Origin of the sequence: Nonomuraea sp. B5E05 (genome assembly GCF_039880665.1) — a bacterium.
GTDB lineage: Bacteria > Actinomycetota > Actinomycetes > Streptosporangiales > Streptosporangiaceae > Nonomuraea.
Genome location: NZ_JBDPMJ010000001.1, coordinates 337,172 through 393,160 on the forward strand (window position 1 = coordinate 337,172; position 55,989 = coordinate 393,160).

The following is a 55,989-nucleotide window of genomic DNA, read 5'->3' on the forward strand; positions in this document are numbered from 1 at the left end:
GATGGATGCCCATCGTCGAGGTCCTTCCTAGGAGACGAACAATCTGATCCCGGCCCGGGAGTGCCGCTCGGCCAGAAGATCGAGGGCGGGCGCCGAGTGCGCGGGCAACGCCGCCCAGCGCACCTGGGCGCCGCCGAGCTGCGCGCTCGCGTCCGGGCGGCCGGGCCGCGGGGGTGCGTGCGCGTCATCGGGATGGGCGCGCGGGGTGGTGGGGCCGGGGTGCTCGGGCGTGACGGCCGTGCGGGCGTCGGCGGCCACGGCGGACACCTCCGGCGTGAGGCCGGCCAGCAGGCCGTGCACGGCGACCGGATCCAGGCCGAGCAGGCGGACCGCCGCCGTGGCCGGGCCGCTGACCGCGTGGTACGCCGCCGCCAGCGCCGCGTCCCCCGGTGCCGCTCCCGCCGCGTGCGCCGCCGCCCCGAGCGCGACCGGATGATGCGGCTGCGGTACGGCCCGCGCCAGCTCGTCGAGCACCGGCGACGGCCACACCCGCCGGGCGACCCTGAGCAGCAGCCTGCCCTGCGTCCTGGAGGCGTCCCGCTGGGCGGGTGCGGCGGTCCTGGCGTCGACCTCCCTGTCGAGCACTGCCCACGGGCCCGCATCACCCCCGGCCAGGAGCCCGGGTGGCAGGGCGGTGGCGGGCGGCGTACCGGCGGCCTGGGCGCAGGCGGCGGCGGTGAGGGCGGCCGCGAGCGCGCCCGCCGTGTGGAGGCGGCCGCGCAGGAAGCGCGCGAGTGAGGGCACGTCGTGCACCGCCCCCGAGGCGATGGCCTGTTCGGCGCCGCCCGAGTGGGCGTGGCCGCCGGCCGGGAGGCGGGAGTCGGTGAGGAGGAGCAGGGCGGGGTGCATCAGAAGAGGAAGTACCGCTGGGCCATGGGCAGGCGGGCGGCCGGGGCGGGCTCGATGAGCTCGCCGTCGACGCGGACCTCGAACGTGTCGGGCGCGACCTCGATCCTCGGCAGGGCGTCGTTGAGGGGCATCGCGGACTTGCCGCGCCGGCGTACGTCCTGGACGGGGGCCAGGCGGCGGCGTACCGCGAGACGGCCGGCGAGGCCCGCGTCCAGGGCCGCGGGCGCGACGAAGTGGAGCGAGGTGGCGGCGGCGGTGATCGGCGAAGCGCCGAACATGGGACGGGGCAGCACCGGCTGGGGCGTGGGGATGGAGGCGTTGGCGTCGCCCATCTGCGCCCACGCCACGACGCCGCCCTTCAGTACCAGGTCGGGCTTGACCCCGAAGAACGCGGGGCTCCACAGCACGAGATCGGCGAGCTTGCCGGGCTCGACGGAGCCGAGCTCGGCGTCCAGTCCATGGGCGATGGCCGGACATATCGTATATTTCGCGACATAGCGCTGCGCCCGCGGATTGTCCGCAGGCCCTCCGCCGAGCGCCCCCCGCCGCCCCTTCATCACGTGGGCCGTCTGCCACGTACGGATGATCGTCTCCCCGATCCGGCCCATCGCCTGCGAGTCGGAACCGATCATCGAGATCGCCCCGAGGTCGTGCAGCACGTCCTCGGCCGCCATCGTCGCGGGCCTGATGCGCGACTCGGCGAAGGCCAGGTCCTCGGGGATCGACGGGTTGAGATGGTGGCAGACCATCAGCATGTCGAGGTGCTCGTCGAGCGTGTTGGCGGTGTGCGGCCGGGTGGGGTTGGTGGAGGACGGCAGGATGTTGGCCTGACCGGCCACGCGGATGATGTCGGGCGCGTGCCCGCCGCCCGCCCCTTCCGTGTGGTACGCGTGGATCGTGCGGTCGCCGATGGCCTTGAGCGTCGACTCGAGGAACCCGGCCTCGTTCAGCGTGTCGGTGTGCAGCGTCACCTGCACGCCCGCCGCGTCGGCCACGCTCAGGCAGGCGTCGATGGCGGCGGGCGTGGATCCCCAGTCCTCGTGCAGCTTGAAGCCGGAGGCCCCGGCCGCGAGCTGCTCGCGCAGCCCTTCGGCGCTGACCGTGTTCCCCTTGCCGAGCAGCGCGAAGTTCAACGGGTACGCGTCGAGCGACTCCAGCATCCGGCCGAGATACCAGGCACCGGTGACGGTCGTGGCCTTGGTGCCCTCGACGGGTCCCGTGCCGCCTCCGACGATCGTGGTGACCCCGGACGCGACGGCCTCGTCGAGGAGTTGCGGGCAGATGAGGTGGACGTGGGAGTCGACGGCCCCGGCGGTGAGGATCCTGCCGTTGCCCGCAAGCACCTCCGTGGACGGCCCGATGACCAGGTCGACGCCGTCCATCGTGTCGGGGTTGCCGGCCTTGCCGATGGCGTACACGCGGCCGTCGCGGACTCCGACGTCGGCCTTCACCACACCCCAGTGGTCGAGGATGACCGCGCCGGTGATGACCAGGTCGGCCGCGCCCTCCGCGCGGGTGGTCCGCGCCTGGCCCATCGACTCGCGGATGACCTTGCCGCCGCCGAAGACGGCCTCCTCGCCGGCCCCCGCGGGGCCCATCGCGCGGTCCTCGGTGACCTCGATGAACAGGTCGGTGTCGGCCAGCCGGATCCGGTCGCCGGTGGTGGGTCCGTAGAGTGCCGCGTAGCGGGCACGCGCGATGTCACCCATCGAGCGGCCCCGCCCACTCCTGCCGCAGGCCCGGCACGACCCGGCCGCCCGCGATCGGCACCAGCGTCACATCGCGCTCGACGCCGGGCTCGAACCTCACCGCCGTCCCCGACGGCACGTCGAGCCGCATCCCCCAGGCCGCCTTCCTGTCGAACTCCAGCCCCGGGTTGGCGGCCGCGAAATGGTAGTGAGAGCCCACCTGCACCGGCCGGTCGGCGGTGTTGACCACCCGCACCGTCACCCGCTCGCGCCCCGGGTTGAGCTCGATCGCGCCCTCGGGGTGGGCGTACTCGCCCGGGATCACGGGATCGGCCTGTGCACGGTGACCAGCTTCGTGCCGTCGGGGAACGTGGCCTCGATCTGCACGCTCTCCAGCATCTCCGGCACGCCGTCCATGACGTCGGCACGGTCGAGCACCGACCGCCCGGCCTCCATCAGGTCGGCGACGCTGCGCCCGTCTCTGGCGCCCTCCATGAGGAACGACGCGATGACGGCGGTTGCCTCGGGGTGGTTGAGCCGCAGGCCCCTGGCCCGCCGCTCGCGCGCCACCCCGGCCGCGACGTGGATGAGCAGCCGCTCCTGCTCGTGTGAGGTCAGCCTCATGGCCGGACCATAGGAACCGGCCGTTTCCTGGGTGTTGCCGCGTGATGTCGAGTCGGTTTCGCCCTCGCGCTGAACCGCCGTATGTCGGAATAAGTGCGCTTGTGAACGTCCGGCAATCGCCTCTTAACACGCGGGATCTTCCAGGGAAATCTCGCCGAGTCACCTTTCTCCCAATACCGGTCGGCAGGAAGGAACAGCTGTGCGCATCCCCCGCCCGATGGTCTCCGCGATCCTCGTCTTATCCCTTGCGGCCTGCGGATCGGACGCCCGGCCGGCCGCCGGCTCCAGCGAGATCAAGGTCGGCATCCTCCACTCGCTCAGCGGCACGATGGCCATCAGCGAGGTCACCGTGCGCGACGCCGAACTGCTCGCCATCGAGGAGATCAACAAGGCCGGCGGCGTGCTCGGCAAACAACTCGTCCCCGTGGTGGAGGACGGCGCCTCCGACTGGCCCACGTTCGCCGAGAAGGCCACGAAACTGGTCAGGCAGGACAAGGTCGCCACCGTCTTCGGTGGCTGGACGTCGGCCAGCAGGAAGGCGATGCTCCCGGTCTTCGAACGCCACAAGGCTCTGCTGTGGTATCCGGTGCAGTACGAAGGGCTGGAGAGCTCGCCGTACATCTTCTACACCGGGGCCACCACCAACCAGCAGATCATCCCAGGCCTCGACTACCTGAAGGAACAGGGCAAGAAGCGGTTGTTCCTGGTGGGCAGCGACTACGTCTTCCCCCGCACCGCCAACAAGATCATCAAGGCGTACGCGGCCGCGAACGGCATGGAGATCCTCGGCGAGGAGTACACCCCGCTCGGCCACACCGAATACTCCACGCTGGTCAACAAGGTCACCCAGGCCAGGCCGGACGCCGTCTTCAACACACTCAACGGCGACTCGAACGTCGCGTTCTTCAAGGCGCTCAAGAGCACGGGAGCCACGGCCGAGAGCATGCCCGTGTTGTCGGTCAGCATCGCCGAGGAGGAGGTCACCGGCATCGGCGTGGACAACGTCGTCGGCCAGCCGGTCGCCTGGAACTACTACCAGACCACCGACACCCCCGCGAACAAGGCGTTCGTCACGGCGTACAAAGCCAAGTACGGCCAGGACAAGGTCACCAGCGACCCCATGGAGGCCGGCTACAACGCCGTCTACCTGTGGGCCGAGGCCGTCAAGAAGGCCGGCACGACCGAGGTCGAGGCGGTCAGGAAGGCCGCGGGCGGCATCGCGCTCGAACGTCCCGAGGGCCTGGTCACCATCGACGGCGAGAGCCAGCACCTGTACAAGACCGCCCGCATCGGCATCGTCCAGCCCGACGGGCTGATCAAGCAGGTGTGGGACTCCGGCGAGCCGATCAAGCCCGACCCCTACCTCAAGGGCTACCCGTGGGCGGCCGGGCTGGCCGGCCAGTGATGTCCGCCGTCGTCAACCAGCTGCCGATCGGGTTGTCGATCGGGGCGGTGCTGCTGCTCATCGCGCTCGGGCTCACGTTCACGTTCGGGCAGATGGGCGTGATCAACATGGCGCACGGCGAGTTCATCATGGCGGGGGCGTACACCGCGTACCTGCTGGGTGACCTCGTGCCCGCGCTGCCGGTGGCGTTCCTGGTCGCCGGGGCGATGGGGCTGCTCCTGGAACGGGTCGCCATCCGGCACTTCTACGGCCGCCCGCTGGACACGCTGCTGCTCACCTGGGGCGTCAGCCTGGTGCTGCAGCAGCTCGCCCGCGACCTGTTCGGCGCGCCCAACGTGCAGGTGCCCGCCCCCTCATGGCTGGCGGGAGGAGTGGGCATCCTGCCGTACAACCGGCTGTTCATCATGGGGCTCGCGGTGGCCGGGGTGGTCGCCGTCTGGGCGTACCTCACCCGCACCGGGCTCGGCCGCAGGACCCAGGCCGTCGTGCAGAACCGGCGGCTGGCCGCGACCAGCGGCATCGACACCGGCCGGGTCGACATGCTGACCTTCTTCATCGGGTCTGGGCTGGCGGGCGTGGCCGGGGTGGCGCTGACCCTCATCGGGCCCGTCGGGCCCGCGCTCGGCACGTACTACATCGTCGACGCGTTCCTCGTCGTCGTGGCGGGCGGGCTGGGGCAGCTGCGCGGGGCCGTGCTCGCGGCCATCGGGCTGGGGCTGCTCAACTCCTACGCGGAGTTCTGGTCGGACGCCTCGCTCGCCAAGGTCATCGTGCTCGCCGCCATCATCGCGTTCCTCCAGGTGCGGCCGCAGGGCATGTTCGTGCTCAGATCGAGGGCGCTCACATGATCAGGAGGAACCTTCCGTTCGCGACCGTGGCCGTGATCGTGCTCGTGGCCGCCCCGCTGCTGCTGGAACCGTTCCGGCTGAGCCTGCTGGCCAAATACCTGTGCTACGCGATCGTCGCGCTCGGCATCGGGCTGGCGTGGGGGCAGGGCGGCATGCTCACCCTCGGCCAGGGCGTGTTCTTCGGGCTCGGCGGCTACTCGATGGCGATGTACCTCAAGCTCGCCGAGGGCGGCGGGCTGCCCGACTTCATGGTGTGGAGCGGGGTGGAGGAACTGCCCGCGCTGTGGGCGCCGTTCGCCAACCCGGTCTTCGCCCTCGGCATGGCGGTGCTGGGGCCGACGGCGATCGCGGTCATTCTGGGCACGCTGGTGTTCCGGCAGCGCGTGCGCGGCGCGTACTTCGCGATCCTCACTCAGGCGCTGGCCGCCGCCATGGTCATCCTGCTGGTCGGGCAGCAGGGCCTGACGGGAGGCACCAACGGCATGACGAACTTCTTCGACCTGTTCGGCCAGGACCTCGCCGAGGACTCCACGCAGCGCGGCCTCTACCTGGTGGTGGCGTCCGTGCTGGGAGTCCTCTACCTCGCCACCCGCCAGCTGGTGAACAGCAGGTACGGCCGGCTGCTCGTCGCCATCAGGGACGGCGAGGACCGGGTGCGCTTCCTCGGCTACGACCCGGCCCTGGTCAAGACCGTCACCTTCGCCGCGTCGGCGGGCATGGCGGGGCTGGCGGGCGCGCTGTTCGTCCCGGCCGTCGGCATCATCTCGCCCGCCCTGCTCGGCGTGGTGCCGTCGCTGGAGCTGGTCGTCGCGGTGGCGGTCGGCGGCCGGCACGCGCTGGCCGGGGCCGTACTCGGCGCCGTCGTCATGGGCTACGCCCAGACGGCGTTCAGCGAGCAGTTCGCCGACGGCTGGCTCTACCTGCAGGGCGCCCTGTTCATCCTGGTCATGACGCTCGCCCCGAAGGGGATCATCGGCGTGGCGGAGAGGTTGCGACGTGCTCGAACTGCGTGAGGTTCAGGTGGTGTTCGACGGCTTCCGCGCGCTCGACGGCGTGGATCTGACCGTGCCCGACGGAGAGCTGCGCTTCCTCATCGGGCCCAACGGCGCGGGCAAGACCACGCTGATCGACGTGATCACCGGCCTGACCAGGCCGGCGGCGGGCAGCGTACGGTTCGGCGGCCACGACCTGGTGGGCAGGAAAGAGCACCAGATCGTCCGGCTCGGCGTCGGCCGCACGTTCCAGACGTCCGTCGTGTTCGAGGAGCTCACCGTGGTCGAGAACCTCGACCTGGCCGCCGGCTTCCGCCAGCCGCTGTGGTCGCTGGCCAGGCGGCGCAAAGGAGTGTCGGAGGCCGTCGCCGAGGCGCTCGCCAGGACCGGGCTCGAAGAGCTCGCCGAACGTTCAGCCGGGGTTCTCTCCCATGGCCAGCGCCAGTGGCTCGAGATCGGGATGCTGCTGGCGCAGCGGCCCCGGCTGCTGCTCCTGGACGAGCCGGTCGCCGGCATGTCCAAGGACGAGCGCGAGCGCACCGGCGAGCTGCTCACCCGGATCGCCGACGACCACACGGTGGTCGTGGTGGAGCACGACATGGAGTTCCTGCGGCGGCATGCTTCGACGGTGACCGTGCTGCACGAGGGCAGGGTGCTCGTGGAGGGCTCGGTCGACCAGGTCAGTGCCGACCCGCGCGTGCAGGAGGTCTATCTGGGGAGGAAGGCGAGCGATGTTGTCGGTAACCGGCCTTGAGTCGGGGTACGGAAGGGCGCGCGTGTTGTTCGGCGTCTCGCTGGAGGTCCGGCCGGGGCGACTCGTGTGCGTCATGGGACGCAACGGCGTCGGCAAGACCACGCTGCTCGACACCGTCATGGGAGTGCTGCCCGCGGTGGCCGGCACGGTCACGTTCGACGGCCGCGACGTCACCAGGCTCAAGCCGCACGAGCGGGTGCGGCTCGGCATGGGGTACGTACCGCAGGGCCACCAGTGTTTCCCCCAGCTGTCCGTCCAGGGCAACCTGCTGGTGACCCTGGAGGCCGCCAAGCAGCCCAAGCAGGCCGTCGACGAGGCCCTCGACCTCTTCCCCGCACTCAAACCGCTGCTCAAGCGGAGCGCCGGCCACCTGTCGGGAGGCCAGCAGCAGCAGCTCGCCATGGCCCGTGCCCTCGTCACCAGGCCGAGGATGCTCATCCTCGACGAGCCGACCGAAGGCATCCAGCCCTCGATCATCCTGGAGATCGAGGCGGCCATCGAACGCCTGCACGCCGCCGGGCTGTCCGTGCTGCTCGTGGAGCAGTACCTCGACATCGCGCTGCGGCTGGCCGACACGTTCGTCATCCTCGACGGCGGGCACGTGGTGCGCACCGGCGCTGCCGAGGACCTGCACCGCGCGGACGTGCGCCGCCTGCTGGCCGTGTGAGGCCCGCGCTCACTGCGGTGTCACTGGGGGCGTCGCTGGCGGAGTCTGCGCCAGGAACGCCCGGGTGTTCGCGGCGGCCTGCCGGTCGCCGGTCGTCTCGAAGACCTCCAGCGCAGCCCCGGCCAGCTCGCGCGCCCGCCCGATCGCGCCCTCCGACCGGTTGACCCGGGCCAGGGCCAGCAGCGCGTGCGCGTCGAGCAGGCGGTCGCCGAGGCGTACGGCGATGCCCCTGGCCTGCTCGGCGGCGGCCCTGGCGGCGGGTTTGGCGGCCTGCGCCAGGCGTACCGCCGACAGGTCGAGCAGGGTGTCGGCCTGCCGGTGCCGGTCGCCCAGCTCAGCCAGGCGACCGACGGCGGCCGCCAGCAACTCGCCGGCCTCGTCCAGCCGGCCGGCGCGGCGCAGCACCGCGCCCAGCACCCGCTCGGCGTCGGCCGTGTCGCGCTCGTTGCCGGCCTCCTTCAGGCAGGCGCGCAGCGCCCGCTCGGCCTCTTCCAGCCGGCCCAGCTCCAGGTGGACGCGGGCCAGCCGGCGTACGGCGTGGTTGACGTCGCGCGCGCGGCCCTGCCGCCTGACCATGTCCAGGGCGAGCCCCAGCCGCTCGTACGCGCGCTCCCACTCCCGCTCCGCCAGATGCAGGTCGCCCAGATCCAGCAGGATCAGCGCCTCGCCCTCGTCGTCGGCCGACCGCCGCGCCGACTCCAGCGCCGGCCCGGTCACGGCCCGCCAGTCGTCGAGGTAGCGGTGGCGTTCGAGGAAGGGCCCCAGCAGGTGCGCCAGCCGCCAGCACTCGTCGTCGAGCCCCGCCGCGTGCAGGTCGGCGACCAGGCTCACCAGGAACGCCCGTTCGGCTGCCAGCCATTCGACCGACTCCCTGATGTCCCTGGTGGCCACGGCCGTCGCCGGGTCGCCCGACACCAGGGAGAACCGCGAGGCCCGCACCCTGTCCAGCACCACCGCCGCCAGCCTCGCCAGCACCCCGGGGACGGGCTGGTCGCGGGCGAACAACCTGGTCAGGTCGTGCATCCGGTAGCGAACTTGGCCCGCCACGTCGACCCCGTACGTCTCCAGCAGGCCCGCGTCCACCAGCGTCTCGGCCTGCCCGCCGAGATGCTCGGTCACCCAGTCGGCGAAGTCGGGCGCCGACAGCGCGCCGAGCCCGCGCAACGTCAGCCGGGCCGGCTCCGGCAGCCCGTCGAAGCCGATCGCGAGTACGCTGCGGACCGTCTGGTCGCCCGCGTGCAGCCGGTCGAGCCGCTCGTGCTCGTCCTCCAGCAGGCGCACCAGATAGTCGACGGTCCACTCCGGCCTGGCCGCCAGCCGGGAGCCGGCGATGCGCAGCGCGATCGGCAGGCCGCCGCAGAACCGCGCCAGCCTGCTCATGGCGTCGTTCGCCGCGCGGCCGGAACACCTCGCGAGCAGGTCGAGCGCCTCCCCGTCGTCCAGCACGCCGACGGACAACCGCCGCGCCCCGGTCAGCCCGCCGAGCGAGGAACGGCTGGTCACGACCGTCGGGCAGGACGTCAGCAGCGGCCGCACCTGGGCCTCGGCCGCCGCGTTGTCCAGCAGCACCAGCAGCCCGCGGCCGGCCGCGTACGTGCGGAAGAGCCGTTCACGCTGCTCCAGCGACGCGGGGATCGCCTGGGCCGGGCAGCCCAGCCAGCGCAGGAAGTCCTCCAGCACCGCCGCCGGCGCCGTCGTCTCGCGCAGGTCGGCGTACAGAATGCCGTCGGGGAAACTCTCGCGCCCCCGCCAGGCCGCGTGCACGGCCAGCGCCGACTTGCCCGCACCCGCCTGCCCGTGCACCACGACCTGGCCGCCGATCACCTGGTCGAGCAGGGCGGCCCGTCCCGTGAAACCCGCCACGTCGGGCGGCAGCAGCACCGGCGGGCCCGCCGACACGTGCAGCGACGCGTCGTCGTACAACATGCGGTGGTAGAGCAGCTGCAACTCCGGGTCGGGCTCGATCGCGTGGCCGCCGTCGAGCTGGTCGCGCAGCACCGCGTACGCGGCCAGCGCGTCCACCCGGCGGCCGCTGCGGTAGAGGGCCAGCATGTACTGGCCGCGGAAGCGCTGCCACGTCGGATGTTGCCGGGTCAGCCGGCGCAGCTCGGCCAGCAGCTCGCGGTGGCGGCCCGCGTCCAGATCGGCCTGCAGCCTGCGCTCCAGGGCGAGCAGCCGCAGCTCGCCGAGCTCCTCGCGCAGCCGGCGCGTCTCCGACCACCGCTCGCCCTCGGGGTCGACGTCCTCCAGGACCTCGCCCCGCCACAACTCCAGCGCCTCTCCGTAGGCGCCCTTGTCGACCAGTAAACGGAACCGGTCGACGTCGAGCCCGCCGTCGCCGACGGCCAGCACGTACGACCCCGACACGGTGCCGATCACGTCTTTCCCGAGCAGCTGCCTGAGCCGGCCGACGTAGCCGCGGATCAGAGAGTCGGAGCGGTCACCTCCCTCGCGCGGCCACAACAGCCGCCGCAGCCGCTCGACGGTCAGCGGCCGGCCGGCGTTGAGCAGGAACATGGCCAGCAGATCGCGGAGCTTGGGCGTCGTGGGCGTCAGATCCCGCTCGCCGTCGGCCACCTCGAGCGGCCCCATGATGCGAAAGTCCACACGACCCTTCCTTCGAGCCTTCGAGCTTCCGAGGAGAGATGTCGATCAGGATGGCACACCGCAGCGGTGTCAGGACGCCCAGGCTCGGGCCGTGCGCACGATCTCCTCCAGATGGCCGCTGTGCGCGCCGTGCCAGTAGACCTGGCCGCACTTCCCGCACCGGCCGTAGGCGTCGTAGCTGCGCCGCGTGCCGGCCGCCAGCAGCGGCTCGATCTCGACCTTGGCCACCTGCTCCAGCTCGCCGTTGCACGCCGTGCAGCGGGTCCACGGGCGCAGCGGCGGCGCGAAGCGCTCCAGCAGGTCACGGAGCTGGTCGGTGGGCCGCGAGCCGCGGACGTACGCGCCCAGCCACAGCGCGCGGCGGCGCAGCAGGCCGCGGTCCTGCGTGAGCAGCACCCGCCGCTCCTCGTTCGCCTGCACCACCAGCGCCGGATCGTCCATGTCGTTGTGGTAAGCGGCGTCGATGCCGAGCAGCCGCAGCCGCCGCGCCAGCGTGCCCAGATGCACGTCCAGCAGGAACCGCGGCTCTTCGGGCAACTGCTGCGGGCGCGGCACCGGGTGCACCTCCACCACGTCGCCGGGTGCGGGCTGGTAGGACGGCGGCACGCCCTGGGCGCCGGCCAGGATCATCGGGCCGACCTCCGTCAGCGGGATGCCGATCGACTCGACGTGGTGTCCCAGCGTGGAGGTGCCGTCGGGGGCGACCTCCTGCCACTCGTGTCGCCGGCTCACCGGCAGGAACATCCTCAGCTCAGAGGCGATGCGCAGGCGTGTCACAATCCCCATTGTGGTGGACCGGGCCACGGGAATTCATGCTGATATCTCCTGGTACGAGCTCACTTCAGCGGCGGATTCGCGTTCTTCGCCCGCTCCAGCGCCAGGTCAGCCCACCACTGGCCGCCCTCCGGAGACACGACACCGCGCTCCGGATCCTTCTCGCCGCTCGTGCCACGCCTGCACCGGCCGCTCGACTCGCCCGCCCGCGCGATCCACAGGTACGCGTCGACCAGCTCCTCGCCCGTCTCCGTGGTGGGCCGCGGGCCGACGCCCCTGCCCGGAGGGTTGCACCACACCTGCAGGTCCTTGTACTTCTTCTCCTCCGGCCTCCACGAGCCCTGACCGTTCCTGGCGGTGTCGATCACGAAGTGCGGCATCCTCGACCGGTCCAGCGGCGCGTCCTGCGGGCACTCGTCGCGGCCCGTCGCCAGCTGGACGCTGACGCAGGCCGCCAGCGCCTTGCCGTACTCGACGCTCTTCTCCGTACGCTGGTAGCCGGCCGAGTTGACGAAGAACCCGTCCGCCTCCTCGATCCCCGCCCCGATCAGCCGCCGCGCCATGATGTCGGTGCCCGGCCAGTAGTTCTGGCTGCCGTCGAGGTAGACCGCCGTGCGGGGGCTGGACTTCAGGCTGCTTACGGCCTGCCTGAGGTCCCGGTAACGCTGCTCGGGGGAGCCGTCCGCGTCGCACTTGTCCGTCCCCGGCAGCTTGACCAGGCTGGACGGCTCCAGAATGACCACCGCCCCGGCCTGGCCGATCTGGCGGGCGATGCCCTTGATCCACTCCTGGTACGCGGCCATCTCCTTGCGCTCGAACGGCAGGCAGTCGCTCCCCGGCATGGAGTTGATCAGGAACACCGGGACACCGCCCTCCTTCCCGGCCGCCCTGATCGTGTCGTCCACCTCCGACCTGACCTCGGGCTGGTTGAGCCGGATGGCGTGAGGCACCGCGGCCAGCCTGCTCATCAGCTCCGCGTCCTCGGGGCGATCCCTCTCCCACAGCGCCGCCTGCCTGCGCGCGTTCGGCTCGGGCGGGGAGTAGAACGGCACCTTGCCCTGGGCCATGAGGGGGTTGCGGGTCGCACCCGCCGGCCGGGTCGCGTCCTGACCTGTGGTGCCGTTCCGCCCGGCAGTGGCGGTGGCTTCGTACGCCGTCGTGCTGCCCGAGGTGCCTTCGTCACGCCACATGAGCGCCGCCGACACCCCGGCCCCCGCCACGACCACGGCCGCGGCGGCCGCTATCAGCTTGCGCTGCCCGCCCGCCGCCGCGAGCCTCGACACCCCGCGCCTCGGGACCTTCCCCGGCCCACCACTCCCCGCCCCTTCCGGACCGCGCCGATCCCCCGGACCGTCGTGCCCGTCCTCACCCGGGCCTGCCGACCCTCCGACACTGTCGCGACCTTCTGGACCCTTGGTCGGCCCGGCGGTGTCATCCGGAGCGGTGGGCCGCCCGTCTCCTGAGCCCGCGCCCGTGCCGCCTTCCCCGCCCGTCCCTGCGACATCCCCTCCTGGGACCGGCGTGCCAGGGCCGCTGGTGGTGCTCGGCCCGGAGCCCGAGGCGCCGGAACCCGGCACGGCCGAGGTGCTGAGGCCGTCCATCAGATCCTGTGCCGTGGGGCGTTCAGCGGGGTTCTTGACCAGCGACGCCACCACCAGGTCCCGCAGCGACCCCGTGAGCCCGCGCAGGTCGGGGGGCTCGTTGACGATGCGCAGCAGAACCGTCGGCACCGAGCCCGACCCGAACGGCGGCACGCCCCCGGCGGCGAAGGCGACCGTACAGCCCCACGAGAAGATGTCCGACGGCGGCCCGATGGTGACGCCCGACACCTGCTCGGGCGACATGTACGACGGCGTCCCCACGATGGCGCTGCTCATCTCCGCGTCCGCGAGCTGCGCGATGCCGAAGTCGATGACCTTGGGTCCCACCTGTGACAGCAGCACGTTCGACGGTTTGAGGTCACGATGCACCACCCCCGCCCCGTGGATGGCGCGCAGGGCCATGGCCATCGAGGCGGCCAGCCCGTCGAGAGCCGAGCCCTTGAGCGGCCCCGAGGAGCGGACGACGTCATCGAGGCTGGGACCCTCGACATATTCGGTGACCAGGTAGGCCAGGTCACCCTGGACGTCGGCGTCGAGGACGGGCGCGGTGCAGAACCTGGCGACCCGCTTGGCGGCGGCCACCTCGCGGGCGAAGCGGCGCCTGAAGCCGGCGTGCGCGTCCAGCCTGGCGTGGATCAGCTTGACGGCCACCTGCGTGCCGCCGGGGGAGCGGCTCAGGTAGACGACGCCCATGCCGCCTTCGCCCAGCCGGCCCAGGAGGGTGTACGGGCCCACCTGCCTGGGGTCTCCGTCTCTCAGCGCCTCCATGGTCATAGTGGGTCAGGTTAGCTCCCCGTTCGCCGGATGATCCATGCGCGCCTACACCTCCATGCGCCACTCGTTCCATTCGTCGAAGAGCTCGAACCCCATGGCCTCGTTGATGGCGAGCATGTGGCTGTTGCTGGTGGCGTTCCAGGTGATGACGCGTTCGACGTGCGGCTCGCGCTCGCGCAACCACAGCAGGTTGCCCAGCTTGAGCAGCAGGCCGAGGCGGTGGCCGCGGTGCGCGCCGAGCACCGCCGTGTCGGCCTGCTCCGCCCAGCCGTCGGAGCGGCCGGCGTTGAGGTAGATGCGCGTGTAGCCCGCCGGGGCGCCGTCGGAGTCGCGGCGGGCGATCGAGGTGTAGCAGGTCCTGCCCCCGGGGACGATGCCCTCCTCGCGGTGCAGCAGGCGCTCCGGGCTGAAAATCACGTCCTCGACGGCGCTGTCGCGCGGAGCGTCGTTCATGCCGCCCATCAGCGTGGCGAGGTCGGGCACCAGCTCGGGGCCCGCAGGCCCGGCGAACCGTTCGACGTGGTAGCCGGCGACCTCGGGGACCATCCGTTCGAGCGCCGCCCAGTCCACCTTGCGCAGGTCGAGCACGCGGCGGGCCTCGACGAGCGCCACCTCCATGCCGCGGGCGCGCGCGAAACGGGCGCCGGAGCCGGTGGCGGTGGTCTCCGCGAGCAGCAACCGCCTGCCGTGGTGGCGCAGGCGGCCGAGCAGGTGCCCGAACAGTTCCGTCCCGAGCCCGCGCCGCTGGTGTCCGGGCCGGACGGCGAAGGGGAAGATCGTGCCGAGGTGGGTGTTGTCGAGCAGCGGGAGCGACAGGCCGTAGCCGCCGACGACCTCGCCGTCCTCGACGGCCACCCAGACCTCGGCCCGCTCGCCGGGGCTGTGCGCGCAGACGTCCCTGCGGAAGCGGGGGAGCAGCGGCTGGGGGCCCGGGTCGTCGGCGGAGGCGGCGGCCACACAAGCGTCGTAGAGGCCTGCGACCAGATCGTCCGGCGGGTCGTCGAGGTCGATCGGCTGGATCCTCATGAGGTCAGCAAAGCGCACCAGCGGCAGCTCGGCGACAGGTTTTCTCGCCGCCTACTGGCGGTAGTTCTCCACCTCGCCGGCGGGCCTGGCCGCGGCGTCGTCGGGGTCGTCGCCCGCGTTGCGCCTGGCCCGGCGCTGCCTCAGCAGGTCCCAGCACTGGTCGAGGGCCATCTCCAGCTCCTTGATGCGCGCCTGTTCCTCGTCCGTGGTCACCTCGCCCGCCGTCAGCTTGCCGCGCAGCTTGTGCTCCTCGCTGACCAGAGCGCTGATCCTGGTGAGAATCTCGTCGTCCCGCATGCCCAAGACTCTAATCACCTCGTGATAGAAGACGCCCTATGGCTGGTATTGCGCTGGTAAGGAAGCCCGGTCCCCGAATCGCCGAAGGCATCGTCACCCACATCGAACGCGAACCCGTGGACCACCGGCGGGCCCTCGCGCAACATGACGCCTACGTCGAGGCCCTGGCGGCCGGCGGATGGCGGCCCGTGTACGTGCCGCCCGCCGACGAACTGCCCGACGCTCCGTTCGTGGAGGACGCGGTGGTGGTGTCGGGACGGCTGGCGGTGCTGACCAGGCCCGGCGCGCCGGAGCGGCGGCCGGAGGTGGACTCCGTGGCGGCGGCCGTACACGAGCTCGGGTTGAGGGCCGTCAGGATCGCCGCCCCCGGCACGCTCGACGGCGGCGACGTGCTGCAGACCGGCGCCACCCTGTACGCCGGCAGATCGGCGCGCACCAACGATCAGGGGATCGAGCAACTGGCCGCCCTCCTCCCCGAACGCGAGGTCGTGCCCGTGAAGATGCGGGGCGTGCTGCACCTGAAGTCGGGGGTGACCGCGCTGCCCGACGGGACGCTCATCGGCGATCCCCGGCACGTGGACCTGCCCGACCTGCTCGTGCCGGAGGAGGAGCCGGGTGCGCACGTGATGCCGCTCGGCGGCGACCGCGTCCTGATGGCCGCCTCGGCGCCCCGGACCGCCGCCATGCTCGAACAGCGCGGACTCGCCGTGACAACCGTTGATATTTCCGAGTACGAGAAACTCGAAGGCTGCGTGACCTGCCTCAGCGTCCTCATCCCGGACTGACCCTTTCCCGGACAGACGCCTCCAACCCCATCCCCCGGACAGGCGACGCCTCGTCCGGCCCGCTTCTCACCATCCGAGACCCGGGACGGCGCATGGCGAGACGTCTGGTACCGTCGTTGGCATGCTGCGCGGCCTCCTGCTTAGCTGCCGCGGCGGGGGCCTCTAAGGCCGGCTCCCTCGCCGCGGAGCCTGTCGTGCGCGTCGGCCGCTTCCTTCCGTCCCAATCAGGAGCAGCAGCCATGACCGCCCAGCAACCCAGCCCTATGCCCGTCCATCGCTACCAACCGTTCGAGCCCGTACGCCTGCGCGACCGCACCTGGCCCGACCAGGTCATCACCAAGGCCCCCCGCTGGTGCGCGGTGGACCTGCGCGACGGCAACCAGGCCCTGATCGACCCGATGGACCCACACCGCAAGCTCCAGATGTTCGAGCTGCTGGTACGCATGGGCTACAAGGAGATCGAGGTGGGCTTCCCCGCCGCCTCGCAGACCGACTTCGACTTCATCCGGCAGATCATCGAAGAGGACCGCGTCCCCGACGACGTGGTCATCCAGGTGCTGACCCAGGCCAGGCCCGAGCTGATCGAGCGCACCTTCGAGTCGATCGAGGGCGCCAAGCAGGCCATCGTCCACCTGTACAACTCGACCTCCACCCTCCAGCGCCGCGTGGTCTTCGGCCAGGACAAAGACGGCATCACCGCCATCGCGGTCGAGGGCGCCAAGCTGGTGAAGAAGCTCGCCGACGCGAGCGACGTCGACGTGCGTTTCCAGTATTCCCCGGAGTCGTTCACCGGCACCGAGCTCGAATACGCCGTCGAGGTGTGCGACGCGGTCACCGAGGTGTGGCAGCCCACCCCCGACCGTAAGACCATCCTCAACCTGCCGGCCACCGTCGAGATGGCCACGCCCAACATCTACGCCGACCAGATCGAGTGGATGCACCGCAACCTCAAGCGCCGCGACTCGATCATCCTGTCGCTCCACCCGCACAACGACCGCGGCAGCGCCGTGGCCGCCGCCGAGCTGGGCTACATGGCGGGCGCCGACCGCATCGAAGGCTGCCTGTTCGGCAACGGCGAGCGCACCGGCAACGTCTGCCTGGTCACGTTGGGCATGAACCTGTTCTCCCAGGGTGTCGACCCCGAGATCGACTTCAGCGACATCGACGAGGTCCGCCGCGTCACCGAATACTGCAACCAGCTGCCCGTCCACCCGCGCCACCCGTGGGGCGGCGAGCTGGTCTACACCGCCTTCTCCGGCTCCCACCAGGACGCCATCAAGAAGGGCTTCGAACACCTCGAAAAGGACGCCGTGGCGTCGGGCGTGCCGGTCGACGACTTCACCTGGGCCGTCCCCTACCTACCGATCGACCCGAAGGACATCGGCCGCACCTACGAGGCGGTCATCCGGGTCAACAGCCAGTCGGGCAAGGGCGGGGTCGCCTACATCATGAAGGCCGACCACCAGCTCGACCTGCCGCGCCGGCTGCAGATCGAGTTCTCCAAGGTCGTACAGGCCCGCACCGACACCGAGGGCGGCGAGATCAGCCCGGCCGCGATGTACGACGTCTTCCGCGACGAATACCTGCCCAACCCCACCAACCGGTGGGGCCGGCTCAGCCTCATGGCCCACCGCCACGAGTCCACGGAGGAATACGACCGCATCAGCGCCGACGTCCGCCTCGACGGCGAGATCCGCGAGGTGACCGGCACGGGCAACGGCCCGATCTCGGCCTTCATCGACGCCCTCACCCAGGTCGGCATCCGGGCACGGGTCCTCGACTACGTGGAGCACGCGATGAGCGCGGGCGCCGACGCCAAGGCCGCCTCCTACCTGGAGTGCGACGTGGACGGCCAGGTGCTGTGGGGCGTGGGCGTCGACGCCAACGCCACAACCGCCGCCCTCAAGGCCATCATCTCCGCCGTCAACCGCGCCTTCCGCTGACCCACCCGCCCGGGCCCCTTTCACTGGGGCTCGGGCCCTTATGTGGCGAGCTTGCAGCCGTACACCTTGCTGTAGCGCTGTTGGGCGATACGCATAAGCTCGATCAGATCCTTAATCCCATCCCTGCCCTTGGCAACTTGAGCCAGGTATATGTCGATCATCCGATCCTTCCCGCCACACCGAAACTTGGCGCTGACCTGATATGGCTGCTCGGCCAGTAGGCCGTTCGTGAGGAAAGCAGCCATGCCGTCACCAAGGTCGGCAGGGAGAGTGACCCCGCCGTGCCGTTCATATACGTTCTTCCTACCCTCAATCAAGGAATCTAGGTGTTTTCGAGGCATGCCCGAACTTTCCTGTGTCCACCAAACTTCCAGAGGCCGAGGAGTCGTGTCAGGAGCCCAACAATTACCGTTCCTTTCATTGCCGTCAGTCTTCTCTGCGAGAGGTGTCGTCACATTACTGACGAGGCGAAGCGCCTGCGCAGGAATGAGTTGGCAGACGTATGGTGTGGAATCCGCGACTGGCGAAAGTTCCGGGATGGTTGCGGGGGTGGAGCGCTTTTCTGAGCAGGCTGAGACCAGCAGCAAGATGAACGTTAGGGCAATGGACAGACGAGAGCGCATCACTTTCCATCTCCATTGGAAGAGGGAATCTGAAGGTCGAGATAGTCGTCAACCTCGCTAGTCCGACGGAAAGTTCCGCTGAAGTGATCGAGTAGTTCGCTGCCCCTTCCAATTTTTCGAGTCCACGCGAGAAACTGGCTGTACTCCTGTGGGGTCATCTCCGAGAAAGGCTTGATCATTGGTGGCGTCCCACTCGCGAATGAGTTATCTTGCAGGTCCAGTCCGTCGAGCATCCCTTTGTTCAACATCGCTGACGAGAGCATCTGCTCCGTCAACCTCTCTACGCCCAAGCGGTTGTCTGCAAGAGACTGGTGTATCGTGTCCAGACTTGGGCCACGCTCGGACATCTGTCGTGCCACATGCCTCGCGATTTCCCTGTGCGTGGCTCCGGCGAGCTTGTCGTAACCATTTCCGAGCATCTCGCCGAAGGCTCCGATGGCCAGTGCGCCCACCTGCTTTGACCCCGGCATCGGAAGCAGTCCTATAGCGTCGCTGACCATCGTCTTCAGCGCTTCGTCTGCCTTCTTGTCGTCCAGGCCTTGAGCGATCAGCACCTGCCGACGGCTCTCCACAATGTGGTTAAAGGGAGATGCTTCCTCAACGGTCCGATCCGTAAGGAACTGCATGACATCGGTCCGGTCAACCCGTCCATTCTCGTTGAGATCGAAGCGCTTGACGTCAGCCTTGGTGAAGCCGAGTCGTTCGGCGTTGGAGGCGTTGAGGCCCACAGGAGGCACGGTGTCGAGTGCTGCGCGCATGTGTTCGGTCTGTGCGCGTATCAGTGCCTCGAACCCGGCGTCGTTGGAGGTGGCGAGCAGCAACGCATAGGACATATCTTGCGGCTTGACCTGGCCGAAGGTCGCGTGGTTCAGGTAGAGCCGGGAGAGTTCGTCGATGTTGGCCGAAATCGCGCGGGCCAGGGGATAGCTCAGGGCCGTATAACGATCAAAGATGTCACGGTTCCTGATTTCCAGGTTGCCGCTGTCGGCCTTGCCGAAGGCGCCGCGTATCTCGGTGGAGAGGATCTTCGTCATGTCGGCTGCCAGCTTCTGGGACGTGGCGTCCTGGCCGGTGGTCGCAGTCACCAGCAGGTCGTTGAACGGCGCGTGGTCCTTCGTGTGGAGGGCGGCTTTCCAGCGGGTGGTCAGCAGGTAGTCCAGGACGGATTCCTTCCACCCGGGCGGAGTGTGGTTCAGCAGGGCATGGGACGCTTCCCGGCTGGACTTGGCCGCGTGGAACAGGTCGTCGATCAAGGACGACTGTGCCTTGGCGCCCGGAGCCCTCGCATGGGTTTCGGGTCTCAGGAGAGTGCCGAGGCCGAGCGCGCCGGCCAGGTCGATGATGGGGAGCTGGGTTCCTGCGAAGAAGCGGCCCAGAGAATCTCTGCTCGCCGCCCATTCGTCCTTACGTTCCTCGTGCTCATAGACGATCACGTCGCGTCCGACGGTTTCCATGAACTCCTTCGAGTACGGCGGCTTCCCGTCGTGGGCTCGCCAGATGAGCGCCTGCGCTTGGTAGCCGGAGTACGTCGTGCCGCCCGTCTTGTGCTGGGCCCGGCCCTGCTGCACCAGTTGCTGAAGGAAACCGGCGCCCACATATGCCGGATTCTTCGGATCCGTTCCTCTGGCCAGGGCGGCGCTCAGCATGCGCAGCGCCTTGCCGCCACCACTGGAGAGCTGAGCGACGCGTTTGGCGTCGCCGTGGGCTCTGGCGTCGCGCAGTTGGGCGGCGAGCGAGCCGGGGAGCCGCGTCAGGCCCTGGGCACCCAGCGTGCCGAGGAACGTCTTGACGAACTCCGCATCCCCTCCTCTTGACGCGTATTTCTCCAGCTCGGCCAGCGCCGTGGAGTCACCGTCCGCGGCCTTCAGCGCCACGCGGCCGGCGAGCGTGCCGTCCAGCAACCCTTTGGCCGCCTCCAAACCGTCGGGCATCTCGAGAAAGCTTCCGGCGGGCGTGCTCCGGCCGAAAGTGATCCGCTGCCGTTGGAGCTCGTGGACGAGTTTCTGCCGCCGCCGTAGATCTTCGGCCTGTGTGGTGACTCGCCCGGCCAGCTGCCGCAGCCGCGCCGCCGGTGAGGTGTCGAGCCCCGCGCTGCGAAGTTCACTGTGCAGAGCCTGGGCCAGTTCTTCCAGCCGCCTGGCCGCCTCGGTGTGCTTGCTCGTCATCGTGTCGAAATCGGGCTGCTTGACCCCGGTGAACTCGGTCATGGCTTGTCCTGGATGGACGCCAGCTTCTGGTTCGCGCTGTGGACGGCCTGCCTGAGCAGGTCGCGCAGCTCGCGCTGGTCGGCGTGGAGCTGGGCATCGAACCGGCCGCCCGTCGGCCCCACCCATGCGTCCTTCTCCATCAGGCGGCAGGACGGATCGAGCGACCACCAGTGCTCGTCGGACAGCCGCTGGATCCGCTGCGCCACGGCACGCATCGCCTCGCGATCGAGGTCAGCCACGATGATCCCCTCGCACGGTTCGCTGCGCCAGAACAGGTCAGGAGGCGGCACGTCGCCCACATCATTCGCACGGTAATCAACAGCGCATCAACAAAACAAGTTGAACCCCGGTGAAAGGTATGGCGCGTTCGAAGTTTGCCCGCAGATAGGGGTATCAGCCTGCTGATGACAGTTTCGCCCCAGGGTGTGGCGAAGTGCAGAGTCATCGTACGATTCGGCTAATGTGCGACATACCACGACGTGCTGATAGACGCCCGACTCGCCTCGACCGGGATAATGACCTTTGATCCCCTGGGCGGCGGAGGCAGCGACCCTGTCCACCAGGGGCGGACCTCCCAGCCCTCCGCGCTCAATTACATCTGAGGGAGAAACACGCCAGGCACCGGGAGAAAGAACCACACCCGGGCGCGGGCGGTGACCAGCATGAACGTCAACTGTGTGTCACTATCCTCACCGTCAAACCTTGCACCCGCTACCCGTGCGGGTTGCCATTCCCAGCTTCGCAAAGGCAGGAATGCGGTGAACGAAGAGGTACGGATCCTCGCCTTGATCACGCGTCTCCGGGCGCTCGAGGCGAGCACGCATGCCGGAGACGGCACTTCCATGATGACCGACATCGCCCAGATGCAGGCGGATATCGCCGACATGCGGGCCGAGATGAGACACAACCTCGCGGCCCTCTGCGACGAACTCGCCGGCCTCCGCCGCCATATGGATAGCTGCTTCGCTGTCATCCGCTCCGAACTCATCCCCAGGCTCGGTGCGCCCCCGCCCGAAGTGATCAATTAGCCGTCCGGGAGACCAACCGGTTTCCTGGACGGCTTGCTCAGGCCGGCGAGGGAGGTTCGACGCGAATGCAGGACGCATCGGGAACATCCCTCGTCGGGCCGGCGGTAGTCAGTCGAATTCGCCGCTCTTCACGCCGCTGATGAAGGCGTTCCATTCGCCTGGGGTGAAGATGAGGGCAGGGCCGGTGGGGTTCTTGCTGTCACGGACGCCTCGGTGTCCATGGGACAGTTCAGCGACTTCAACGCAGTTTCCACCGTCGGGTCCTGATCGCGTGGCCTTGCGCCAGATAGCTGTGTCGAGTTTGTGGTTCAGATCGTCCATCGCTGTAGCGTCTCCTTGATCAGTTCCAGGGACTCGCGTTGGGGGAGGGCTTCGGAACGAATTCCCTCATATCTGTATGTTAGGACATTAACGTCCTCTGGCCGGTCCGTCACCCGACTCATGATCCCGGCGGATTCGACGTAGGCCGTGTCGAAGGCTCCATGGGCTTGTGCGATGGCAAATCCGCCGGAAAGACCGGTTGTGGAGTACGCCTTGAGAGGGAGAACCTGGATGGTGATCCGGGGAGCTTGGCCGGCTTCGAGGAGGCGGTTGACCTGCGCCGACATTACGGCTGGGCTGCCGATCGGGCGATTGAGCACAGCCTCATCGATCACTATCCACAACAATGGTGGCTTGGGACGTCGGAGAATGCTCTGACGTTCCATGCGAGCGATCACCTGCTCCTCAATCTGCTCAGGCGTTACGCCGACGTCGCCACTCAACACCGCCCTGGCGTAGTCCTCGGTTTGGAGCAGACCGGGCACAACCAGCGGCTCCCACGACCGGATCGCCTCTGCTGTGGCTTCGACGTCGAGCCAGGGGCGGAACCACGACGGAGCCGATGCGTGGCTCACCATCGGCCAGAGCCGCATCAGCGCTCCTTCCGCCTCCAGCGCTTCATCGCAGTGGCGTGCGAACTCCTCCGTTGGTGATCGCCTGGCTGTCTCGATCATGCTGATCGTGCCGACGGAGTAGGACACCGCCTTGGACAGGCGGATCTGGGACCATCCGCGGGCCTTGCGGTATCGCCGCAGCTCGAAACCGAAAAGGGCGGTCGGGGAGTCGGCGGGGCACAGCTCGCTTTCCTTGGGCACCTGACCTCCGGGGGTCCACCGGCGTTTCAACCGGAGCTTCACTACAACGGTTGATGGCATGCTGAAGTCAATTCACTACTGAGTGTAGCCAAAGCTTGGGATCGTCGTAAGGCAGATAGAGGTCGGCTACTTCGAGTGGGTGAAACCGTGCAAGCAGCGAGCGCCGAGCCGAAGGTCATCGGTTCGATTCATCTGGCGGGCATTCGTGAGTCCGTTCCCCGGGCACGTGCCGAGGTGCGCAGATGGTTGGGAGATGACCACCCTGTGGTCGACGAGGCCGTGCTGGCCGTGTCCGAGCTCATGACGAACGCCCTCCGGCACTCCAACGCCAAGCCGTACACCCTCATCGGCCTCACGGTCGCGGCGGTCGGCGGGACGGTCTACGTCGGCGTTCGGGATCCCGGCTCCACGTTCTCCGCGCCCCATATCCGGCAGGGGCCGGAGGCGGAGGATGGCCGCGGGCTGCTGATCATCAACGAGATCGCCCACGACTGGGGTGTCCGGGAGCACGGCTACGGGCTTGGTCGCACGGTGTGGTGCGCCATCCGAGCCGTCCCTCCTCTCGCCGCGTCGGCGCCCGCACCGGCCGAGGATTCGGCTGAAGATGTGGCAGTGGAGATCCGTTAGCTGGTCGACTGCCGAAAGGTCGTCGATCAACTTCGTGACCGTCCGTACGCCGGGATCAGAAGCGCAGATCCTCCCAGTCGATGGTGAGAGGGAACGGATTGGTGATCGTGGGGGCGGGATCGGCTTCGGTCATCAACGTTCCCACGCTCTTGTAGAGCATCGAGGCCGGGTCGAGTCGGTAGCGCTCGATGGTGGACGCGCCGGTCTGGTCCAGGTGGACGATCCAGTAATGAGGGATGCCTGCCTTGGCGTATTCGGCGACCTTGTCGACGGTGTCCTGGGTTACGGAGCCGGGCGAGACGATCTCGACGACCAGCAGCGCGTGATGGGCGCGGAGTCTCTCTCCACGCTCCTCATCCAGGCATCGGTACACCACGACGTCGGGGCGTCGGTTGAGCAGCGGTACGTCCTGCAGCCGGAGATCCACGTCGTTGGCGACGGTGAGGCATTCGTGCCCGCGGCTCATGGCCTGCCTGGCGTGGTGCTCCAGAAGGTTGGCCAGTCGTCGGCCGGCGATCTGGTGCCCAGGGGTCGGAGATTCGCAATAGACCACGTATCCGTCCACGATCTCGATGGCCCGCGAGATCTCCTCTGGGATCTTCTCGTAGTCCTCGGCGGAGATGCGACTGGGTTGAGGGCGGATGCTGTGGATCCAGCTGTCTTCCGGAAGGGCTGTCATCGGCGCTCCTCAGTCGCAGGTGGTGAGGTCAGCTTACGGAGAAATCGCCGCCGATGGCTTGCGGTGACCTGCGCAACACTCGATTAGTGAACGTTGCGTTTCTATGGGAGGAAGCTTACGCTCCTTAGAGAACGGTTCGTTCTCTAAGGAGCGATGTCATGGGCTTCGTGCTCTCGGGGCTGATCCTGGCGATGTTGCTGGGTGCGCTCGACCAGACGATCATGGCGCCCGCGCTTCCGGCCATCGCGGGTGACCTGGGCGGGCTCGACCAGATGCCGGTCGTCGTCACCGCCTATCTCGTCGCCGCCACCGTGGTCATGCCCGTCTACGGCAAGCTCGGCGACAGGTACGGCCGCAAGCCCGTCATGCAGGTGGCCATCGTGGTGTTCGTGCTCGGCGCCGTGCTGTGCGCGCTGGCCACCTCGATGCCGCAGTTCATCGCTTTCCGAGCCGTGCAGGGGCTGGGCGGCGGAGGGCTGATGATCGGCGCCCAGGCCATCATCGGCGAGATCGTCAGCCCGCGCGAGCGGGGCCGCTATCTCGGCTTCATCGGGGCCGCCTACGTCGTGGCCGCCGTGGGAGGGCCGCTGATCGGCGGGCTGTTCATCGACCGGCTGAGCTGGCGGTGGATCTTCGCCATCTATCCGCCGCTCGGCCTGATCGCGCTGGTCGTGCTGAGCGTGACGCTGCGGCTGCCGAAGCCCCGCACGCGGGCTCCGCTGGACGTCGCGGGCGCGCTCACCCTGGCCGTCGCCGTGGTCGGCGTGGTCATGGTGGGGCAGACCCGCGACCCCGTCTACCTGGTCGTGGCCACCGCCGGGCTGGTCGCCTGGCTGGTCAGCGCCCGGTACGCCAAGGACCCGATCCTGCCGCTGCGCCTCTTCCGCGACCGGGCCTTCGCGATCCCCGTGGCGATCAGCCTGCTCATCGGGTTCGCGTTGTTCGGGACGGTCACGTACATGCCGGCCTACCTGCAGATCGCGGCGGGCACCAGCGCCACGCAGGCGGGCCTGCTGGTGACCGCACTCATGGGCGGCGTGCTCGCCACGACCGTCGTGTCCGGCCGGCTGATCACGCGGACCGGGAAGTACAAGCCCTATCCCGTCGCCGGCACGGCGGTTGCCGCGGCAGGGCTGGGGCTGATCGGCCTGGCCGGTGCCTCGCCGCTCGCGCTCGCCCTGGCCATGTTGGTGACCGGGCTGGGCGTCGGGCTCGTCATGCAGACCATGGTGCTGGCCGCGCAGAACGCCGTCGAGTACGCCGACCTCGGCACCGCCACGTCGTCGGTGACGTTCCTGCGCCAGATCGGCGCCTCGGCGGGGGTCGCGCTGGTGGGGGCACTGATCACCATGAGATCCGGCATCGCGGCCACCGACCCGGCCGCCCTGCCCGCCGGCGTGCGCGAAGCCTTCGCCGCCGCCGCGCCGCCGGTGTTCGCGGCCATGGCGCCGCTGCTCGCGGTGGCGTTCGTGCTCGCGCTGGCGCTGCCGGCGCGCCCACTCCGCACCACCGCTCACGCCGAGGAAGCGGCCGTGACGCCGAGGAGAGGCCGTGAGTGAAAGCCGATGCCGAGATGAGGCCGTGGCTGAAAGCCGGGGACGGTCGTGCGTGAAAGCCAGGGAAAAGCCGCGGGTGCCGAGCCGTGGACAAGCTGCGGGCGCAGGCGGTGGACGAGTTGTGGGTGCAGGCGGTGGATGAGTTGTGGGTGCAGGCCGTGGACCAGTCGTGGGTGGAAGTCGAGGACAAGTCGTGAGTACGAGCCGAGGAGATGCCGTGAGAGCGGAGAGAAGCCGTGAAAGCCGGGAAGAGGCCGTGAAGCTCGTCGCACCCCTGGACGCCTTCGGGCATGACGATCTGGCCGTGGCCGGTGGCAAGGGCGCCAACCTGGGCGAGCTGGTCAGGAAGGGCCTGCCGGTGCCGGGTGGTTTCATCGTCACGACCCACGCGTACGAGCAGGTCGCGCAGGGCCACGACACGCGCGAGCACTTCGAGCGGGCGGAGTTGCCCCCCGGCCTGCGGCAGGCGATCGCCGACGCCTACGCCGGCCTCGGGGGCGGGCCCGTGGCCGTGCGCTCCAGTGCCACCGCCGAGGACCTGCCGGGCGCCGCGTTCGCCGGCCAGCAGGACACCTACCTCAACGTCGTCGGCGAGGAGGCGCTGTTCGACGCGGTGCGCCGCTGCTGGGGTTCGCTCTGGACCGAGCGCGCGATCGCGTACCGCGCGAAGCTCGCGATCGACGGCTCAGGGGTGCGGATCGCGGTCGTCGTCCAGAGCATGGTCGAGGCGGAGATGGCCGGGGTCATGTTCACCGCGAACCCCGTCACCGGCGACCGCGCGCAACTCGTCATCGACGCCAGCAGCGGTCTCGGGGAGGCCGTCGTCTCCGGCCTCGTCACGCCCGACCACTATGTGGTCGACGCCTCGGGACACGCCGACTTCACTCCGGGCCGCCGCGAGGTGGTCATCCGCGGCACCTCCGGCGGCGGTGTCGCCCGCGAGACCGGCGCGGCGGCCACCGCCGAGCGGCTGCCCGGCGCGGTGATCGAGGAGCTGACCCGGCTCGGCAGGGATGTCGCCGCCCACTTCGGCCGGCCCCAGGACATCGAGTGGGCGTACGCGGGCGGCCGGGTGCACCTGCTGCAGGCACGCCCGATGACCGCGCTGCCGCCGCCACCGGTCGGGAAGCTCAACCCGATCCAGCGCCGGCTGGTGACCGTCCTGCTCGAATATCTCCCTGAGCGGCCCTATCCGATCGACGTGACGACCTGGCTGCCGTACGGCCCGGCCGGGCTCATGAGGAAGGTCACGTCGTCGTTCGGCATCCGGGGCGCGTTCGAGAACTTCCTGCGCGAGGAGGACGAGGTCGTCTACCAGCTCGTGCCGCCGAAACCGCATCCGACGCCGAGGATGTTGCTCACCCCGTTCCGGCTTCTGGCCAGGGCCAGACGGTACGACTCCGCCCGCTGGACCGAGGATCCGCGCTACCGCCACTTCCTCGCCCAGGCCAGGGAGCTGGCCTCCCGTGATCTCGGGTCGATGCCGTGGGAGCGGCTGGTCCGCGTGCCCAGGGAGGTGCTCGACGTCGTGCAGCCGGTGGCCGACCTGCGCATGGACTACCTGCCGGGCTCGGGGCTCGCGCTGCTGCGGTTGCTGGCGACGGTCCGGCTGCTGGGGCGCCGCGAGCTGTTCGGCGACCTGCTGTCCGGGGCGCGCACCCGCACCACCGACGCCAACGAAGCGCTGGAACGGCTCTCGGAGGTGGCCAAGCGCACCGGCGCGCTCGACGCCGACCCGCTGCCCGCCGAGTTCGAGGCCGAGCTGCGGGCGTTCCTCGCCGAGTACGGCCACCGCGAGACGTCGAGCCCCATCCTCGTCACCCCGCCCACCTGGGCGGACGCCCCGGAGGCCGTGCTCGGCCTGGTCAAGGCCCTGGCCGGCGCCCCACCCGAGAGGAAGGAGGGCGACGACGCGCTCGACCTCCTGCTCCGTCACCCTCGCCTGCGTTCGGAGCGCCGCCGCGCCAGGGTCCGGCGCCGGGTGGCGGCGGCCCGCGCGGGCGTCGCCTTCCGCGAGGACAGCCACTTCTCCTTCACGCTGCCGCAGCCCGTCCTGCGCAGGGCGCTGGTGGAGATCGGCCGCCGCCTGGTCGACGTGGGGGTGCTCGACCGTCCTGAGGACGTCTTCCACCTGCGGCTGGAGGAGCTCGAAGCGATCGGGGACGTGACCGCGCTACCTCCGGAGGGCCGGGAGCGGTTGCGCGGGACGGTCACGGCGCGGGCGGCCAAGCGGGAGGAGCTGTCCGGCGTGCGGCTCATCGATCCCGCCGCGGTCTTCCCGCCCCGTGCGACGGGCGACGCGCTGCTCACCGGGTCGCCCGCGAGCGGCGGCGTCGCGACCGGGCCGGTGAAGCTGATCCGGGAGCCGGCCGACTTCGGCAAGCTCAACGGCGGCGACGTGCTCGTCTGCCCCTACACGAACCCGTCGTGGACGCCGCTCTTCCAGCAGGCGGCGGCCGTGGTCGTCGACACAGGCGGCGCCGGCTCGCACGCGGCGATCGTGGCCAGGGAATATGGCATCCCCGCCGTCATGGGCACGGGCACGGGTACGTCGGTGCTCCAGGACGGGGAGATCGTCACGGTCGACGGTGGTGCGGGCACGGTCGCCCGCGCTATCTAGGATGCAGGTCATGGTCACCGACCACCGCAAGCGTCCGCGGCGCCGGGGCGAGGCGCTCAACGCGGCCATCTACCAGGCGACGCTCGACGAGCTGGCCGAGGTCGGCTACGCCGGGCTGACCATGGAGCGGGTCGCCGAGCGGGCCAGGGCCAGCAAAGCCTCGCTCTACCGGCGCTGGCCCTCCCGCATCGAGCTGGTGATGGAGGCGGTCTACAGCACGCTGCCCACCCCGGAGTCCTCGCCCGACACCGGCAACTTCCGCGACGACCTGGTGGCCATGCTCCGCCGTACGGCACAGGCGTTGTCGGGTCCGGCCGGCGAGGCGATGCGCGGGCTGCTCGGCGAGGCGCTCCGCAACGAGTCGCCGCTGAACGCCATGCGGAGGAGCAGCCAGGGTGCTGGGAGGAAGATGATGGAGGAGATCGTCCGCCGGGCCGTCGAGCGCGGCGAGGTCGATCCGGGCGACGTCACCGCTCGCCGGCTCGACGCCGGGCAGGCGCTGCTGCGGCAACATTTCCTCTTCGAGGGCACGCCCATTCCGGACAACCTCGTGGTGGAGATCGTGGACGAGGTGCTGGTGCCGCTGCTCAAGCGGGGGTGAGCCGGCTCGTCGCGGCCCGGCCCTGCCTGAGCGCGAGCCGCGCGGCCAGCCCGGCCATGCAGACGCTGACCAGCGCGCCGGCGGTGACCGCCGCCACGAACGTCCACGGCGCCCGCGTCAGTCCGAGCAGCATCAGGGCAGCCACGGGCAGCCAGGCCAGCGTGTTGATGATGGCCGCCACCGCGAGCACGGTGGCGCCGGTCCTGACCTCGGACGTCAGCGAGGGTGCCTGCGCCGCCACGGCGATCACGGGCAGCGAGAACGCCAGGACGGGCGGGACGAGGAAGCCGCCCGTCATCGCGTTGCCCAGCGGTCCGGCGGGATAACCGGCGTCGGCGAAGGCCACCGCATAGTAGATGGAGCCCAGCAGCGTGATGGGGACGGCGACGGCGACCGCCGTTCTGACCACTTGCCGGGCCGTCACCTGCGTCATGAGCCCCTGCCCGGGACTGCCCAGGGCACTGGAGGCGGCGAGCACGACCGGCGTCACCGCCAGCGCTCCCATGAGCCCCGCCGTGACGAACAACGACATCGCCGTCCCCTGCAGCGTGTGGGCGAGGGCCCCCATGTGCGTGGCCTCGGCCCAGACGCGGTGGAGGCTCTGCGGGTCGCGTACACCCGGATTCCACAGGAGCAGCAGAGCGGTTCCCAGCATGCACAGGACGGTGGCCGCGGGAATGCGGAACGGTCGCCCCCCTGGGATGCGCCGGTGGTGGAACCACGCGTCGGCGGCGCCCCCGATCAGGTCGAGCACCGTGCGCACGCGCACCGGCCGGGAGGCGACCAGGTCGGTGACCTCCTCGCCGTAGCGCTGCCGCCACGCGTTCGGATAGAGGCTAAGCACCGATTCGGCGATGATGCGCAGGATCATGACAACCCCCAGGAGATCGCGGTGCGCCGCACGCCCGCCTGTTCGATGCGCCGCAGCGTGGCGAGTTGCTCCCGCAGGGCGTCACGCCCGCTCTCGGTGATCCGGTACGGCTTGCGCCGCTCGGCCGTCTCGACCGGCTCGATCCACCCGCGCTCCTCCAGCCGCATCAGTGCGCCGTAGAGCGTGCCGGGCTCCAGCGCGGTCCCCGAGAACTCCTCGATGTCGTGGATCATCCGGTAGCCGTGTTTCTGCCCCTCGGCCAGGCTGATGAGCACCAGCAGCGCCACGTCGGTGAAGCGGCCGAGCTCGGAAGTCTTCCGTGCCATGTATTCAGTAAAACTTAGTAAGTGTCACTGAGCAAGCCCCATTGTGGCCGCCGCGAGGCGCATCGCGTGCTCGAACGTCGTCCTGCGGTTCTCGATCACGTTGTTGAACTGGCCGAACACCTCGAAGCTGACCCATCCGTACAGCGCGGTCCACGCCGAGACGGCCTGCCAGATCACCGCGTCCGGCACGCCCGGCATGAGCTCGCGGAAGGAGCCGGCGTCGGGTTCGAGCCCTTCGGGGCCTTCGCCCGACGGCGGGGCGATCGCGCCGGCCTCCCAGGCGTCGGAGACGATCCGGCCGTACGCGGCCACGTCGCGCACCCTGGCCGGGATCGTGTCCTGGGGCGCCTGGTAGCCGGGCACGGGAGAGCCGTAGATCAGGGCGTATTCGTGCGGGTGCGTGACGGCCCACTCGCGCACCGCGTGGCAGGCGGCCAGCCACCGTCCGGAAAAGTCGTGGCGGGGGCAGGCGGAGTCAGCCTGCTCCACGGCCTCGCCCAGGGCGTTGTAGCCGTCGACGATCAGCGCGGTGAGCAGGTCATCGCGGCTCGGGAAATAGCGGTAGATGGCCGATGAGACCATGCCCATCTCCCGCGCGACGGCCCGCAGCGACAGGCCGCCCGCTCCCTCCGTGGCGAGCTGGCGCCGCGCGATGTCGGTGATCTCCCTGGTGAGCTCGGCCCTGACACGTTCTCTTGCGGTACGGCTGGCAGTCATGCACAGCAGGTTATCAGAGCGGTGCCAAAAATCGAGAGCACTGCTCTTGACGAACATTGCTCTCTTGAGAGAGCATTGCTCTCGTAAGCGAACGGGTGGCCTGGCCTCTCGGGCCGGCGGTCTTCGCCGCGCTCTTCGTCGTCAACGCGGTTCTCCGCATCATCTGGAAGCAGGTCTGATCATGGGTAAGCACGTCGTCGTGGGTTCCGGCCAGGTCGGCTCGCATCTCGCCGCCAAACTCGTCGCGCAGGGGCACGAGGTCGTCGTCGTGACCCGCTCGGGCCGCGGCCCCGACGGGGCGGTCAGGGTGGCCGCCGACATCGCCGACCAGGCCAGGCTCATCGAGATCGCCAGGGGCGCCGACGTCCTCTACAACTGCGTCAACCCCCAATACCACCGCTGGCTCACCGACTGGCCGCCGATGGCCGCGTCGTTCCTGGCCGCCGCGGAATCGAGCGGCGCCGTGCTGGTGATCCTGGGCAACCTCTACCCGTACGGGCCGGTCTCCGTCCCGATGACGGAGGATCTGCCGCTCGCCTCCACCACCCCCAAGATGCGGGTACGTGCGAAGATGTGGACCGACGCGCTGGCCGCGCACCAGGCCGGCCGCATCAGGGTGAGCGAGGTGCGCGGCTCCGACTACTTCGGCCCCGGCGCGACCGACCAGTCCTACCTGGGCGAACGGTTCATCGCGCCGCTCAGGGCGGGCCGGACCATCCCGCTCGTCTGGCCGGCCGACATGCCGCACAGCTGGACGTACCTGCCGGACGTGGCCGACGCGCTGATCACGGCGGGCGGTGACGAGCGGGCCTGGGGCAGGCCGTGGCACGTGCCCACCGGCGCGCCGCTGACCTTCCGCCAGCTGGGGGAGAAGATGGCCGCGCTGCTGGGGCGGCCCGCGCCCCGGATGAGGCAGCTGCCGTGGCCGCTGGTGCGGGCGGCCGGGCTGTTCTCGCCCATGCTCGGCGAGCTGAGGCACACGCGCTACCAGTTCGTCGCGCCCTACGTGCTCGACTCGTCGGCGTTCGAGCGTACGTTCGGCGTGGCGCCCACCCCGATCGAGGCGGCGCTCAAGGCTACGCTCGACGCGTGAAGACAGCCCTGATCGGCCTGGGCGACATCGCGGAGAAGGCCTACCTTCCCGTGCTCGCCGCGCAGCCCGCCCTCGACCTGCACCTCTGCACGCGCAACACGGCTCGGCTGGACCGGCTCGGCGACGCCTACCGGATCGCCGCCCGGTCGTCGAGCGTGGACGAGGTGATCAAGGACGGCGTCGAGGCGGCGTTCGTGCACGCCGCCACCGACGCCCATCCCGAGATCGTCGAGCCGCTGCTCAGGGCGGGAGTCCACGTCTACGTCGACAAGCCGATCGCCTACACCCTCGCCGAGTCCGAGCGTCTCGTGCGGCTGGCCAGGGCCGAGGGGAGGTCCCTGATGGTGGGCTTCAACCGCCGGTACGCGCCCGGATATGTCGGACTTGCCGCTCATCCCCGTCATCTCATCCTCATGGAGAAGAATCGCGCCAATCACCCCGACACACCCCGTCGGGTGATATTTGATGACTTCATCCATGTGGTGGACACCCTCCGATTCCTCGCCCCCGGCCCGGTCACCGACACCACGATCAGGACCCGCGTCCGCAACGGCCTGGTCGAGCACATCGTCCTGGAGTTGTCCGGCGACGGCTGCACGGCCATCGGCGTCATGAACCGGGTCGGCGGGGTCTCCGAGGAGTCCTGCGAGGCCATGGGCGACGGCACCAAGCGGCGCGTGGTCAACCTCGGCGACGTCATCGACCACCAGGGCGGCGAGACCCTCGTCAGGCGGCCCGACTGGGTGCCGGTGGCCAGGCAGCGCGGCATCGAGCAGATCTGCCTGGAGTTCCTCGCCGCCGTGCACGAGGGCCGGGTGATCGACGCCGGCGACGCCCTGGCCACCCACGCCCTCTGCGAGGAGATCGTCGCGCGCGCCGCCTGACCCGTGCCCAGGGGCGTCAGCCGCGCTGCCTGCTCTGCATCGTCCTGTCGGCCCTGGCGAACATGCGCTTGAACGGCTTGTTCCCGAGCCGGGCGAGCACGGTGTAGCCCTTCGTGTCGCTCAGCGGGCTGGAGGACGACACGACTCCGGCCACCGAGCCGCCGTACAACGCGGGCCCGCCGCTGCCGCCGGCGGCAGCGTGGCAGTTGCGGGTGACCATCAGCCCCGGCCCCTCGGAGACAGCCTCGGTCGCGTCACCCAGGCACCGGTACAGCCTGGTGCCCCCGGGATAGCCCTTGCCCGCCGGGTAGCCCAGCAGTTCCAAGCCCTGCAGAGTGGTGCCCCTGTCCGTGGCCATCGGCCGCAGCCCCCGGCCGGTCACGGCCTCCAGAGGGCGCTTGCCGCGCCCGACTCCCACCAGCCCGACGTCGTACGGAAGAAGCCCGGGCGAGTACGGCCGGTTGCGCCATCTCGCCGGCACCCACGTGCGCACGGCCGGCCAGATGCCCAGCCCCGGCCGCCCGCCGTCGTAGCCGGGCAGGAAGGCCAGGTTCTCGAGCAGCCGGCCATGGTGGTAGAGGCAGTGCGCGGCCGTCAGCACCAGGCTGCGGCTGCGCGAGCCGATCACCGTGCCCCCGCACAACACGTCCCGCCGCGAGACGGGGTCGTGACCGAGCAGCACGCCGGTGAGCCGCCGCGCCCCCGTGTAGGGGCGCGGGACCGGCGCGTAACCGAGGCGGTCCCCGTCAGGAGTCAGGACGCGCGGGGCGGGCACGTTGCGCTGGGACACCTCGGTGACGGCGGTCGGGTCGAGCAGGGCGAGGGACAACACCAACCTGAGCACCCGGCCAGCCTACGGGGGTGATGATCAGCCCTCTCACCTGCGACATCCGTCTTTACCTAAGGTTCGCAGAAAGCCTCGGCCCTCGGCTTCAGGACGGGGAGCAGGTCACCGTGTCGTGTACTGGGCGGCGAGCGCGCGCAGGCGGGTGTGGGCCGACGCGTAGACCGCCGTGTCTCCCACATACGCCTTGGGCAGCTTGGCGACCATCGTGTAGTTGGTGTCGCACACGTTGCCGACCGGCGCCTGCCCGCCCTGGCTGACGAGCTGGTAGGCGTCGAGCGTGTCCAGCCCGGTCAGCTCCGACGTCCAGGTGACCAGGTCGTGCTGGCTGATCCGGTACGCGTCCTCCAGCGGCCTGGCCGACCCTGTGGACATCAGGTGCAGGTCGTCCTCCAGCCGCGGCCACGGCGTGGCCACTCCCTTGATCAGCTCGACCGCGACGACCGTGTTCATGGCCGACTCCACCGCGGTGCCGCACACCTCTCCGTGGCCCTGCAGCCCGTGGCCGTCGCCGATGGAGAACATCCCGCCCTCGACGTTGACCCCGAGGTAGACGGTGACGCCGGCGCGCAGCTCGGGGGTGTCCATGTTGCCGCCGTGCGCGTCGGGGGTGATCGTCATGCGGGCCTCGTTCGCGGCCGGGGCGACGCCGACGGTGCCGTGCATGGGATCGAGCGGCAGCTCCACGCTGAAGTCGCTGGTGCGGGCGTGGTAGACGGCCACGCCCCTGGCGAGGTCGATGTCGTAGCGCCAGACGCGTTCCTCCAGCGGCGGCTGCAGCATGGCGGTGGTGTGGGTGCCGGTCAGCGCGCCGAAGTGGGGGAACGTCGTGGAGACCGCCCAGTCCCTGGCCGGGGTGATGCTGATGAAGTGCAGGGCCAGCGTGTCGCCAGGCTCGGCGCCCTCCACGTGGAAGGGGCCGGTCACGGGGTTCAGGTAGGGGAACTCGCACACCTGGGACGGCAGGTCGTCCACGCCCTGGACGAGGCCGCCGAAGCAGTCTTCCGTGTAGAGCTCCACGATCGTGCCCGGCCGCACCTTGCCGACGGGGGAGCGCCCGCCGAAGGTGTAGCTCAGTTCCTCCGGCGTGGGGCGGTAGGAGACGACGTTCACGAGACCTCCGTGGGAAGTGCGGGCTTACGGCCGATCAGATAGGTGATGCCCAGAACCGCCAGGCCGATCGCCAGCCAGACGCCGCCGACCCACTGGGCCGCGACGTTCTGGTTGTACACGACGGCCACCAGGACGGCGAAGCCGATCACGGGGGCGACGAGGTGGGCCCACCAGTTGGTGCTGCGCTGCCTGATCACGTAGTGCACGACGACGGAGACGTGCTGCACCAGGAACGCGGTCATGGCGCCGAAGTTCACCAGCGAGGCCAGCTCGCCGACGCCGTTCGCCCTGGTGCTCATGAAGACGCCGAGGACGAGCGAGACGGCGGCCACCGCGAGGGTCGCGTTGACCGGCACCTTGTGCTTGGCGTTCACCCGGGACAGGAAGGCGGGCAGCTGGCGGTCGCGGGCCATCGCGAACAGCAGCCGCGACGTCGCCGCCTGCGCGACCAGCGAGTTGGCGAAGCCCCACGCGACGGCGGTGGCCACGGCGGTGAGCACCGCCAGCCATGGCCCGCCGGCGTACGCGGCGGTGTCGTAGAAGGCGTTGCCCGCGGGGTCCCCGTTCGCGATCAGGGTGTCGCGGCCGGGCGTGAGGAGCGCCGCGACCCAGGTCTGCGTCACGAACAACACGGCCGCCAGTCCGAGGGCGGCCAGCATGGACCTGCCGAGCCTGTGGGCGTCCTCGCGGTTCTCCTCCGCCAGCGTGGAGATGCCGTCGAAGCCCAGGAATGACAGGACGGCCACCGACGCGGCGGCGAACACCACGCTGAAGGTGAACCCGGACGAGTCGAAGATCGGCGTGAACGCGCCGGTCTGCGCCTTGCCCTGGGCCAGCGCGACGCCGGCGACCACCAGGAAGATCGCCAGCACGACCAGCTCGGCCGCCAGCATGATCCGGGTGATCCTGGCCGTCATCTGGATGCCGAGGTAGTTGACGACCGTGTTGAGCACCACGAACGCCGCCAGCCAGGCCCAGACGGGGATCACGGGCACGAACGAGTTCATGGCGACGCTGGCCACCAGATAGAGCAGCGACGGCACGAGCACGTAGTCGAGCAGGATGGCCCAGCCGGCCATGAACCCGACGGGGGCGCCGATGCCGCGGCCCGCGTACGTGTAGACGGAACCGGCCATCGGGAACGCCCTGGCCATCTGCGCGTACGACAGGGCCGTGAACGCCATCGCCACCAGGCCGATCACGTACGCCAGCGCCACCATGCCGTGCGACACGGAGAAGACGTTGCCGAAGATCCCGAACGGCGCGATCGGCACCATGAAGATCAGGCCGTAGATCATCAGGTCGGTGAAGCCCAGCGAGCGCTGGAGCTCCTGGCGGTAGCCGAACTGCTCGATCGTGCTCATGGACGGCTCCTTGTGCATCGGGGGTGCAGCGGGGGCGTTTCGCACCTTAGAGCCAAAGCTTTCTAGTGAAAAGGTTTCTCTAGAAAGAAATCCAGGCCGTCCGCCCTCCCGAGGTGCACGGGATGGCGTACCTGCCGTCCGAGCAGGGTGAGCATCCCGCGCGCGCTGGTGATCGTGGTGCCGTCGGCGACCGCGTCGAGCGCCGGCACGGCCAGCGAACCCGCCCGCGCGCACAGGGCGGCCAGCATGGCGACGGCCTCGTAGCAACCGTGGCCGTGGGCGTTCAGCATGGGGGCGTCAGGGCCGAAGCGGGCGGCGTACCGCTGCGCGAAGCCGAGGCTGGCCTCGGTCGGCAGGTCGCGGAAGTAGCCCATCGACGCGTACAGCCCGCCGGTGGCGTCACCGCCGATGCCCAGCAGCCCGTGCTCCTCCAGCGCGCCGCAGAGCCGGGCCGCACCGAGCCCGCCGGCCGCGTACGCGCGGTTGAAGTCCATGAGGTCGCTGCCGATCAGCGTCAGCAGGATGGCGTCGGGCCGGGCGGCCGCCACCCGGTCGAGCCGCCGCACCGCGTCGCCGTACGGCACGAGGTTCTCGCCCACCACGGTGGCGCCGAGCGCGCGCAGCAGCGGGCGGGCGCTCGCGTGCACCAGGCGCGGCCAGATGTAGTCGTTGCCCAGCAGGAACCACCGGCGGGCCCGGCGCGTGCCGACCAGCCACTCGATCCCCGGCGCGAGCTGCCGGTCGGGGGTCTCGCCGAGGAAGTAGACGCCCGGCGCGTGCCCGCCGCCTTCGTACGGCGGTCCGTAGACGAACGGCACCCGCCCGGCGATCGCGGCCACCACCTCGACCCGCACGTCACTGGCGTGGGCGCCCGCGACGGCCTGCACGGTGCCCGTCCTGACCAGCTCGGACACCTCGGCCGCCACCTGCCGAGCGGGCCGCCCGCCGTCGACGAGGACCAGCTCGACCGGCCTGCCCAGCATGCCGCCCGCGGCGTTGAGCTCCTCCGCCGCCAGGACGGCGCAGTTGATCGCGCAGGGGCCCATCAGGCCGAGGACCCCGGACACGGGCACGACCAGGCCGATCCTGATCGAACCTGACGGGAGGAGCCGCGCTTCGAGAGGATCGACGGTCGCCGCCACGCCGACGAGTATCCTCCCTTCTAGCTCTCCGATGAAAGGACCTCCTCATGACCTCCTCTGGGCTCGGGTCCTCGCTCGCCTATCTGCTGAGCCGCGCGGAGCGCAGCGTCAACCGAGGGCTGGCGGCCGCGCTGGCGGGCGAGGACGTCACCGTCGAGCAGTGGCGCATCATGCGCGCGCTGGCCGACGGGCGGGGCGACTCGATGGGCGAGCTCGCCGCGGCCGTGCTGATGCCCCACCCGACCCTGACCAAGGCGATCGACCGGCTGATCGAGCGGGCGCTGGTCTACCGCGGGCCGTCGAAGGGCGACCGGCGGCGGGTGGCGGTGTTCGTCTCGGACCGGGGGGCCGAGCTGCTCGCGCGGGTGGACGGCGCGGTGGCCGAGCACCACGGGCTCGTCGCGGTCGCGTTCGGCGCCGAGCGCACCGAACGGCTCATGCGCGATCTCGAGGGCCTGGTGGCCGCGCTCGACTACGCCGAGCTCAGAAAGTGAGCCCGGGGGAGTGAGCACAGGGGAGTGAGCACAGGTGCCGGGGCCCGCCCCGGACGGCGGGCCCCGGTCGTTCCGGCCTCAGTCGTTCCGGCTGCCGGTCGTCACGGGTAGAGCCCGCGCATCCGGTGCGCGTCGGCCACCCGGCCCACGCCGATGACGTGCGCCGCCTGCCTGAGCGTCAGCCCGCGCTCGGCGGCCAGCGACTTCACCTCGGAGTAGGCGCCCTGCATGAGGTCGCGCAGCTTGAGCTCGACCTCGCCGGAACTCCAGGAGTAGGCCTGCATGTTCTGGACCCACTCCAGGTAGGACACGATCACCCCGCCCGCGTTGGCCAGGATGTCGGGCACGACCGTGGTGCCGGAGGCGGCGAGGATCTCGTCGGCCTGCGGCGTGGTGGGCCCGTTGGCGCCCTCGACGATCAGCCTGGCCCGGATCCTGGGCGCGTTGGCCTCGGTGATCGCGCCTTCCAGCGCGGCCGGGACCAGCACGTCGACGTCCAGCTCGAACAGGTCGTCACGGGCCAGGGCGTCGGCGTGGCGGTAGCCGCGCACGCCGCCTTCCTCGGCGGCCCAGGCGCGCAGCCGGGCGATGTCGAGGCCGCTGCTCGCGTAGACGGCGCCCGTGACGTCGGAGACGGCCACGACCTTGCAGCCGGCGTCGGAGAGATATTGCGCGGCCAGCGCGCCCACCTTGCCGAAGCCCTGCACGGCCACGGTCACGCCCTCGGGCGAGCCGCCCAGCGCGGCCAGCGCCGCGATCTGCACGCCGCGCGAGGTCGCGCCCGCACGGCCGAGCGAGCCGCCCAGCGTCATCGGCTTGCCGGTGACCACGCCGGGCACGGAGTAGCCGGCGTTGACGCTGTAGGTGTCCATGACCCACGCCATCGTCTGCTCGTCGGTGCCGACGTCGGGCGCGGGGATGTCCTTCTCCGGGCCGATCAGCGGCAGGATCTCGTTGACGTAGCGGCGGGTCAGCCGCTCGAGCTCGCGGGTGGTGAGCCCGGCCGGGTCCACGGCCACGCCGCCTTTGGCGCCGCCGTACGGGATGCCGACCAGCGCGCACTTCCACGTCATCCACATCGCGAGCGCGGTGACCTCGTGGATGTCGGTGCTGGGATGAAACCGGAGCCCGCCCTTGGCGGGGCCGCGTGAGACGTTGTGCTGGACCCGGTATCCCTGGACGACGTCGAGCCGTCCGTCCTCGCGCCGCACCGGGACCGAGACGGTCAGGGAGCGGCGGGGCGTGGCCAGCATCGTGCGGAGCCCGTCGTCGAGCCTGAGCTGCTCGGCGGCCTGGTCGAGCTGGTGGAGAGCGGAGTCGAGCGCTTGACGGCCCGGTGTGATCAGGGCCGGCGTCGTTGACGGCACCATGATGCTCATTGAAGAGTTTCCTCCTGGTATTTACGCCCTTTTTGCAGGGAAAGCGCCGTTGCCTTCCACTTTGGGCGATGTTGTTACGATCATCCTATAGGCGAGGGGTTTGGACTTGCCTAGATCTTGGAAGAAATCCAAGCCGGTGACCGAGGTGCCACGAGCGGCGCCACTCTGGCAGGCTTGTCGAGCGGATGTATGCCGAATCGTCGATCTGAGGAGTGGAATGCCCGCACTCGTGGTGGGGCCGATGCTGCGTTATGTCGATCGTGACAGCGCCTCGATCTGGGTGGAGACCGCCGACCCCTGCACGGTCACCGTCGAAGCGGACGGCAGGGCTTACCGGTCGCCTACCTTCACCGTGCACGGACACCACTACGCGATCGTGGATCTCGTTGGACTCTCCCAGGATATCGGGTCCTATTCCGTCACACTCGACGGGGAGGCCGTATGGCCCCTGGCGGGTCGCCCGCCCAGCCGGATCAGGCTGTTGCCCCCCGAAGGGCTGCGCAAGCTGATGTTCGGCTCGTGCCGCACCAGCGTGCCCCACGACACCACACACGTGATCACGCACGGCTACGACATGCTGAACGAGCTCGGCGCCCACCTTGCGCAGGCCGGCGACGAGGAGTGGCCCGACCTGCTGCTGTTCCTCGGCGACCAGGTCTACGCCGACAGCCCGTCGCCCGAGGTCCTGGCCTACATCAGGTCGCGAAGGGACACCGAACCGCAGGGGGAGATCGCCGACTTCGAGGAGTACGCCGAGCTCTACCGCGAGGCGTGGACCGACCCCGACATCCGCTGGGTGTTGTCCACCGTGCCGACCGCGATGATCTTCGACGACCACGACGTGCGCGACGACTGGAACACCTCGAAGACCTGGCGCGAGCAGATGGCCAGGACACCATGGTGGCGCCGCCGGGTCATCGCCGGGCTCGGGGCCTACTACGTCTACCAGCACCTCGGCAACCTCTCACCGGCCGAGCGCGCGGCGGACCCGCTCCTGCAGAAGCTGCTGAGCGGCGACGGCGACACCGGAGACGCGCTCGACGCGTTCGCCGACAAGGCCGACACCGAGCCGAGCAGCAACCGCTGGAGCTACGCCCGCGACCTCGGCGACACCCGCCTGATCATGGTCGACACGCGGTGCGCCAGGCAGCTCACGCCCGGCGACCGCCGCATGCTCGACCCCGACGAGTGGGCCTGGCTGGAGGAGCAGGTCACCCGCCCGGCCGAGCGGCTGATCATCGGCTCGTCGATCCCGTTCCTGCTGCCCGAGGGTGTTCACGGAGTTCAGAGCTGGAACGAGGCCCTGTGCGACGGCAAGTGGGGCCGCCTGGTGGCCAGGTGCTCCGAGATGCTCCGGCAGGCCGTCGACCTGGAGCACTGGGCGGCGTTCCGCCGCTCGTTCGAAGACCTGGCCACGATGCTGATCGAACTCGGCAAGCCCGTGCTGATCCTCTCCGGCGACGTGCACTACTCCTACCTCGCCAAGGCCAACACCGGGCCGGTCTACCAGGTCGTGTGCTCGCCGATCCGCAACCCGCTCAGCCGGGTGCTGCGCTGGGCCAACGTGTTGACCCAGTTCGGCCTGGCCACGCTGGTGGGCGGCCTGCTGGCGCGGTCGGCGGGCATCCCGAAGGCGCCCTTCCGATGGCGGATCGTCAAGGGCCCCTGGTTCCAGAACGCGGTGGCCACCCTGACCCTCCCCGGCACGCTGACCTGGTACGAGTCGCGCGACGACACCATGAAGCCGATCGAGTCCGTACGCGTGGGCTGAGGCCCTACCGCTCCTTCAAGGCGTAGAGAGCGTCGGTGAGCTGGTCGATCCCCCAGATCAGGTCGTCCTCGGAGACGACGATCGGCGGAGCCAGCCGGATCGTGGAGCCCTGCGTGTCCTTGACCAGCACGCCGCGCCTCAGCATCGCCTTCGACACCTCGCGCCCGGTGGCCAGCGACGGATCGATGTCCACGCCCGCCCACAGCCCGCGCCCGCGGATCTCGGAGACACCTTTGCCGACCAGGCCGCGCAGCCGGGCGTGCAGGGTCTCGCCGAGCTTGGTGGCCCTGGCCTGGAACTCGCCGGTGTTCAGCAGCTCGATGACCGCGATGCCCACCGCGCACGCCAGCGGGTTGCCGCCGAACGTGGACCCGTGCTGGCCGGGGTGGATGACGCCGAGCACGTCGCGGTCGGCCGCGATGGCCGACACCGGTACGACGCCGCCGCCGAGGGCCTTGCCCAGGACGTAGATGTCGGGCACGACCCCTTCGACGTCGCACGCGAACGTCTGCCCGGTGCGGCCCAGGCCTGACTGGATCTCGTCGGCGATCATCAGCATCCCGCCGGCCGAGCACAGCTCCCTGACCTCGGTCAGGTAGCCGTCCGGCGGCACCAGCACCCCGGCCTCGCCCTGGATGGGCTCGACGAGCACGGCGACCGTGTTGGCGTCGACGGCCTGCCTGATCGCGTCGGCCGAGCCGTAGGGCACGATCCTGAAGCCCGGCGTGTAGGGGCCGAAGTTGTCGTGGGCGTCGGCGTCGGTGGAGAAGCTGATGATCGTGGTGGTGCGGCCGTGGAAGTTGTTCTCCATCACGATGATGTTGGCCTGGTCGGGCTCGACGCCCTTGACTTCGTAGCCCCACTTGCGCGCCACCTTGATGGCGGTCTCGACGGCCTCGGCGCCGGTGTTCATGGGCAGGACCATGTCCTTGCCCGTGAGGTCGCCCAGTCCGGCGCAGAAGTGCGCGAACTGGTCGTGGTAGAACGCGCGGCTGGTCAGGGTCAGCCGTTCGAGCTGGTCCCTCGCCGCCTCGACGATCTTCGGGTGGCCGTGGCCGAAGTTGAGCGAGGAATAGCCGGACAGGCAGTCCAGATAACGTTTCCCCTCGACGTCGGTGACCCACGCTCCATGCGCCTCGTGGATCACCACGGGCAGAGGGTGGTAGTTGTGTGCGCTACGGCTCTCGCTGATCTCGATCAGCTCTGCGCTGGTGGTCATGGTCAGTTCTCCCCCCTGATCTCCAGTGTGCAGCACTTGGGGCCCCCACCCGCCTTACGCAGCTCCGACAGGTCGACCGGGAGCACCTCATACCCTCGGCGCTTCAGCTCCAACTGCAGGTTGGAGGCCTCGGCGTTGATCACGACGTGGGTGCCGTCGCTGACCGCGTTCAGGCCGAGCACCTCGGCGTCCAGGGCGCTCGCCAGCACCGCGTCGGGGAACATGTGGCGCAGCACCTCCTGGCTGCCCGGCGAGAAGGCCTGCGGGTAGTACGCGACGTTCCGGCCGTCCAGCGGGAACAGCGCCGTGTCCAGGTGGTAGAAGCGCGGGTCGACCAGGGTCAGCGAGATCACCGGCCGGCCCAGGATCTCCTGCGCCTCCTGGTGGGCGCGCACGTCCGTGCGGAAGCCCGTGCCGGCGAGGACGATCTCGTCGAGCGCGAGGAAGTCGCCCTCGCCCTCGTTGACGTGTTGCGGCTCGTGCGCCGGATATCCGCGTTCGGCGAACCAGCGCAGATAGGCCGAGCCCTCGGGACCGCGCTGCGGGTAGGCGAACCTGGCGCCGTAGACGCGCCCGTCGACGACCAGCGCGCCGTTGGCGGCGAACACCATGTCGGGCAGCCCGTCGATCGGGTCGATCAGGCTGACGCGATGGCCGAGTTCCTCGTATGCGGCTTTGAGGTCTTCCCACTGCCGAACCGCGATGTCGCGGGACGCGCCGGCTTCGGGGCGCATCCACGGATTGATGCTGTATTCGACGGCGAAGTACTCAGGGCGACACATGAGGAAGTGTTTGGGCATGCAGCGCTCCATCATCGTTGACCAGGGAAATCCCGCTCTGGAGGGACGCAGCCAGCCTAGGAACCGCCCGTCATGGCGGCCAAGAGGTCGACATTGCGTATACGCGCAGGTCTGTTGCGTCTTTCAGGCACCCGTGGACGGTCCGTTGCGCGGTTGGGGCACGGTGGTGCCAGGAGGTGCGTCCACCAGCCTGGAGAGCACGATGACGCTCTTGGTCCGCACCACGAAGGTCTCCGCGGCGATGCGCTCGATCACCCGCTCCACGTGGCGGACGTCCGTCGCCCTGATGTGCAGCAGCGCGTCGGCCTCGCCGGTGATCGTGGCCGCCCCGACCACCTCGGGGAACTTGGCCACGGCCAGCGCGATGTCCGACGGCTTGGTCTTGCCCTGGCAGAACAGCTCCACGTAGGCCTCGGTCGTCCAGCCCAGCGCCTGGGGCGCCACCCGCGCGCTGAACCCGGTGATCGCCCCCGTCGCGCGCAGCCGGTCGACCCGGCGCTTGACCGCCGACGCGCTCAGCCCCACGTGATCACCGATGTCCGCGTACGTCGCACGGGCGTCGTCGACGAGCGCCGCGATGATGTCACGATCGAGCCGGTCCAGTTCCACGCGCTCTGTATACAGCCTGGCCAGGCTGGCGCGCGACGTGCGGCGCGCGGGAGACTGGGCGCCCGAACCGTGTCCGGAGGGTTTTCACCACGATGAGCGCAGCGAGTTTCCCCGAGGGTTTCGTCTGGGGAGTGTCGACCTCCGCTTTCCAGATCGAGGGGGCCACGACCGCCGGCGGCCGCGGCCCGTCCATCTGGGACGGCTTCTCCGCCGACCGCGCCGAGGCGTGCGACCATTACCACCGCCATACCGAGGACGTGCGGTTGATGAAAGACCTCGGAATAGCCGCCTACCGGTTCTCGGTGAGCTGGGCGAGGGTGATTCCCGACGGCTGCGGAAAGGTGAACACAGCGGGGCTCGACTTCTACGATCGGCTGCTCGACGAGTTGCTCGCCGCGGGCATCACACCCTATGCCACCCTTTATCACTGGGACCTGCCGCAGGCGCTGGAAGGCCAGGGCGGCTGGCCGGTCCGCGACACCGCCCGCCATTTCGCGGATTACGCCGCGGCCGTTCACGAGCGCCTCGGTGACCGGGTCGACACGTGGTTCACGGTGAACGAACCGTGGGTTGCGGCCTTTCTCGGATATGGCTCCGGCATTCACGCGCCCGGCAGGACGTCGGCGGCCGACGCCTTCCGCAGCGCCCACCACCTGCTGCTCGCCCACGGGCTGGCCGTCCAGGCGCTGCGCGACGCCGGGGCCGCCAAGGTGGGCGCCGTCGTCAACATCTCACCCGTGCTGACGCCCGCCCAGGTGAGCGACGCCGGCAGGGAGCTGAGCGAGGAGGACGCCGAGGCCGTGGCCAGGATCGACGCCCTGGCGAACCGGCAGTTCCTCGACCCGATGTTGCGCGGCGCCTACCCCGCCGACCTGATCCCGCTCATCGAGCGCCACGCGGGGCTCGGCCACGTTCGCGACGGCGACCTCGACGTCATCGCCCGGCCCATCGACCTGGTCGGCGTCAATTACTACGCGCCGCTGGTGGTGCAGGCGCAGCCCAGCGAACCCGCCGATCCGGCTTTCCCGGGAAGCGAGGGCGTGCTCTTCTGCACGGTGCCCACGGCGGTCACCGCCATGGGCTGGCCCATCGTGCCCGGTTGTCTCTCCCAGCTGCTCGGCCGCCTTTCGCGGGAATATCCGGAAACCGACCTGATGATCACCGAGAACGGCGCCGACTTCGTCGACGTGGTGACCGGCGACGGCATTCACGACGTCGACAGGATCAGCTTCATCGAGGAACACCTGCGTGCCCTGAGATCCGCGATCGAGAACGGCGCCAGGGTCCGTGGATACTTTGTCTGGACGCTGCTCGACAACCTCGAATGGGCCGACGGATACCAGCGCAAGTTCGGCCTCGTGCACGTGGACTTCGCCACCCAGAAACGCCGTCCGAAGGACAGCGCCCGGTGGTATCACGACGTCATCGCGCGCAACGGCCTGACCGAGACCCGCGCCAGACGGCCCACCCTGGAGACCGTGGCCGCCCGCGCCCGCGTCTCCAGAGCCACGGTCTCGCGCGTCGTCAACGGCGAGAGCTCGGTGAGCGCCGAGGTTCGCGCGACGGTGATGCGGGCCGTCAGAGAGCTCGGCTACGTGCCCAACGCCGCCGCCCGCAGCCTGGTCACCCGGCGCACCAACACGGTCGCCCTCGTCCTGTCGGTGCCCAGGCAGGGCGGAGATCCGCTGACCGCGGCCGTCGTCCAGTACGTCACCAGCATGTTGGAGGGCGCGGGCAAGCAGATCACGCTCATGCTGGCCGACACCGCCGAGAGCCACCGCCGCATCGCCTCCCACATGGAGGCGCGGCTGGCGGACGGCGTCGTGCTCCTGCCGCCCGACCGGGCCGACACCCTGGCCGAGCGGCTCTCGCGGACCGGCGTGCCGATCGTGCTGCTCGGCAAACCCGCGGTCGCGTCGCTGGTGCCGTACGTGGACGTCGACAACGCCGGGGGAGCGGCGGCCGCCACCGAGCACCTCATCGCGCGCGGCCGCCGCCACATCGGCATGATCTGCGGCCCCATGGACCTGACCTCCGTCCAGGACCGCCTCGCCGGTCACCGCGCGGCCCTCCATCGCGCCGGCATGCGGCCGATTCTGGCCCCGGCCGACGACCTCACCCGCGCGTCCGGCGCGGAGGCCGCGCGCCGGCTCATCGGCGACAACCCGTCACTGGACGCGATCTTCGCGGCCGGCGACCAGCTCGCCATCGGGGCGTTGCGGGCGGCGCAGGAGGCCGGGCGGCGGGTGCCGGATGACCTGGCGATCGCGGGCTTCGACGACATCGACGCCGCCTCGGCCACCACCCCGCCGCTCACCACCGTGCGCGTCCCCGTCGCCGACCAGGCCCTCGCGCTCGCCCGGCTCCTGCTGTCGCGCCTGGAGGGCCGCCACGTCACGTCCGTCGTGCTCCCGGCCCGGCTCGTGGTCAGAGACTCCACCTGACGCCCGCCTTCTTCGGGCACGTGCCGCGCCCCTCGTCGCCGCACGTCGAGGCGGTGGGCCGCCGCCGGGCCAGCCGGCTGCGGCGGGCCCGTACGCGCGTACGGGCCCGCTGGGCGGTCAGGAGGTGGAGAAGGTGAACCAGTTGACGTTGACGAAGTCGGCCGGCTGGCCGCTGCTGAAGGTGAGGTAGACCGTGTGCGTCCCGGTCACCCCGGAGATGTTGGCCGGGATGGTGCGCCAGCTCTGCCATCCGCCGGTGTTCCCCACGGCGAAGTCACCGATGGGCGTGGCCGTGGGGCTGTCGAGCCGCACCTGCACGAGCCCGCTGACCCCGGCGCCCGCCCCGGATGCCACCCTGGCCTTGAACTGGCGGGCGGCCTGCGAGCCGAACCGCACTCCGTCGAAGCGGAGCCAGTCGCCGTTGGAGATGGCGCCGACGTTCTGGCCGCCGCCCGAGTCGGTGGTCGTCTCGACCATGGTGCCCGACTGGGCGTTGTAGCGCTCGGCCTGGATGGTGGAGCGGGCGTCGACGTCGCCGGGCGGGTCGGTCGGGTCGGGGTCGGGGTCGCCGCCGCCCGTGCCGCTCTGCCAGACCGCGACGTAGTCCACCATCATCGGCCTGCCGGGCACGGTGTCACCCGTGGGGGTGCCGAAGCCGGCCACGCCGTTGGGGAACGCGCCGCCCATCGCCACGTTGAGCAGCAGGAAGTAGCCGGCGTGGCCGGTCATGTTGTTCCAGGTCGTGGCGTCGAACCGGGACTGGCTGAGGCTGTGGAACAGCTGGCCGTCCACGTACCAGCGCAGCTGGTTGGGGCTCACGCTGCGGTCCCACTCGAAGCGGTAGGTGTGGAAGGCCGACTGGCAGGAGGCGCCGGGGCAGGCGCGGCTGGCGCCGAGGCCGTTGTTCTCCTCGCACGGCCCGCCGGGGGCGACGCCGCAGTGGAGCACGGCCCAGACGGAGTTGAGGCCGTTGACGTTCTCCATGATGTCGAACTCGCCGATCCCCGGCCAGTTCCAGTAGTTGCCCCGGTACGGCGACCCGAGCGCCCAGAACGCCGGCCAGTAGCCGAGGGCGGCGTTGCCGGTCACGTTCGGCATCTGGATGCGGCCCTCGATGCGCAGGATACGCCCGTCGGCGGGCTTGAAGTCGGAGCGCCTGGTCTCGATGCGGGCCGAGGTCCACTCGCCGGAGCCGCTGCGGAGCGGGGTGATGCGCAGGTTGCCCGAGCCGTCGAGGCTGAGGTTGGAGGTGCTGGAGGTGTAGTTCTGGATCTCGCCGGTGCCCCAGTTGGCCGGGCCGCCGGGGTAGGCGTGCCCCGTGTCGATGATCCAGTTGTCCGACGAGGGCAGGGTGTTCGCCGGGCCGTTGAAGTCGTCCGACCAGACCAGTGACCAGCCGGACGGCGTGGACGGCACGGAGGCCGAGGCGCCGGCGGTCATCTGGACGAGCAGCCCGGTGAGTGCGGTGAGCACCACGGCCACGGCCGCCAGGCGGCGCCGGTGCCTGTTCGCTGTTGTCATCATCGCTCCATGGGGGGTTGGATGCGAGAGAGCGCTCTCTCAACGATGTGAACACAGCGCGCACGTCCTGTCAACGATCACCGCCACCTGCACGCCGCCCTCGGGGAAGCGCTGACCGGAGAGCTTCTAGAGAGCGCTCTCGTTATGGCTCATGCCCGTACGTCACAGCAGGTCCACGGCGGTCGCGCCGATCGCGGTCAGCGAGCGCGTGGGGGACACCGTGGGAGACGAGTGAGACCCGCGGCGCCGCACGTCCAGTGTGGTGCCGCGGGTCTCTCCCGAGTCAGCCCTTGGCGGTCTCGCCGTTGGCCTGTGCCTGCTCCATCGCCTCTTCGGGGGAGGCCTCGAGGTCCTGCTCGGCGTCGGCGGACTGGGCGGTGGACTTGTCGAGGCGGACCCAGCTCGTCACGCTCTCCACCGCGAACAGGACGAACAGGTAGGCCGTCAGCACCGCCAGCACCGGGGTCAGCGCTCCGAGCGCGGCTCCGGCGCCGATGATGAGCAGGCGCAGCTCCCATCCGAGGCCCGCGTGGAACACCCAGGCGGGCGGCCAGATGCTCTGGCGGGTGCGGTAGACGGTGTCGTAGGTGTGGTAGCCCACGACGTACACCAGCACGAACAGCAGCCACCTCGGCGCGTCGGCCGCGAGACCGATAGCGATCATGGTGAGGAACTCGGTGCCCCGCAGCAGTGGCGGGGTCAGCCAGTCGAAGCGGCCCAGATGGTCGCGCGGCGCGGTGGGCAGCACCAGCAGCAGCATGATCGCCACGGGCAGGAGCAGGAGCGGGCCCGGCTCCAGCACGCCGGCGACGATGAGGCCGACGATCGCCAGCAGGGCGACGAGCGTGGCGGGCACGGGCGGCAGGCCTTTGCCGATCTTGCCGGCCAGCGCGTGGGCGAGCGGGCCGTCGTCGCGGTAGGCGAGCAGGCGGGCGGTCTGGATGCGGCGGCGTTCCTCGTCGGGATCCGGCGTGGGGGTGGCCATGGCCTGCGGTTGGGTGATCATACGAGCGACCTCATGAGGCGTCCGGTGAGGGTGTAGATGGCGGCGACGGAGCCCCAGATCACCAAGGTGAGGAAGGTGATCCGGGCGTCGAAGAGGGCGGCGGTGATCGCGATGGCCGCGAACCGCTCGCCGATGGGGAAGACGATCATCTTACGCGCCCAGTGGACGGCGCGGTTCTTGCCCGCCTTGCTCCACATCTTGAGCACGCCCCGCACGCCCTGGCTGCGCTCGACCTTCCGCCGCGTCAGCGCCTCACGCAGATCGCGGTCGTCGGGCGCGTCGAGTGCCAGGGTGGGCAGCTTGGCCGGTGGCTTGCGGCGGTTGGAGATGCCGAAGGAGAAGTCGAGCAGGTGGCGCACCGACTGCAGGCCGAGCGCGGCCAGCGCCAGGATCCAGATGTCCTCGCTGTTGCCGGAGACCACCCAGCCGATGGCCAGCCCGGCGAAGACCACGTATTCCTTGAACCGGTCGAACGTGGCGTCCAGCCACGCCCCCAGCACGCCGAACTTGCGGGCGTAGCGGGCCACCTGCCCGTCGACGCAGTCGAAGACGAACGCGAAGTAGATCAGGATCCCGCCCGCCACCATCCACGGGCGATCGCCCGTGGCGAAGCAGGCGGCCGCGGCCACGCCGAGCGCGATCGAGATCAGCGTGACCTGGTTGGGCGTCAGCCCGCGCCTGGCCGCCCAGCGGGCGATGAAGCGGGAGTAGGTGGAGACGAAATAGGTGGTGAAGAAGCCGTCGGCGCCCTTGACCGCGTTGTTGAGCCTGGAGCGGTCTTCGTCCATGCCGGTCATCTCGGTGCCCGCCTCGTTGACCTCCTCCTGGGTGGTGACCCGGCGGTAGAACAGGTCGCGGCGGCCGCGGATGCCGACCGACACGCCGTTGCGCACCAGGCCGAACGCGATGAGCTGCACCAGGTCGTCGTCATCGCCGAAACGGTCGGCGATCTCGGCCAGCTCGCGGCAGGTCTCGGCCAGCGCGGGCGCGTTGCGCGCGCTCACGTGCAGCGGGCCGAGCAGCGCCGCGTTGGGCCGGGTGACCGCGTGGTGGGCGGTGCCCACCGAGACGATGCGGTTGGACTTGCCGATGCGGGCGCGGACGGGCAGGCCTTCGAGGCGTTCGTAGCCGATCTCCGGCTCCGCCTCCGCGATCGGGACGCGCCCCTCCTGCACGGGCTCGTCGTCGCCGTCTTCCTGGCCGTTGTCTTCCTGACCGGTGTCCTCCTGCGCCTCCTCGGTGATCCCGTAACGCGGCTCCTTCGCGACGAGCGCCAGCGCACCGCGCTTGGACTTGGTGATCTGGTAGATCAGCTCGTCGTGGACGACGGAGTTGGTCGGGATGATGAAGAGGTTTTCCGTTGCTGATGCGGCGACATCGGCCAGGGCTCGCAGGGCGGCGGCCACATCGCCTGACTCGATGGTGGCGGGCCGCGGATCCATGGAGGTGACCTGGCTGCGTAGTCGTTCGGCCACGGTGGGGTTGCCGGTTAGCGCGGCCAGCCTCAGGCCGGTCGGAGAGGTTTCGGGGCCGGGCGAAGCGCCCAGCAGGACCACGCGGGTCATGTCTCCCTTTCGAGGCGATTGCGGGGGGTTGAACAACGGGTGATGCGGGGACAGGCGTCAAAGTCTAGTGAGGGTTACGCAAAGTCGCGTCAACAGAGCATGCCCGTAACGTCCGCCCGTCGGTACCGAGAGTGGCCGTAAGATGTCCGAGTGAGTCTCTACCGTGACGAAGGCGTGGTCCTGCGTACACAGAAACTCGGTGAGGCCGACCGCATCGTCACCATTCTGGCCAAGCGCACCGGCAAAATCCGCGCGGTGGCCAAGGGCGTGCGCCGCACGACGTCGCGTTTCGGGGCGAGACTCGAGCCGTTCACCCATGTCGACCTGCAGCTGCACACCGGGCGCACCCTCGACGTCGTCACCCAGGCGGAGACGCTGAGGCCCTATGGAGAGGCGCTGGCCGCCGACTATCCGCGCTACACCGCGGGCACCGCGATGCTGGAGACCGCCGACCGGCTGACGCACGGGGAGAAGGAGCCGGCGCTGCGGCAGTTCCTGCTCCTGGTGGGCGGGCTGCGCACGCTCGCCGACCGGGATCACGAGGCCAGATTGGTGCTGGACGCCTATTTCCTGCGCTCCCTGGCCGTGGCCGGCTACGCCCCCGTGCTCGACGCGTGCGCCCGGTGCCGGGCCCCGGCGATCAGGGCGTTCGCCATCGTCGCCGGCGGCGTGGTGTGCGGGGCCTGCAAGCCGTCCGGGTCCGTCGTGCCCGCCGGAGAGACGATCGGGCTCATGGCCGCGCTGCTGCGCGGCGACTGGGCCCTGGCCGACGCCTCCGAGTCGCGCCATCGCAGCGAGTGCAGCGGCCTTGTCGCCGCCTATCTGCAGTGGCACCTCGAACACGGCATACGCTCTCTCCGACACGTCGAAAGGGAGCCCGCGTGAACGTCCGACCACCGTCCCCGCATCCGTCAGGCGCGACACCGCCGCCGATCCCGCGTGAGCTGGTGCCCCGGCACGTCGCGATCGTCATGGACGGAAACGGCCGCTGGGCCAAGGCGCGGGGGTTGCCACGCACCGAGGGGCACAAAGCAGGCGAATCCTCGCTGTTCGATGTCATCGAGGGGGCTCTCGAACTGGGCATCCCCTATCTGAGCGCGTACGCGTTCTCGACGGAGAACTGGAAGCGCTCGCCCGACGAGGTGCGTTTCCTCATGGGCTTCAACCGCGACGTCATCCGGCGGCGTCGCGACGAGCTCAACGCCATGGGCGTGCGCGTGCGCTGGGCCGGCCGGCCCGGGCGGCTGTGGAAGAGCGTCATCTCCGAGCTGCAGACGGCTGAGGAGATGACCGTCGCCAACCGTAGGCTGACTCTGCAGTTCTGCGTCAACTACGGCGGTCAGGCCGAGATCGTCGACGCGGCGGTCCGGATGGCCGAGGACATCGCGGCCGGGCGGGTGAAGCCGTCCAAGGTCAGCGAGAAGGTGTTCGCCCGCTATCTCGACGAACCGGAGATCCCCGAGGTCGACCTGTTCGTACGGTCGTCGGGCGAGCAGCGGTTCTCCAACTTCCTGCTGTGGCAGTCGGCCTACGCCGAGATGGTGTTCCTCGACCGGCTCTGGCCCGACTTCGACCGCAGGGACCTGTGGGAGGCGTGCGAGATCTACGCCAAGCGCGACCGCCGCTACGGCGGGGCGCTGCCCAACCAGGTCTAGCGGCTCAGGCGCGGCGGCGGGCACGATAGGCGGCGACGTGCATGCGGTTGCCGCACGTGCGGCTGTCGCAGTAGACGCGCGAGCGGTTGCGTGACTCGTCGACGAACACCCGGTCGCAGTCGGGCGCCGCGCACGTGCGCAGGCGTTCGGCCTCTCCCTCGACCAGCAGGTGGGCCAGCGCCACCCCGCAGTCGGCCGCCACGTGCTCGGCCAGCGCCGCGTCGGCGGCGAAATAGTGCACGTGCAACGGGTGCCCGTCGTGCTCCGTGAGCCTGGGCGTGATGCGCGTCTCCGACAGCAGCGCGTTCAACGTGCGGACCGCGGTCGGCTGGTCGGTGGCGGTGAAGACGCGGTGGAACGCCTCCCGCACCATCCGCACCTGGCCGAGGTCGCGGGCCGTGAGCCGGCTCACGCCGCTGATCTGGCGGGACTCCACGAACTCCTGCAGTTCGGCCAGGCCGGCCAGGCCCTCGTCGCCGCCGGTGGAGGGCGAGGTGTTGACCAGCTCGACAACGGTGGCCAGCGAATGCACCATGTCATGGCCAAACGGCATGTTGACTCCTGTACGCGCCGGGTTCTAGCGTTGTCGCAGCGTATCTCTTGCTCGGGGTCTCGGGGGTTTCCGTGAGTGCACATCGGCGTATCGTCATGGTCGCGATCGCCGGAGCGCTCATCATCTCCACCTCTGGCCCCATGGTCCGCATGGCGGACGTGTCACCCGCGACCTCCGCCTTCTTCCGCTGCGCGTACGCCGTGCCGCCGATGCTCGTGCTGGCCTGGCTGGAGCGGCGCAGATCAGGGCCTATGCCGCGCAAGGCGCTCCTGCCGGCCTATTCCGCGGGGGCGGTGTTCGCGCTCGACCTGCTGTTCTGGCACCACGCGATCGAGTATGTGGGCGCGGGGCTGGCGACCGTGCTGGGCAACCTGCAGGTGTTCATCGTGGCGTTCGCCGCCTGGGCGGTGTTCGGGGAGCGGCCGTCCACCCGGCTGATGGTCGGGACGCCGGTGGTGTTCGGCGGCGTGGTGCTGATCTCCGGGGTGTTCGACAGCGCGGCCTACGGCAGCGACCCCATGATGGGGGTGCTCGCGGGGGTGGCCACGTCGTTGTCGTACGCGGTGTTCCTGCTGCTGATGAAGGCCGGGCCGGATCGGGGCGCGGGCCCGCTGGCGCACGCGACCGTGGTGACCGCCGCGACGATCGCCCTGCTCAGCCCGGTGTTCGGGGGCGCGGACTTCACGCCGGCCTGGCCCGCGCATGGATGGCTGCTGCTGCTCGCGCTCGGGCCACAGGTGCTCGGGTGGTCGCTGATCACGTATTCGCTGCCGCGCCAGCCCGCCGCGCTCACGGCGCTGCTGCTGCTGATCCAGCCCATGACGACCGTGGGGATCTCCGCGCTGGCGCTCGGGGAGCGCCCGTCGGTGTTGCAGCTCACGGGCTGCGCGGTGATCGTGTTCGGGGTGCTCTACGGCTCTCGCCGCACTCAGCCCGTCCTGACCGAGGTGGAGCAGGACGAGCAGGTGCCGAAGACCTCGACCGTGTGAGTGATGTCGGTGAAGCCGTGCTCCGTGCCGACCATCTCGGCCCAGCGCTCGACCGCGGGGCCGTCGACCTCGACGGTGCGGCCGCAGCGGCGGCACACCAGGTGGTGGTGATGGGTGTCGCTCGCGCAGGCGCGGTAGACCGACTCGCCGTCGTCGGTGCGCAGCACGTCGACCTGACCGCCGTCGGCCAGCGCCTGCAGCGCGCGGTAGACCGTGGTCAGGCCGATCTTGGCGCCGTGGAGGCGCATCTCGGCATAGACGTCCTGCGCGCTGCGGAACCCCTCGCTCCTGCGGAGGGTGTCGTGGACGGCATCGCGTCTCGTCGTCATGCGACCTCCTCGACGCGCAACTTCGGTCGCTCGCTCAATGGTGACTCCTGGGTCCGGCCTCGCCGTACGAATCTACCGACACCGAGGGCCAGGACGAAGCCGGCGAGCGCAAGAAGCACGATCGCGGCTCCCGGAGGGACCTTGGCCGAGTAGGTGGAGGCGAGCAGGCCGCCCACGGAGGCGAGCACCCCGAACAGCATGGCCAGCAGCATCGTCGTGCGGAAGCCCCGCGTCAGCTGCTGGCTGGTGGCCACCGGGATCACCATCAGCGCGCTGACCAGCAGCAGGCCGACCACGCGCATGGCGATGACGACGGTGAGCGCCGCCGTGACGGCGATCAGCAGGCTGAGGAAGCGCACGGGCAGGCCGCTGGCCCTGGCCATCTCCTCGTCCTGGCAGAGCACGAACAACTCCCTGCCGAAGATCACCACGACCGCGATCACGGCCGCGGCCAGCGCGGCGATGATCCAGATGTCCTCAGGCGTGACGCTGGCGATGGCGCCGAACAGGTAGGAGTTGAGCTTGGTGGTGCTGCCGCCCGGCGCGATGCCCATGAGCATGACGCCGCCCGCGATCCCGCCGTAGAACAGCAGCGCCAGCGCCACGTCGCCACTGGTGCGGCCGCGTGCCCTGACCAGCTCGATGGCCACGGCGCCGAGCACGGACACGATCACCGCGGTCAGCACCGGAGCGGTGCCGGTCAGGAACCCCAGCGCCACACCGGTCAGCGCCACGTGGCCGATGCCGTCGCCGAGCAGCGACAGCCGGCGCTGCACGATGAACGTGCCGACCGCGGGCGCGCAGAGCCCCACCAGCAGCGCCGCGATGAGCGCGAGCTGGAAGAGCTCCTCCTGAAGCAGCTCAATGATCATCGTGGGTCCCCCTGCCACCCCGTGAGCGGTCCCGCGCCCGGCTCGACGGCCGCGTGCGGGTGCTGGTGCTCGTGCCCTGGCCGCGCGCAGTCGCCCTCGGGCCGCGGCGGCCTGCCGTCGTGAGCGACCCGGCCCTCGCGGATCACGACGCCGCGCGTGATGATCGGCTCAAGCGGGCCGAGCTCGTGCGCGACCAGCACCACCGTCTTGCCGTCCAGCACCAGCGCGGAAAGGGTGTCGGCGAGCAGTTTCTGGGTCTCGGCGTCCACACCCGCGGTCGGCTCGTCCATCACGTACGTGTCCGGCTCCCCGGCCAGGGCGCGGGCGATGAGCACCCGCTGTTGCTGGCCGCCGGACAACGACTGGACGGGGTCACCCTCGCGGTCGGCCAGCCTGACGGCCTCCAGCGCGCTCGCCACGGCAGCCCTGTCGGCCGCGCTCGTCCTGCGGAACCTGCTCTGCCTGGCGATCCGGCCCGAGGCCACGACCTCGCGTACGCTGGCGGGCACGCCGCCTCCGACGTGCAGCCGCTGCGGCACGTAGCCGATGCGCCACCAGTCGCGGAACCTGGCCGGTGGCGAGCCGTACACCAGGGTGGTGCCGCCGGACAGCGGCGTGAGGCCGAGCAGTGCGCGGACCAGCGTGGACTTGCCGGAGCCGTTGGCGCCCAGCAGGGCGACGACCTCCCCGGGACGGACGGTCAGGTCGATCCCCCGCAGGACGGGCTTGCCCTCGAAGGAGACCCGGCCGCCGGTCATCGCGAAGGCCGTTTCGCTCATGCCGTACACCCCAGTGCTGTTTGTAGGGTTTTGAGGTTATCGCGCATGGCCGACAGGTAGTCGCCCGAGGGCTTGCCCTCCAGCGGGTCGAGCACGGCCGTCTCCGCGCCGACCTGGCTCGCGAGCACCTCGGCCACCTTCGGGCTGACCAGGGTCTCGGTGAAGATCGTGCTCACGCCCTCGGCCTTGGCGAGCTTGGCCACCTCGGAGATGCGGGTGGGCGACGGCTCGGTCTCGGGGTCGAGCGTGATGCCGACCTGCTTGAGCTTGTAGCGATCCGCGAGGTAGCCGAACGCCGAGTGCGCGGTGACCAGCGTCCTGGTCTCGCACGTGCGCAGGCCATCGGCGAGCTCCTGGTCGAGCGTGCCCAGCGCGGCGGCCGTCTTGGCGGCGCGGTCCTGGTACGCCTTGGCGCGCGGGGCGTCGGCGGCGGCCAGCCGCTCGCCCAGCGTCGTGGCGACGGTGGCCAGGCGGGACGGGTCGAGCCAGAGGTGCGGGTCGTAGGCGATCTCGTGGCCGTGCTCCTCGGCGCCCCCCTCCGCGTGCTCATCCGCGTGTTCCTCGGCGTGCTCACCGGAGGGGATCGTCTTGACGGCGGTGGCGGCGTCGAAGCTCGTGTCGGGCTCCACGGCGTCGTCCACGGCCGGTTGCACACCCTTGACATAGACGGTGAGCGCGGCGTTCCTGATCGCCGTGACCTGCTGGATGTTCAGCTCGAGGTCGTGCGGCTCGACGCCGGGCGCGGTCAGGCTCGTCACCTGGACGTCGGATCCCCCGACCTGCTCGGCAAGCCACTGGAGCGGATAGATGGCGGCGACCACCTCGGGCTTGCCGCCCTCCGCCGCGTTGGTGGCGGAGCCGGCGCCGCACGCGGCGGTGGTGATCAACGCGGCTCCCGCCAGCAAACGCGCAGCATAAGACCGGGAAAATCCTGAAATC

At 70.1% G+C, this 55,989-nt stretch carries 55 protein-coding genes (1 of these 55 running past the window's edge); 20 read left to right on the plus strand and 35 right to left on the minus strand.

Annotated elements, in window-relative coordinates; genetic code table 11:
- The 5 genes in view from ureG to ABGB01_RS01620 are tightly spaced (at most 14 nt apart) and all read right to left on the minus strand, a layout consistent with a single transcriptional unit that may run on beyond the window.
- Positions 1-13, minus strand: the 5' end (the start) of a protein-coding gene (ureG, locus tag ABGB01_RS01600) for an urease accessory protein UreG (protein ID WP_347620161.1). 662 nt of this gene lie to the left of the window's left edge; the window shows 13 of its 675 coding nt (coding positions 1-13); its start codon is at positions 11-13; the stop codon falls past the left edge of the window.
- 14 nt (positions 14-27) lie between these two features.
- Positions 28-849, minus strand: a complete 822-nt coding sequence (locus ABGB01_RS01605; RefSeq protein WP_347769464.1) for an urease accessory UreF family protein — start codon at positions 847-849, stop codon at positions 28-30.
- Entirely contained in the window at positions 849-2,558 is a 1,710-nt protein-coding gene (locus ABGB01_RS01610; protein WP_347769466.1) for an urease subunit alpha, read from the minus strand. Before ABGB01_RS01610 ends, ABGB01_RS01605 begins: the two co-directional genes overlap by 1 nt.
- A complete protein-coding gene (locus ABGB01_RS01615; protein ID WP_347769468.1) occupies positions 2,551-2,862 on the minus strand; it encodes an urease subunit beta in 312 nt (103 codons plus the stop codon). The genes ABGB01_RS01610 and ABGB01_RS01615 overlap by 8 nt, the downstream gene beginning before the upstream one ends.
- The gene (locus ABGB01_RS01620) at positions 2,859-3,161 is read right to left on the minus strand and encodes an urease subunit gamma (protein ID WP_347620157.1); all 303 of its coding nucleotides are present in this window, start codon (positions 3,159-3,161) and stop codon (positions 2,859-2,861) included. The genes ABGB01_RS01615 and ABGB01_RS01620 overlap by 4 nt, the downstream gene beginning before the upstream one ends.
- A gap of 199 nt (positions 3,162-3,360) precedes the next feature.
- Between ABGB01_RS01620 and urtA the strand changes: the two genes are divergently transcribed.
- The 5 genes from urtA to urtE are packed head-to-tail and all read left to right on the plus strand — an operon-like array spanning position 3,361 to position 7,827.
- On the plus strand, positions 3,361-4,566 hold the full coding sequence (urtA, locus tag ABGB01_RS01625; protein WP_347769470.1) for an urea ABC transporter substrate-binding protein: 1,206 nt from the start codon (positions 3,361-3,363) through the stop codon (positions 4,564-4,566).
- Positions 4,566-5,414 carry an urea ABC transporter permease subunit UrtB gene (gene urtB, locus ABGB01_RS01630; RefSeq protein ID WP_347769472.1) on the plus strand — a complete coding sequence of 283 codons (849 nt, stop codon included), beginning with the start codon at positions 4,566-4,568 and terminating at the stop codon, positions 5,412-5,414. The genes urtA and urtB overlap by 1 nt, the downstream gene beginning before the upstream one ends.
- Positions 5,411-6,427, plus strand: coding sequence for an urea ABC transporter permease subunit UrtC (gene urtC / locus ABGB01_RS01635; RefSeq protein ID WP_347769474.1), 1,017 nt, complete (start codon positions 5,411-5,413; stop codon positions 6,425-6,427). Before urtB ends, urtC begins: the two co-directional genes overlap by 4 nt.
- Positions 6,411-7,160, plus strand: coding sequence for an urea ABC transporter ATP-binding protein UrtD (gene urtD / locus ABGB01_RS01640; RefSeq protein ID WP_347769476.1), 750 nt, complete (start codon positions 6,411-6,413; stop codon positions 7,158-7,160). The genes urtC and urtD overlap by 17 nt, the downstream gene beginning before the upstream one ends.
- The gene (gene urtE, locus ABGB01_RS01645; protein ID WP_347769478.1) at positions 7,138-7,827 is read left to right on the plus strand and encodes an urea ABC transporter ATP-binding subunit UrtE; all 690 of its coding nucleotides are present in this window, start codon (positions 7,138-7,140) and stop codon (positions 7,825-7,827) included. Before urtD ends, urtE begins: the two co-directional genes overlap by 23 nt.
- A gap of 9 nt (positions 7,828-7,836) precedes the next feature.
- Here the strand turns inward: urtE and ABGB01_RS01650 are convergent, their stop codons facing one another.
- The 5 genes from ABGB01_RS01650 to ABGB01_RS01670 form a co-directional block, all read right to left on the minus strand.
- Positions 7,837-10,434, minus strand: a complete 2,598-nt coding sequence (locus tag ABGB01_RS01650) for a BTAD domain-containing putative transcriptional regulator (protein ID WP_347769480.1) — start codon at positions 10,432-10,434, stop codon at positions 7,837-7,839.
- 69 nt (positions 10,435-10,503) lie between these two features.
- Positions 10,504-11,211 carry a Mut7-C RNAse domain-containing protein gene (locus ABGB01_RS01655; protein ID WP_347769482.1) on the minus strand — a complete coding sequence of 236 codons (708 nt, stop codon included), beginning with the start codon at positions 11,209-11,211 and terminating at the stop codon, positions 10,504-10,506.
- 59 nt (positions 11,212-11,270) lie between these two features.
- Positions 11,271-13,583: a glycoside hydrolase family 6 protein gene (locus ABGB01_RS01660; RefSeq protein WP_347769484.1), complete on the minus strand. Its 2,313-nt coding sequence runs from the start codon at positions 13,581-13,583 to the stop codon at positions 11,271-11,273.
- A 45-nt stretch (positions 13,584-13,628) separates the two neighbouring features.
- Positions 13,629-14,609, minus strand: coding sequence for a GNAT family N-acetyltransferase (locus ABGB01_RS01665; RefSeq protein ID WP_347769486.1), 981 nt, complete (start codon positions 14,607-14,609; stop codon positions 13,629-13,631).
- A 51-nt stretch (positions 14,610-14,660) separates the two neighbouring features.
- Positions 14,661-14,906, minus strand: coding sequence for a DUF2630 family protein (locus ABGB01_RS01670; RefSeq protein ID WP_347620151.1), 246 nt, complete (start codon positions 14,904-14,906; stop codon positions 14,661-14,663).
- A gap of 38 nt (positions 14,907-14,944) precedes the next feature.
- On the opposite strand from ABGB01_RS01670, the gene ddaH (ABGB01_RS01675) reads away from it, so the two are divergent.
- Both ddaH (ABGB01_RS01675) and leuA read left to right on the plus strand, forming a co-directional pair.
- Positions 14,945-15,691 carry a dimethylargininase gene (gene ddaH / locus ABGB01_RS01675; protein WP_347769488.1) on the plus strand — a complete coding sequence of 249 codons (747 nt, stop codon included), beginning with the start codon at positions 14,945-14,947 and terminating at the stop codon, positions 15,689-15,691.
- A 239-nt stretch (positions 15,692-15,930) separates the two neighbouring features.
- Positions 15,931-17,634 (plus strand): 2-isopropylmalate synthase, encoded by a 1,704-nt coding sequence (leuA, locus tag ABGB01_RS01680; RefSeq protein WP_347769490.1) that lies wholly within the window; start codon positions 15,931-15,933, stop codon positions 17,632-17,634.
- A 38-nt stretch (positions 17,635-17,672) separates the two neighbouring features.
- Here leuA and ABGB01_RS01685 read toward each other — a convergent pair whose 3' ends face one another.
- The 3 genes from ABGB01_RS01685 to ABGB01_RS01695 form a co-directional block, all read right to left on the minus strand.
- Positions 17,673-17,879, minus strand: a complete 207-nt coding sequence (locus tag ABGB01_RS01685; protein ID WP_347769492.1) for a hypothetical protein — start codon at positions 17,877-17,879, stop codon at positions 17,673-17,675.
- 377 nt (positions 17,880-18,256) lie between these two features.
- A complete protein-coding gene (locus tag ABGB01_RS01690; RefSeq protein WP_347769494.1) occupies positions 18,257-20,464 on the minus strand; it encodes a hypothetical protein in 2,208 nt (735 codons plus the stop codon).
- Positions 20,461-20,703, minus strand: coding sequence for a hypothetical protein (locus ABGB01_RS01695; protein ID WP_347620146.1), 243 nt, complete (start codon positions 20,701-20,703; stop codon positions 20,461-20,463). Before ABGB01_RS01695 ends, ABGB01_RS01690 begins: the two co-directional genes overlap by 4 nt.
- Before the next feature lie 519 nt (positions 20,704-21,222).
- On the opposite strand from ABGB01_RS01695, the gene ABGB01_RS01700 reads away from it, so the two are divergent.
- Positions 21,223-21,492 (plus strand): hypothetical protein, encoded by a 270-nt coding sequence (locus ABGB01_RS01700; RefSeq protein ID WP_347620145.1) that lies wholly within the window; start codon positions 21,223-21,225, stop codon positions 21,490-21,492.
- A gap of 108 nt (positions 21,493-21,600) precedes the next feature.
- Here ABGB01_RS01700 and ABGB01_RS01705 read toward each other — a convergent pair whose 3' ends face one another.
- The gene (locus ABGB01_RS01705; protein ID WP_347769497.1) at positions 21,601-21,813 is read right to left on the minus strand and encodes a DUF397 domain-containing protein; all 213 of its coding nucleotides are present in this window, start codon (positions 21,811-21,813) and stop codon (positions 21,601-21,603) included.
- A complete protein-coding gene (locus tag ABGB01_RS01710; RefSeq protein WP_347769498.1) occupies positions 21,801-22,628 on the minus strand; it encodes a helix-turn-helix transcriptional regulator in 828 nt (275 codons plus the stop codon). The genes ABGB01_RS01705 and ABGB01_RS01710 overlap by 13 nt, the downstream gene beginning before the upstream one ends.
- Positions 22,629-22,775: 147 nt before the next feature.
- On the opposite strand from ABGB01_RS01710, the gene ABGB01_RS01715 reads away from it, so the two are divergent.
- The gene (locus ABGB01_RS01715; RefSeq protein ID WP_347769499.1) at positions 22,776-23,255 is read left to right on the plus strand and encodes an ATP-binding protein; all 480 of its coding nucleotides are present in this window, start codon (positions 22,776-22,778) and stop codon (positions 23,253-23,255) included.
- Between the two features lie 55 nt (positions 23,256-23,310).
- Here the strand turns inward: ABGB01_RS01715 and ABGB01_RS01720 are convergent, their stop codons facing one another.
- Positions 23,311-23,934 carry a Uma2 family endonuclease gene (locus ABGB01_RS01720; RefSeq protein ID WP_347769500.1) on the minus strand — a complete coding sequence of 208 codons (624 nt, stop codon included), beginning with the start codon at positions 23,932-23,934 and terminating at the stop codon, positions 23,311-23,313.
- Positions 23,935-24,092: 158 nt separating this feature from the next.
- Here ABGB01_RS01720 and ABGB01_RS01725 point away from each other — a divergent pair, with 158 nt between their 5' ends.
- The 3 genes from ABGB01_RS01725 to ABGB01_RS01735 all read left to right on the plus strand — a co-directional run bounded on the left by ABGB01_RS01725 (position 24,093) and on the right by ABGB01_RS01735 (position 28,711).
- On the plus strand, positions 24,093-25,493 hold the full coding sequence (locus ABGB01_RS01725) for an MDR family MFS transporter (RefSeq protein ID WP_347769501.1): 1,401 nt from the start codon (positions 24,093-24,095) through the stop codon (positions 25,491-25,493).
- A 214-nt stretch (positions 25,494-25,707) separates the two neighbouring features.
- A complete protein-coding gene (locus ABGB01_RS01730) occupies positions 25,708-28,110 on the plus strand; it encodes a PEP/pyruvate-binding domain-containing protein (protein WP_347769502.1) in 2,403 nt (800 codons plus the stop codon).
- A gap of 1 nt (position 28,111) precedes the next feature.
- Positions 28,112-28,711, plus strand: coding sequence for a TetR/AcrR family transcriptional regulator (locus tag ABGB01_RS01735; protein WP_347769503.1), 600 nt, complete (start codon positions 28,112-28,114; stop codon positions 28,709-28,711).
- Here ABGB01_RS01735 and ABGB01_RS01740 read toward each other — a convergent pair.
- Genes ABGB01_RS01740 through ABGB01_RS01750 form a run of 3 tightly spaced genes read right to left on the minus strand, consistent with a single transcriptional unit; the run spans position 28,698 to position 30,625 of the window.
- Positions 28,698-29,582, minus strand: coding sequence for a hypothetical protein (locus tag ABGB01_RS01740; RefSeq protein ID WP_347769505.1), 885 nt, complete (start codon positions 29,580-29,582; stop codon positions 28,698-28,700). The genes ABGB01_RS01735 and ABGB01_RS01740 overlap by 14 nt on opposite strands.
- The gene (locus ABGB01_RS01745; RefSeq protein ID WP_347769507.1) at positions 29,579-29,908 is read right to left on the minus strand and encodes a helix-turn-helix transcriptional regulator; all 330 of its coding nucleotides are present in this window, start codon (positions 29,906-29,908) and stop codon (positions 29,579-29,581) included. The genes ABGB01_RS01740 and ABGB01_RS01745 overlap by 4 nt, the downstream gene beginning before the upstream one ends.
- Before the next feature lie 24 nt (positions 29,909-29,932).
- Positions 29,933-30,625, minus strand: coding sequence for a TetR/AcrR family transcriptional regulator (locus tag ABGB01_RS01750; protein ID WP_347769509.1), 693 nt, complete (start codon positions 30,623-30,625; stop codon positions 29,933-29,935).
- A 181-nt stretch (positions 30,626-30,806) separates the two neighbouring features.
- Between ABGB01_RS01750 and ABGB01_RS01755 the strand changes: the two genes are divergently transcribed.
- Together ABGB01_RS01755 and ABGB01_RS01760 are read left to right on the plus strand one after the other, a co-directional pair.
- The gene (locus tag ABGB01_RS01755; protein ID WP_347769511.1) at positions 30,807-31,718 is read left to right on the plus strand and encodes an NAD-dependent epimerase/dehydratase family protein; all 912 of its coding nucleotides are present in this window, start codon (positions 30,807-30,809) and stop codon (positions 31,716-31,718) included.
- Complete coding sequence (locus ABGB01_RS01760; RefSeq protein WP_347769513.1) at positions 31,715-32,602, plus strand: Gfo/Idh/MocA family oxidoreductase; 888 nt, start codon at positions 31,715-31,717, stop codon at positions 32,600-32,602. The genes ABGB01_RS01755 and ABGB01_RS01760 overlap by 4 nt, the downstream gene beginning before the upstream one ends.
- 16 nt (positions 32,603-32,618) lie before the next feature.
- Here ABGB01_RS01760 and ABGB01_RS01765 read toward each other — a convergent pair whose 3' ends face one another.
- From ABGB01_RS01765 to ABGB01_RS01780, 4 genes are all read right to left on the minus strand, one after another.
- Entirely contained in the window at positions 32,619-33,446 is an 828-nt protein-coding gene (locus tag ABGB01_RS01765) for a hypothetical protein (RefSeq protein WP_347769515.1), read from the minus strand.
- Between the two features lie 105 nt (positions 33,447-33,551).
- Positions 33,552-34,559 carry an acetamidase/formamidase family protein gene (locus ABGB01_RS01770; RefSeq protein ID WP_347769517.1) on the minus strand — a complete coding sequence of 336 codons (1,008 nt, stop codon included), beginning with the start codon at positions 34,557-34,559 and terminating at the stop codon, positions 33,552-33,554.
- Positions 34,556-35,923 carry an APC family permease gene (locus tag ABGB01_RS01775; protein WP_347769519.1) on the minus strand — a complete coding sequence of 456 codons (1,368 nt, stop codon included), beginning with the start codon at positions 35,921-35,923 and terminating at the stop codon, positions 34,556-34,558. Before ABGB01_RS01775 ends, ABGB01_RS01770 begins: the two co-directional genes overlap by 4 nt.
- Before the next feature lie 62 nt (positions 35,924-35,985).
- Positions 35,986-37,065, minus strand: coding sequence for a substrate-binding domain-containing protein (locus ABGB01_RS01780; protein WP_347769521.1), 1,080 nt, complete (start codon positions 37,063-37,065; stop codon positions 35,986-35,988).
- Between the two features lie 47 nt (positions 37,066-37,112).
- Here ABGB01_RS01780 and ABGB01_RS01785 point away from each other — a divergent pair, with 47 nt between their 5' ends.
- A complete protein-coding gene (locus ABGB01_RS01785; protein WP_132598133.1) occupies positions 37,113-37,559 on the plus strand; it encodes a MarR family transcriptional regulator in 447 nt (148 codons plus the stop codon).
- A gap of 101 nt (positions 37,560-37,660) precedes the next feature.
- On the opposite strand, the gene ABGB01_RS01790 is transcribed toward ABGB01_RS01785, so the two are convergent.
- Entirely contained in the window at positions 37,661-38,938 is a 1,278-nt protein-coding gene (locus tag ABGB01_RS01790; protein ID WP_347769524.1) for a Glu/Leu/Phe/Val dehydrogenase, read from the minus strand.
- A 217-nt stretch (positions 38,939-39,155) separates the two neighbouring features.
- Here ABGB01_RS01790 and ABGB01_RS01795 point away from each other — a divergent pair, with 217 nt between their 5' ends.
- Positions 39,156-40,709: an alkaline phosphatase D family protein gene (locus tag ABGB01_RS01795; protein ID WP_347769526.1), complete on the plus strand. Its 1,554-nt coding sequence runs from the start codon at positions 39,156-39,158 to the stop codon at positions 40,707-40,709.
- A gap of 4 nt (positions 40,710-40,713) precedes the next feature.
- Here the strand turns inward: ABGB01_RS01795 and rocD are convergent, their stop codons facing one another.
- The 3 genes from rocD to ABGB01_RS01810 form a co-directional block, all read right to left on the minus strand.
- Positions 40,714-41,928, minus strand: coding sequence for an ornithine--oxo-acid transaminase (rocD, locus tag ABGB01_RS01800; RefSeq protein ID WP_347769528.1), 1,215 nt, complete (start codon positions 41,926-41,928; stop codon positions 40,714-40,716).
- A 2-nt stretch (positions 41,929-41,930) separates the two neighbouring features.
- Entirely contained in the window at positions 41,931-42,728 is a 798-nt protein-coding gene (gene ddaH, locus ABGB01_RS01805; RefSeq protein WP_347769530.1) for a dimethylargininase, read from the minus strand.
- A 123-nt stretch (positions 42,729-42,851) separates the two neighbouring features.
- Positions 42,852-43,337, minus strand: a complete 486-nt coding sequence (locus ABGB01_RS01810; RefSeq protein WP_347769532.1) for an Lrp/AsnC family transcriptional regulator — start codon at positions 43,335-43,337, stop codon at positions 42,852-42,854.
- A gap of 92 nt (positions 43,338-43,429) precedes the next feature.
- On the opposite strand from ABGB01_RS01810, the gene ABGB01_RS01815 reads away from it, so the two are divergent.
- On the plus strand, positions 43,430-45,781 hold the full coding sequence (locus ABGB01_RS01815; protein WP_347769534.1) for a GH1 family beta-glucosidase: 2,352 nt from the start codon (positions 43,430-43,432) through the stop codon (positions 45,779-45,781).
- A 117-nt stretch (positions 45,782-45,898) separates the two neighbouring features.
- On the opposite strand, the gene ABGB01_RS01820 is transcribed toward ABGB01_RS01815, so the two are convergent.
- The 3 genes from ABGB01_RS01820 to ABGB01_RS01830 form a co-directional block, all read right to left on the minus strand.
- A complete protein-coding gene (locus tag ABGB01_RS01820) occupies positions 45,899-47,302 on the minus strand; it encodes a glycoside hydrolase family 16 protein (protein ID WP_347769536.1) in 1,404 nt (467 codons plus the stop codon).
- Between the two features lie 283 nt (positions 47,303-47,585).
- A complete protein-coding gene (locus ABGB01_RS01825) occupies positions 47,586-48,308 on the minus strand; it encodes a DUF5941 domain-containing protein (protein WP_347769538.1) in 723 nt (240 codons plus the stop codon).
- Complete coding sequence (locus ABGB01_RS01830) at positions 48,305-49,873, minus strand: CDP-alcohol phosphatidyltransferase family protein (RefSeq protein WP_347769540.1); 1,569 nt, start codon at positions 49,871-49,873, stop codon at positions 48,305-48,307. Before ABGB01_RS01830 ends, ABGB01_RS01825 begins: the two co-directional genes overlap by 4 nt.
- 150 nt (positions 49,874-50,023) lie before the next feature.
- Here ABGB01_RS01830 and recO point away from each other — a divergent pair, with 150 nt between their 5' ends.
- Both recO and ABGB01_RS01840 read left to right on the plus strand, forming a co-directional pair.
- Positions 50,024-50,758 (plus strand): DNA repair protein RecO, encoded by a 735-nt coding sequence (gene recO / locus ABGB01_RS01835; RefSeq protein ID WP_347769542.1) that lies wholly within the window; start codon positions 50,024-50,026, stop codon positions 50,756-50,758.
- A complete protein-coding gene (locus ABGB01_RS01840) occupies positions 50,755-51,528 on the plus strand; it encodes an isoprenyl transferase (RefSeq protein ID WP_347769544.1) in 774 nt (257 codons plus the stop codon). Before recO ends, ABGB01_RS01840 begins: the two co-directional genes overlap by 4 nt.
- Positions 51,529-51,532: 4 nt before the next feature.
- Here ABGB01_RS01840 and ABGB01_RS01845 read toward each other — a convergent pair whose 3' ends face one another.
- Positions 51,533-52,081, minus strand: coding sequence for a CGNR zinc finger domain-containing protein (locus ABGB01_RS01845; protein WP_347769546.1), 549 nt, complete (start codon positions 52,079-52,081; stop codon positions 51,533-51,535).
- 71 nt (positions 52,082-52,152) lie between these two features.
- Between ABGB01_RS01845 and ABGB01_RS01850 the strand changes: the two genes are divergently transcribed.
- Positions 52,153-53,070 carry a DMT family transporter gene (locus tag ABGB01_RS01850; RefSeq protein WP_347769548.1) on the plus strand — a complete coding sequence of 306 codons (918 nt, stop codon included), beginning with the start codon at positions 52,153-52,155 and terminating at the stop codon, positions 53,068-53,070.
- On the opposite strand, the gene ABGB01_RS01855 is transcribed toward ABGB01_RS01850, so the two are convergent.
- From ABGB01_RS01855 to ABGB01_RS01870, 4 genes are read right to left on the minus strand one after another with little or no spacing between them, the layout of a single operon-like run.
- The gene (locus ABGB01_RS01855; protein ID WP_347769550.1) at positions 53,010-53,399 is read right to left on the minus strand and encodes a transcriptional repressor; all 390 of its coding nucleotides are present in this window, start codon (positions 53,397-53,399) and stop codon (positions 53,010-53,012) included. The genes ABGB01_RS01850 and ABGB01_RS01855 overlap by 61 nt on opposite strands.
- Positions 53,396-54,268 (minus strand): metal ABC transporter permease, encoded by an 873-nt coding sequence (locus ABGB01_RS01860; RefSeq protein WP_347770164.1) that lies wholly within the window; start codon positions 54,266-54,268, stop codon positions 53,396-53,398. The genes ABGB01_RS01855 and ABGB01_RS01860 overlap by 4 nt, the downstream gene beginning before the upstream one ends.
- Positions 54,268-55,050, minus strand: coding sequence for a metal ABC transporter ATP-binding protein (locus ABGB01_RS01865; protein WP_347769552.1), 783 nt, complete (start codon positions 55,048-55,050; stop codon positions 54,268-54,270). Before ABGB01_RS01865 ends, ABGB01_RS01860 begins: the two co-directional genes overlap by 1 nt.
- On the minus strand, positions 55,047-55,955 hold the full coding sequence (locus tag ABGB01_RS01870; protein ID WP_347769554.1) for a metal ABC transporter substrate-binding protein: 909 nt from the start codon (positions 55,953-55,955) through the stop codon (positions 55,047-55,049). Before ABGB01_RS01870 ends, ABGB01_RS01865 begins: the two co-directional genes overlap by 4 nt.
- Between the last annotated feature and the right edge of the window lie 34 nt (positions 55,956-55,989).

Coding starts and splice junctions, on each gene's coding strand:
- ABGB01_RS01825 (WP_347769538.1), bottom strand. CDS start 48,308: ATGATCACCCAACCGCAGGCCATGGCCACCCCCACGCCGGATCCCGAC.
- ABGB01_RS01725 (WP_347769501.1), top strand. CDS start 24,093: ATGGGCTTCGTGCTCTCGGGGCTGATCCTGGCGATGTTGCTGGGTGCG.
- ABGB01_RS01745 (WP_347769507.1), bottom strand. CDS start 29,908: ATGGCACGGAAGACTTCCGAGCTCGGCCGCTTCACCGACGTGGCGCTG.
- ABGB01_RS01605 (WP_347769464.1), bottom strand. CDS start 849: ATGCACCCCGCCCTGCTCCTCCTCACCGACTCCCGCCTCCCGGCCGGC.
- ABGB01_RS01795 (WP_347769526.1), top strand. CDS start 39,156: ATGCCCGCACTCGTGGTGGGGCCGATGCTGCGTTATGTCGATCGTGAC.
- urtE (WP_347769478.1), top strand. CDS start 7,138: ATGTTGTCGGTAACCGGCCTTGAGTCGGGGTACGGAAGGGCGCGCGTG.
- ddaH (WP_347769530.1), bottom strand. CDS start 42,728: ATGCCCAAACACTTCCTCATGTGTCGCCCTGAGTACTTCGCCGTCGAA.
- ABGB01_RS01755 (WP_347769511.1), top strand. CDS start 30,807: ATGGGTAAGCACGTCGTCGTGGGTTCCGGCCAGGTCGGCTCGCATCTC.
- ABGB01_RS01740 (WP_347769505.1), bottom strand. CDS start 29,582: ATGATCCTGCGCATCATCGCCGAATCGGTGCTTAGCCTCTATCCGAAC.
- ABGB01_RS01620 (WP_347620157.1), bottom strand. CDS start 3,161: ATGAGGCTGACCTCACACGAGCAGGAGCGGCTGCTCATCCACGTCGCG.
- ABGB01_RS01820 (WP_347769536.1), bottom strand. CDS start 47,302: ATGACAACAGCGAACAGGCACCGGCGCCGCCTGGCGGCCGTGGCCGTG.
- ABGB01_RS01670 (WP_347620151.1), bottom strand. CDS start 14,906: ATGCGGGACGACGAGATTCTCACCAGGATCAGCGCTCTGGTCAGCGAG.
- ABGB01_RS01750 (WP_347769509.1), bottom strand. CDS start 30,625: ATGACTGCCAGCCGTACCGCAAGAGAACGTGTCAGGGCCGAGCTCACC.
- ABGB01_RS01830 (WP_347769540.1), bottom strand. CDS start 49,873: ATGACCCGCGTGGTCCTGCTGGGCGCTTCGCCCGGCCCCGAAACCTCT.
- ABGB01_RS01845 (WP_347769546.1), bottom strand. CDS start 52,081: ATGCCGTTTGGCCATGACATGGTGCATTCGCTGGCCACCGTTGTCGAG.
- ABGB01_RS01705 (WP_347769497.1), bottom strand. CDS start 21,813: ATGGACGATCTGAACCACAAACTCGACACAGCTATCTGGCGCAAGGCC.
- urtC (WP_347769474.1), top strand. CDS start 5,411: ATGATCAGGAGGAACCTTCCGTTCGCGACCGTGGCCGTGATCGTGCTC.
- ABGB01_RS01690 (WP_347769494.1), bottom strand. CDS start 20,464: ATGACCGAGTTCACCGGGGTCAAGCAGCCCGATTTCGACACGATGACG.
- ddaH (WP_347769488.1), top strand. CDS start 14,945: ATGGCTGGTATTGCGCTGGTAAGGAAGCCCGGTCCCCGAATCGCCGAA.
- ABGB01_RS01610 (WP_347769466.1), bottom strand. CDS start 2,558: ATGGGTGACATCGCGCGTGCCCGCTACGCGGCACTCTACGGACCCACC.
- ABGB01_RS01815 (WP_347769534.1), top strand. CDS start 43,430: ATGAGCGCAGCGAGTTTCCCCGAGGGTTTCGTCTGGGGAGTGTCGACC.
- ABGB01_RS01855 (WP_347769550.1), bottom strand. CDS start 53,399: ATGACGACGAGACGCGATGCCGTCCACGACACCCTCCGCAGGAGCGAG.
- ABGB01_RS01660 (WP_347769484.1), bottom strand. CDS start 13,583: ATGACCATGGAGGCGCTGAGAGACGGAGACCCCAGGCAGGTGGGCCCG.
- ABGB01_RS01865 (WP_347769552.1), bottom strand. CDS start 55,050: ATGAGCGAAACGGCCTTCGCGATGACCGGCGGCCGGGTCTCCTTCGAG.
- ABGB01_RS01735 (WP_347769503.1), top strand. CDS start 28,112: ATGCAGGTCATGGTCACCGACCACCGCAAGCGTCCGCGGCGCCGGGGC.
- rocD (WP_347769528.1), bottom strand. CDS start 41,928: ATGACCACCAGCGCAGAGCTGATCGAGATCAGCGAGAGCCGTAGCGCA.
- ABGB01_RS01665 (WP_347769486.1), bottom strand. CDS start 14,609: ATGAGGATCCAGCCGATCGACCTCGACGACCCGCCGGACGATCTGGTC.
- ABGB01_RS01685 (WP_347769492.1), bottom strand. CDS start 17,879: ATGGCTGCTTTCCTCACGAACGGCCTACTGGCCGAGCAGCCATATCAG.
- urtB (WP_347769472.1), top strand. CDS start 4,566: ATGTCCGCCGTCGTCAACCAGCTGCCGATCGGGTTGTCGATCGGGGCG.
- ABGB01_RS01775 (WP_347769519.1), bottom strand. CDS start 35,923: ATGAGCACGATCGAGCAGTTCGGCTACCGCCAGGAGCTCCAGCGCTCG.
- ABGB01_RS01790 (WP_347769524.1), bottom strand. CDS start 38,938: ATGAGCATCATGGTGCCGTCAACGACGCCGGCCCTGATCACACCGGGC.
- leuA (WP_347769490.1), top strand. CDS start 15,931: ATGACCGCCCAGCAACCCAGCCCTATGCCCGTCCATCGCTACCAACCG.
- ABGB01_RS01785 (WP_132598133.1), top strand. CDS start 37,113: ATGACCTCCTCTGGGCTCGGGTCCTCGCTCGCCTATCTGCTGAGCCGC.
- ABGB01_RS01720 (WP_347769500.1), bottom strand. CDS start 23,934: ATGACAGCCCTTCCGGAAGACAGCTGGATCCACAGCATCCGCCCTCAA.